This window comes from Mesobacillus maritimus (genome assembly GCF_044803185.1).
Lineage (GTDB): Bacteria > Bacillota > Bacilli > Bacillales > Cytobacillaceae > Mesobacillus_B > Mesobacillus_B maritimus_B.
Window position 1 is genome coordinate 3,747,849 of record NZ_CP085225.1, and the last position, 57,671, is coordinate 3,805,519.

Annotated in this window: 55 protein-coding genes, 1 pseudogene and 2 other annotated features (2 of these 58 cut by a window edge); of the genes and pseudogenes, 18 read left to right on the plus strand and 38 right to left on the minus strand. The window is 39.2% G+C overall.

Annotation, left to right across the window (positions count from 1 at the left end; translation table 11 throughout):
- From modA to yidC, 8 genes are all read left to right on the plus strand, one after another.
- Positions 1 to 254: the 3' end of a molybdate ABC transporter substrate-binding protein gene (modA, locus tag LG336_RS18130; protein WP_404328901.1), read on the plus strand. The gene continues 535 nt to the left of window position 1, outside the view; 254 of the gene's 789 nt are visible here — the last part of the coding sequence; the start codon falls outside the window, past its left edge; it ends in the stop codon at positions 252 to 254.
- Positions 254 to 907 (plus strand): molybdate ABC transporter permease subunit, encoded by a 654-nt coding sequence (gene modB, locus LG336_RS18135; RefSeq protein WP_404333211.1) that lies wholly within the window; start codon positions 254 to 256, stop codon positions 905 to 907. Before modA ends, modB begins: the two co-directional genes overlap by 1 nt.
- Positions 908 to 1,373: 466 nt before the next feature.
- Positions 1,374 to 1,826 (plus strand): hypothetical protein, encoded by a 453-nt coding sequence (locus LG336_RS18140; RefSeq protein ID WP_404328902.1) that lies wholly within the window; start codon positions 1,374 to 1,376, stop codon positions 1,824 to 1,826.
- Between the two features lie 389 nt (positions 1,827 to 2,215).
- Positions 2,216 to 4,474 (plus strand): formate C-acetyltransferase, encoded by a 2,259-nt coding sequence (pflB, locus tag LG336_RS18145; protein WP_404328903.1) that lies wholly within the window; start codon positions 2,216 to 2,218, stop codon positions 4,472 to 4,474.
- A 58-nt stretch (positions 4,475 to 4,532) separates the two neighbouring features.
- Positions 4,533 to 5,273 carry a pyruvate formate-lyase-activating protein gene (pflA, locus tag LG336_RS18150; RefSeq protein WP_404328904.1) on the plus strand — a complete coding sequence of 247 codons (741 nt, stop codon included), beginning with the start codon at positions 4,533 to 4,535 and terminating at the stop codon, positions 5,271 to 5,273.
- Between the two features lie 192 nt (positions 5,274 to 5,465).
- Positions 5,466 to 6,050 (plus strand): biotin transporter BioY, encoded by a 585-nt coding sequence (locus LG336_RS18155; RefSeq protein WP_404328905.1) that lies wholly within the window; start codon positions 5,466 to 5,468, stop codon positions 6,048 to 6,050.
- Positions 6,051 to 6,206: 156 nt separating this feature from the next.
- On the plus strand, positions 6,207 to 6,485 hold the full coding sequence (locus LG336_RS18160; RefSeq protein ID WP_404328906.1) for a hypothetical protein: 279 nt from the start codon (positions 6,207 to 6,209) through the stop codon (positions 6,483 to 6,485).
- A 25-nt stretch (positions 6,486 to 6,510) separates the two neighbouring features.
- Entirely contained in the window at positions 6,511 to 7,275 is a 765-nt protein-coding gene (yidC, locus tag LG336_RS18165) for a membrane protein insertase YidC (RefSeq protein ID WP_404328907.1), read from the plus strand.
- Positions 7,276 to 7,349: 74 nt separating this feature from the next.
- Here yidC and LG336_RS18170 read toward each other — a convergent pair whose 3' ends face one another.
- From LG336_RS18170 to LG336_RS18180, 3 genes are all read right to left on the minus strand, one after another.
- Positions 7,350 to 7,556 (minus strand): DUF6501 family protein, encoded by a 207-nt coding sequence (locus LG336_RS18170; RefSeq protein ID WP_404328908.1) that lies wholly within the window; start codon positions 7,554 to 7,556, stop codon positions 7,350 to 7,352.
- 73 nt (positions 7,557 to 7,629) lie between these two features.
- Positions 7,630 to 7,839: a hypothetical protein gene (locus tag LG336_RS18175; RefSeq protein WP_404328909.1), complete on the minus strand. Its 210-nt coding sequence runs from the start codon at positions 7,837 to 7,839 to the stop codon at positions 7,630 to 7,632.
- A 156-nt stretch (positions 7,840 to 7,995) separates the two neighbouring features.
- The gene (locus LG336_RS18180) at positions 7,996 to 8,265 is read right to left on the minus strand and encodes a hypothetical protein (RefSeq protein WP_404328910.1); all 270 of its coding nucleotides are present in this window, start codon (positions 8,263 to 8,265) and stop codon (positions 7,996 to 7,998) included.
- Positions 8,266 to 8,574: 309 nt separating this feature from the next.
- Between LG336_RS18180 and sda the strand changes: the two genes are divergently transcribed.
- The gene (gene sda, locus LG336_RS18185; RefSeq protein ID WP_404328911.1) at positions 8,575 to 8,709 is read left to right on the plus strand and encodes a sporulation histidine kinase inhibitor Sda; all 135 of its coding nucleotides are present in this window, start codon (positions 8,575 to 8,577) and stop codon (positions 8,707 to 8,709) included.
- Between the two features lie 120 nt (positions 8,710 to 8,829).
- Here sda and odhB read toward each other — a convergent pair whose 3' ends face one another.
- The 13 genes from odhB to LG336_RS18250 all read right to left on the minus strand — a co-directional run bounded on the left by odhB (position 8,830) and on the right by LG336_RS18250 (position 23,656).
- The gene (odhB, locus tag LG336_RS18190; RefSeq protein ID WP_404328912.1) at positions 8,830 to 10,119 is read right to left on the minus strand and encodes a 2-oxoglutarate dehydrogenase complex dihydrolipoyllysine-residue succinyltransferase; all 1,290 of its coding nucleotides are present in this window, start codon (positions 10,117 to 10,119) and stop codon (positions 8,830 to 8,832) included.
- Between the two features lie 15 nt (positions 10,120 to 10,134).
- Positions 10,135 to 12,954 (minus strand): 2-oxoglutarate dehydrogenase E1 component, encoded by a 2,820-nt coding sequence (gene sucA / locus LG336_RS18195; RefSeq protein WP_404328913.1) that lies wholly within the window; start codon positions 12,952 to 12,954, stop codon positions 10,135 to 10,137.
- Positions 12,955 to 13,363: 409 nt separating this feature from the next.
- Positions 13,364 to 13,600 (minus strand): hypothetical protein, encoded by a 237-nt coding sequence (locus tag LG336_RS18200; protein ID WP_404328914.1) that lies wholly within the window; start codon positions 13,598 to 13,600, stop codon positions 13,364 to 13,366.
- Positions 13,601 to 13,736: 136 nt separating this feature from the next.
- On the minus strand, positions 13,737 to 14,810 hold the full coding sequence (mnmH, locus tag LG336_RS18205; RefSeq protein ID WP_404328915.1) for a tRNA 2-selenouridine(34) synthase MnmH: 1,074 nt from the start codon (positions 14,808 to 14,810) through the stop codon (positions 13,737 to 13,739).
- Positions 14,811 to 14,919: 109 nt separating this feature from the next.
- Positions 14,920 to 15,483 carry a hypothetical protein gene (locus LG336_RS18210; protein WP_404328916.1) on the minus strand — a complete coding sequence of 188 codons (564 nt, stop codon included), beginning with the start codon at positions 15,481 to 15,483 and terminating at the stop codon, positions 14,920 to 14,922.
- A gap of 303 nt (positions 15,484 to 15,786) precedes the next feature.
- Positions 15,787 to 16,557: a tryptophan synthase subunit alpha gene (gene trpA, locus LG336_RS18215; protein ID WP_404333212.1), complete on the minus strand. Its 771-nt coding sequence runs from the start codon at positions 16,555 to 16,557 to the stop codon at positions 15,787 to 15,789.
- A complete protein-coding gene (gene trpB / locus LG336_RS18220; protein WP_404328917.1) occupies positions 16,544 to 17,761 on the minus strand; it encodes a tryptophan synthase subunit beta in 1,218 nt (405 codons plus the stop codon). The genes trpA and trpB overlap by 14 nt, the downstream gene beginning before the upstream one ends.
- Positions 17,751 to 18,377, minus strand: coding sequence for an N-(5'-phosphoribosyl)anthranilate isomerase (locus LG336_RS18225; protein WP_404328918.1), 627 nt, complete (start codon positions 18,375 to 18,377; stop codon positions 17,751 to 17,753). Before LG336_RS18225 ends, trpB begins: the two co-directional genes overlap by 11 nt.
- The gene (gene trpC / locus LG336_RS18230; protein WP_404328919.1) at positions 18,377 to 19,150 is read right to left on the minus strand and encodes an indole-3-glycerol phosphate synthase TrpC; all 774 of its coding nucleotides are present in this window, start codon (positions 19,148 to 19,150) and stop codon (positions 18,377 to 18,379) included. The genes LG336_RS18225 and trpC overlap by 1 nt, the downstream gene beginning before the upstream one ends.
- Positions 19,151 to 19,162: 12 nt before the next feature.
- Positions 19,163 to 20,188: an anthranilate phosphoribosyltransferase gene (trpD, locus tag LG336_RS18235; protein WP_404328920.1), complete on the minus strand. Its 1,026-nt coding sequence runs from the start codon at positions 20,186 to 20,188 to the stop codon at positions 19,163 to 19,165.
- On the minus strand, positions 20,172 to 20,774 hold the full coding sequence (locus LG336_RS18240) for an anthranilate synthase component II (RefSeq protein ID WP_404328921.1): 603 nt from the start codon (positions 20,772 to 20,774) through the stop codon (positions 20,172 to 20,174). The genes trpD and LG336_RS18240 overlap by 17 nt, the downstream gene beginning before the upstream one ends.
- Positions 20,758 to 22,161, minus strand: a complete 1,404-nt coding sequence (trpE, locus tag LG336_RS18245; protein WP_404328922.1) for an anthranilate synthase component I — start codon at positions 22,159 to 22,161, stop codon at positions 20,758 to 20,760. The genes LG336_RS18240 and trpE overlap by 17 nt, the downstream gene beginning before the upstream one ends.
- Before the next feature lie 61 nt (positions 22,162 to 22,222).
- Positions 22,223 to 22,480: a binding site (T-box leader), on the minus strand.
- Positions 22,481 to 22,735: 255 nt separating this feature from the next.
- Positions 22,736 to 22,980, minus strand: a binding site (T-box leader).
- Positions 22,981 to 23,059: 79 nt separating this feature from the next.
- On the minus strand, positions 23,060 to 23,656 hold the full coding sequence (locus tag LG336_RS18250; RefSeq protein ID WP_404328923.1) for an MOSC domain-containing protein: 597 nt from the start codon (positions 23,654 to 23,656) through the stop codon (positions 23,060 to 23,062).
- 177 nt (positions 23,657 to 23,833) lie between these two features.
- Here LG336_RS18250 and LG336_RS18255 point away from each other — a divergent pair, with 177 nt between their 5' ends.
- The gene (locus LG336_RS18255) at positions 23,834 to 25,093 is read left to right on the plus strand and encodes an MFS transporter (RefSeq protein ID WP_404328924.1); all 1,260 of its coding nucleotides are present in this window, start codon (positions 23,834 to 23,836) and stop codon (positions 25,091 to 25,093) included.
- Between the two features lie 81 nt (positions 25,094 to 25,174).
- On the opposite strand, the gene LG336_RS18260 is transcribed toward LG336_RS18255, so the two are convergent.
- Complete coding sequence (locus LG336_RS18260; RefSeq protein ID WP_404328925.1) at positions 25,175 to 25,939, minus strand: alpha/beta fold hydrolase; 765 nt, start codon at positions 25,937 to 25,939, stop codon at positions 25,175 to 25,177.
- A gap of 223 nt (positions 25,940 to 26,162) precedes the next feature.
- Here LG336_RS18260 and LG336_RS18265 point away from each other — a divergent pair, with 223 nt between their 5' ends.
- Positions 26,163 to 27,050, plus strand: coding sequence for a putative RNA methyltransferase (locus tag LG336_RS18265; protein ID WP_404333213.1), 888 nt, complete (start codon positions 26,163 to 26,165; stop codon positions 27,048 to 27,050).
- Between the two features lie 69 nt (positions 27,051 to 27,119).
- Here the strand turns inward: LG336_RS18265 and LG336_RS18270 are convergent, their stop codons facing one another.
- The 4 genes from LG336_RS18270 to LG336_RS18285 form a co-directional block, all read right to left on the minus strand.
- On the minus strand, positions 27,120 to 27,920 hold the full coding sequence (locus tag LG336_RS18270; protein ID WP_404328926.1) for a DUF2935 domain-containing protein: 801 nt from the start codon (positions 27,918 to 27,920) through the stop codon (positions 27,120 to 27,122).
- A 173-nt stretch (positions 27,921 to 28,093) separates the two neighbouring features.
- Entirely contained in the window at positions 28,094 to 29,971 is a 1,878-nt protein-coding gene (locus LG336_RS18275; protein ID WP_404328927.1) for a fructose-specific PTS transporter subunit EIIC, read from the minus strand.
- A gap of 12 nt (positions 29,972 to 29,983) precedes the next feature.
- Positions 29,984 to 30,898 carry a 1-phosphofructokinase gene (gene pfkB / locus LG336_RS18280; RefSeq protein WP_404328928.1) on the minus strand — a complete coding sequence of 305 codons (915 nt, stop codon included), beginning with the start codon at positions 30,896 to 30,898 and terminating at the stop codon, positions 29,984 to 29,986.
- Entirely contained in the window at positions 30,895 to 31,647 is a 753-nt protein-coding gene (locus LG336_RS18285) for a DeoR/GlpR family DNA-binding transcription regulator (RefSeq protein WP_404328929.1), read from the minus strand. The genes pfkB and LG336_RS18285 overlap by 4 nt, the downstream gene beginning before the upstream one ends.
- A gap of 221 nt (positions 31,648 to 31,868) precedes the next feature.
- On the opposite strand from LG336_RS18285, the gene LG336_RS18290 reads away from it, so the two are divergent.
- Positions 31,869 to 32,219, plus strand: a complete 351-nt coding sequence (locus LG336_RS18290) for a hypothetical protein (protein ID WP_404328930.1) — start codon at positions 31,869 to 31,871, stop codon at positions 32,217 to 32,219.
- A gap of 134 nt (positions 32,220 to 32,353) precedes the next feature.
- Here the strand turns inward: LG336_RS18290 and LG336_RS18295 are convergent, their stop codons facing one another.
- On the minus strand, positions 32,354 to 33,193 hold the full coding sequence (locus LG336_RS18295; protein ID WP_404328931.1) for an aldo/keto reductase: 840 nt from the start codon (positions 33,191 to 33,193) through the stop codon (positions 32,354 to 32,356).
- Positions 33,194 to 33,861: 668 nt separating this feature from the next.
- Entirely contained in the window at positions 33,862 to 35,379 is a 1,518-nt protein-coding gene (locus tag LG336_RS18300; RefSeq protein ID WP_404333214.1) for a catalase, read from the minus strand.
- Between the two features lie 322 nt (positions 35,380 to 35,701).
- On the opposite strand from LG336_RS18300, the gene LG336_RS18305 reads away from it, so the two are divergent.
- The gene (locus tag LG336_RS18305; RefSeq protein ID WP_404328932.1) at positions 35,702 to 36,808 is read left to right on the plus strand and encodes an aromatic acid exporter family protein; all 1,107 of its coding nucleotides are present in this window, start codon (positions 35,702 to 35,704) and stop codon (positions 36,806 to 36,808) included.
- An 85-nt stretch (positions 36,809 to 36,893) separates the two neighbouring features.
- Here the strand turns inward: LG336_RS18305 and helD are convergent, their stop codons facing one another.
- The gene (helD, locus tag LG336_RS18310; protein WP_404328933.1) at positions 36,894 to 39,185 is read right to left on the minus strand and encodes an RNA polymerase recycling motor HelD; all 2,292 of its coding nucleotides are present in this window, start codon (positions 39,183 to 39,185) and stop codon (positions 36,894 to 36,896) included.
- A 191-nt stretch (positions 39,186 to 39,376) separates the two neighbouring features.
- Here helD and LG336_RS18315 point away from each other — a divergent pair.
- From LG336_RS18315 to LG336_RS18325, 3 genes and pseudogenes are all read left to right on the plus strand, one after another.
- Positions 39,377 to 39,986: pseudogene (locus LG336_RS18315) on the plus strand (class I SAM-dependent methyltransferase).
- Positions 39,987 to 40,016: 30 nt separating this feature from the next.
- Positions 40,017 to 40,640: a polysaccharide deacetylase family protein gene (locus LG336_RS18320; RefSeq protein ID WP_404328934.1), complete on the plus strand. Its 624-nt coding sequence runs from the start codon at positions 40,017 to 40,019 to the stop codon at positions 40,638 to 40,640.
- Between the two features lie 70 nt (positions 40,641 to 40,710).
- Entirely contained in the window at positions 40,711 to 41,367 is a 657-nt protein-coding gene (locus tag LG336_RS18325; protein ID WP_404328935.1) for an SGNH/GDSL hydrolase family protein, read from the plus strand.
- Between the two features lie 58 nt (positions 41,368 to 41,425).
- On the opposite strand, the gene LG336_RS18330 is transcribed toward LG336_RS18325, so the two are convergent.
- From LG336_RS18330 to LG336_RS18355, 6 genes are all read right to left on the minus strand, one after another.
- Positions 41,426 to 41,635, minus strand: a complete 210-nt coding sequence (locus tag LG336_RS18330) for a hypothetical protein (RefSeq protein WP_404328936.1) — start codon at positions 41,633 to 41,635, stop codon at positions 41,426 to 41,428.
- A gap of 116 nt (positions 41,636 to 41,751) precedes the next feature.
- Complete coding sequence (gene map, locus LG336_RS18335; RefSeq protein ID WP_404328937.1) at positions 41,752 to 42,492, minus strand: type I methionyl aminopeptidase; 741 nt, start codon at positions 42,490 to 42,492, stop codon at positions 41,752 to 41,754.
- Positions 42,493 to 42,659: 167 nt separating this feature from the next.
- Complete coding sequence (locus tag LG336_RS18340; RefSeq protein WP_404333215.1) at positions 42,660 to 43,379, minus strand: YebC/PmpR family DNA-binding transcriptional regulator; 720 nt, start codon at positions 43,377 to 43,379, stop codon at positions 42,660 to 42,662.
- 214 nt (positions 43,380 to 43,593) lie between these two features.
- Positions 43,594 to 45,729 (minus strand): heavy metal translocating P-type ATPase, encoded by a 2,136-nt coding sequence (locus LG336_RS18345; RefSeq protein ID WP_404328938.1) that lies wholly within the window; start codon positions 45,727 to 45,729, stop codon positions 43,594 to 43,596.
- Positions 45,722 to 46,030, minus strand: a complete 309-nt coding sequence (locus LG336_RS18350; RefSeq protein ID WP_404333216.1) for an ArsR/SmtB family transcription factor — start codon at positions 46,028 to 46,030, stop codon at positions 45,722 to 45,724. The genes LG336_RS18345 and LG336_RS18350 overlap by 8 nt, the downstream gene beginning before the upstream one ends.
- Before the next feature lie 316 nt (positions 46,031 to 46,346).
- Positions 46,347 to 46,553 (minus strand): cold-shock protein, encoded by a 207-nt coding sequence (locus tag LG336_RS18355; RefSeq protein WP_404328939.1) that lies wholly within the window; start codon positions 46,551 to 46,553, stop codon positions 46,347 to 46,349.
- Between the two features lie 337 nt (positions 46,554 to 46,890).
- On the opposite strand from LG336_RS18355, the gene LG336_RS18360 reads away from it, so the two are divergent.
- A complete protein-coding gene (locus LG336_RS18360; RefSeq protein ID WP_404328940.1) occupies positions 46,891 to 47,520 on the plus strand; it encodes a LysE family transporter in 630 nt (209 codons plus the stop codon).
- A gap of 59 nt (positions 47,521 to 47,579) precedes the next feature.
- Here LG336_RS18360 and LG336_RS18365 read toward each other — a convergent pair whose 3' ends face one another.
- The 3 genes from LG336_RS18365 to LG336_RS18375 all read right to left on the minus strand — a co-directional run bounded on the left by LG336_RS18365 (position 47,580) and on the right by LG336_RS18375 (position 52,302).
- Positions 47,580 to 48,938, minus strand: a complete 1,359-nt coding sequence (locus tag LG336_RS18365; RefSeq protein WP_404328941.1) for an amino acid permease — start codon at positions 48,936 to 48,938, stop codon at positions 47,580 to 47,582.
- A gap of 383 nt (positions 48,939 to 49,321) precedes the next feature.
- Positions 49,322 to 49,891, minus strand: coding sequence for a DMSO/selenate family reductase complex B subunit (locus tag LG336_RS18370; RefSeq protein WP_404328942.1), 570 nt, complete (start codon positions 49,889 to 49,891; stop codon positions 49,322 to 49,324).
- A gap of 17 nt (positions 49,892 to 49,908) precedes the next feature.
- Positions 49,909 to 52,302: a DMSO/selenate family reductase complex A subunit gene (locus LG336_RS18375; protein WP_404328943.1), complete on the minus strand. Its 2,394-nt coding sequence runs from the start codon at positions 52,300 to 52,302 to the stop codon at positions 49,909 to 49,911.
- A 282-nt stretch (positions 52,303 to 52,584) separates the two neighbouring features.
- On the opposite strand from LG336_RS18375, the gene LG336_RS18380 reads away from it, so the two are divergent.
- Positions 52,585 to 52,881 carry a DUF6509 family protein gene (locus LG336_RS18380; RefSeq protein WP_404328944.1) on the plus strand — a complete coding sequence of 99 codons (297 nt, stop codon included), beginning with the start codon at positions 52,585 to 52,587 and terminating at the stop codon, positions 52,879 to 52,881.
- Between the two features lie 23 nt (positions 52,882 to 52,904).
- Here LG336_RS18380 and LG336_RS18385 read toward each other — a convergent pair whose 3' ends face one another.
- From LG336_RS18385 to glpK, 5 genes are all read right to left on the minus strand, one after another.
- Complete coding sequence (locus LG336_RS18385) at positions 52,905 to 53,300, minus strand: cytosolic protein (RefSeq protein WP_404328945.1); 396 nt, start codon at positions 53,298 to 53,300, stop codon at positions 52,905 to 52,907.
- Positions 53,301 to 53,443: 143 nt separating this feature from the next.
- Entirely contained in the window at positions 53,444 to 53,947 is a 504-nt protein-coding gene (locus LG336_RS18390; protein ID WP_404328946.1) for a metallophosphoesterase family protein, read from the minus strand.
- Between the two features lie 39 nt (positions 53,948 to 53,986).
- On the minus strand, positions 53,987 to 54,505 hold the full coding sequence (locus LG336_RS18395; RefSeq protein WP_404328947.1) for a hypothetical protein: 519 nt from the start codon (positions 54,503 to 54,505) through the stop codon (positions 53,987 to 53,989).
- Positions 54,506 to 54,769: 264 nt separating this feature from the next.
- On the minus strand, positions 54,770 to 56,425 hold the full coding sequence (locus LG336_RS18400) for a glycerol-3-phosphate dehydrogenase/oxidase (RefSeq protein WP_404333217.1): 1,656 nt from the start codon (positions 56,423 to 56,425) through the stop codon (positions 54,770 to 54,772).
- Between the two features lie 242 nt (positions 56,426 to 56,667).
- On the minus strand, positions 56,668 to 57,671 hold the 3' portion of the coding sequence (gene glpK, locus LG336_RS18405) for a glycerol kinase GlpK (RefSeq protein WP_404328948.1). The gene runs 487 nt beyond the window's last position; the window shows 1,004 of its 1,491 coding nt (coding positions 488-1,491); the start codon falls outside the window, past its right edge; it ends in the stop codon at positions 56,668 to 56,670.

Sequence of the window (57,671 nt, forward strand, 5' to 3'; positions counted from 1 at the left end):
AAGTTCTTTCTTATGTAGAGACAGGAAATGTCGATGCTGGCATTGTTTACCGTACAGATGCATTGCTCTCTGATAAAGTAACACTCATTAAAACCGCAGACCCGAGTCTCCATGACCCGATTATCTTCCCCGTTGGAATTGTAAAAGGTACTAGACACAAAGCAGAAGCAACCGACTTCTATGAATTCCTTCATTCAGAAAAAGCGACCAAAGTCTTTAATAAATATGGATTTCTAATGGTAGGTAATAAATGATGAATTCTGACTTCTGGTCTCCTATCCTTATATCATTGCAGACAGCTGCAGTAGCACTTTTCATTGTTGTGATATTAGGTATTTTAATCGCGAAATCGATGTCGAGGAGTAAATTTAAAGGCAAATTATTTCTCGAAACCATCCTTTTGCTGCCACTTGTACTCCCTCCTACCGTTGTAGGATTCTTATTAATTATCTTATTAGGGAGAAATAGTATCATCGGTTCAATTCTCGAAAGTTTTCTTGGACAACCGATTATGTTTACCTGGTCAGCCGCTGTAATTGCAGCTGCCGTCGTCGCCTTCCCGATGATGTATCAATCAGCGAAGACAGGTTTTCTTTCTGTGGACATACGTGCTGAAGAAGCCGCCCGTGTCGATGGGGCTAGTGAGTGGAAGGTCTTTCTATCCATCACCCTTCCTCTGTCTGCGAAGGCACTTGTGGCTGGAGTAATATTGAGTTTTGCAAGGGCACTTGGTGAATTTGGAGCTACTCTGATGTTCGCCGGCAACCTTCCTGGGAAAACTCAAACGATGCCAACCGCCATCTATGTTGCTTTTGAATCTGGGAACATGGAAGCAGCATGGCTCTGGGTCAGTGTTATTATGGTGATTTCTTTCCTCATGCTACTTTCAACAAGATTGCTTAATTAGCGGTCGAGAATTCTCGATACTAGCTTAATGAACCAGTTACTTAAGAACTTGATAATAGTTCCCTATTAAAAGACTAAATCTTATCTGATTTAGTCTATTAATTAGGCTCTTTTCTCAAACTTTGTTGCTCTTGGATACAAATTCGATTAGATTAAGCTTTGTTTCACTACAAAGTACCCTTTTAATAATGAGAAAAGAGCGCCCAAACTTCTTATCACGTACCAAATAGCTTATCTTGCGTTAAAATCGGCTTCAGGTAGTAAAAATCGGCTTTAAGATTTTTACAATTTTAACAACAATCTTTACGAAAACAGCCTTTAATTATTATTACACCCACCTCCTACATCGATTTTGCAGCGCAAATCTATTAACCCCATCAGCAACTTCACTTTTTTCAAATAGTAGACAAGTTTTCCATAGTAGTCAGCATATGATAGACCAAGGACAAGTTATAGGAGGTGAGCCAATGCGATTTTATGTAATAAAAAAACAAAACTTATTTTTAATCGTCATCTTGGCAATTGTGGTAGCTAGTGCTTCCCTATGGTTTTTGCGGACACCAGAAGCGGAAACCGTCGTTACCCCAGATACAGGAGAAAAGATGCGGGAAATACATCTTGTAACGGGTGAATTTAAAGCCGTTACCGAAGCAGGAAAAGAAATTGAATCCTATCGTTGGGATCCTGGGGTGATTTTTCTTGAAAAAGATGAAAAAGTAGCACTTAATATTTACGGAATTAATGGAATGGAGCATCCTTTTGAAATTGAGGGCACTGATATTAGGGGGACAGTGAAAAAAGGAGAAGAAACCATTGTCCCTGTTCAATTTAAAGAAGAAGGAGTCTATCGCCTAATTTGTACGATTCATCATGACAAAAATAGCAATGGACCAATGATTGCGTATATAGTGGTAGATTAGAGCCCTCAGTGCACTAAACAAAGCGTACTGTGACCGTTGAAGTCATACATTTGAGGACAGGAGAACTTCTCCTGTTTTTTTGTGTTTTAAATCACTTCAATTCACAAAAGGTTCATAACCACCTATGAATAGTGAAAACATTGTTTGATATACTGTAATCACAGAAGCAGGTTATTAAACCTACACCTTCTATATAACAGTATGAACACACGCAAAAACCATTATAGTACAGTTTTAATGAAATTATATTCAAAAATAATATAAATCCTTATTTTATAACGTTGTTCATAAATTCACAATTTCGTCACAGCATATCTGTCTCAGTCGTAGTATGATATAAGTGTAGCAACTGTTATATATAAAAAACGTTATCCCGAGGTGAAGTTAAAATGGTAAACACGATTGTAAAAGATGAAACTAAAAAGAATCAGTGGAACGGTTTTACTGGCGGAAAATGGCAAAAAGAGATCAATGTTCGCGATTTTATTCTAAAGAACTTTACACAATATAACGGTAATGATGAATTCCTTGCAGAAGCAACCCCTGCAACTAACGAGCTCTGGAAGCAAGTAATGGATTTAACGAAAAAGGAACGTGATAATGGTGGTGTCTATGACATGGATACCGAAATCGTCTCAACGATTACTTCTCACGGTCCAGGATACCTTGATCAAAACAAAGAAACGATTGTCGGGGTTCAAACCGATGAACCATTTAAGCGTTCTATGCAGCCTTTTGGTGGTATCAGAATGGCAAAAGCTGCTCTTGAGTCCTATGGCTATGATCTGAACAAAGAAGTTGAAAAGATTTTCACTGATTTCCGTAAAACACATAACCAAGGTGTCTTCGATGCTTATACAAAAGAGATGCTTTTAGCTCGTAAAGCCGGTATCATCACTGGTCTACCTGATGCCTATGGTCGTGGACGGATTATTGGTGACTACAGACGTGTAGCTCTATACGGCGTAGACTTCCTAATGGCTGAAAAGAAAAAAGCTCATGAATCAACTAGTTCTGTTATGACTGAAGACACCATCAGACTTCGTGAAGAAATCTCTGAACAATACCGTGCATTAAATGAATTAAAACAACTAGCCGGGAGCTATGGTTTTGACATTTCCAAACCAGCAACTAATGCAAAAGAAGCGTTCCAGTGGGTATATTTTGCTTACCTAGCTGCTATTAAGGAACAAAACGGTGCGGCAATGAGTCTTGGTCGCGTATCTACATTCTTAGACATTTATGTAGAGCGTGACATCGCTAACGGTACTTTAACAGAACAAGAAGCACAAGAGCTTGTTGACCATTTTGTTATGAAGCTTCGCCTTGTTAAATTTGCAAGAACACCTGATTACAATGAGCTATTCAGTGGTGATCCAACTTGGGTAACAGAATCCATTGGTGGTATGGCACAGGATGGACGTGCTCTTGTCACAAAGAACTCCTTCCGCTTCTTGCATACTCTTGATAATCTTGGGCCAGCTCCAGAGCCAAACCTTACTGTTTTATGGTCTACTCAGCTTCCTGAAAACTTCAAAAAGTATTGTGCAAAAATGTCAATTAAAACAAGCTCAATCCAGTATGAAAATGACGATATCATGCGTCCAGAGTATGGCGATGATTACGGAATTGCCTGCTGTGTATCCGCTATGGAAATCGGCAAGCAAATGCAATTTTTCGGGGCACGTGCAAACCTTGCAAAAGCCCTTCTCTATGCAATTAATGGTGGTGTGGATGAAAAGCTTAAAATTCAAGTTGGACCTAAATTCCAGCCAATTACATCAGATGTCCTTGATTACAAAGAGGTAATGGAAAGCTTTGATAATATGATGGAATGGCTTGCAGGTCTTTACATTAATACCTTAAACATCATTCATTATATGCACGATAAGTATAGCTATGAGCGTATTGAAATGGCACTTCATGATACAGAAATCCTTCGCACAATGGCAACTGGTATTGCTGGGTTAAGCGTAGTAGCTGATTCACTAAGTGCGATTAAACACGCAAAGGTAAAAGTCATCCGTGACGAAAACGGGCTTGCTGTCGACTTTGAAACAGAAGGCGATTTCCCTAAATACGGAAACAATGATGATCGCGTAGATAGTATTGCGGTTGAACTTGTACAAAACTTCATGAAGAAGCTTAAGAAACATCCAACTTACCGTGGATCTATGCATACAATGTCTATTCTTACTATTACATCAAACGTTGTTTACGGTAAGAAAACAGGTAATACTCCTGATGGTCGTCGTGCGGGTGAACCATTTGCACCAGGTGCGAACCCAATGCATGGTCGTGATACAAAAGGTACACTTGCTTCCCTTTCATCTGTAGCGAAGCTTCCTTATGAGTATGCATTGGATGGGATTTCTAATACCTTCTCAATCGTGCCTAAAGCACTTGGAAAAGAAGAAGAGGCCCAAACTAAAAACCTTGTAGCAATCCTTGACGGTTATGCCGCTAAAACAGGACATCACCTAAACGTAAACGTCTTTAACCGTGAAACACTTTTAGATGCTATGGAACATCCAGAAGAGTATCCACAGCTAACCATTCGTGTTTCCGGATATGCGGTTAACTTCATTAAACTAACTCGTGAACAACAGTTAGATGTAATTAATCGTACCTTCCATGAAACAATGTAAATGAATATGCGGAAGCGCCAAGGCGCTTCCGCATTTAAATCGAAAGGGGTTTTTCATCATGTTCGGAAACATTCATTCAATTGAAACATTGGGCACGGTAGACGGTCCAGGCATAAGGTATATCGTATTTACGCAGGGGTGCCTACTTCGCTGCCAATTTTGCCACAATGCAGATACCTGGGAAATTGGAACAGGTAAACAAATGTCTGTTTCTGAAATCATTGATGATTTAAAGACCTACCTTCCCTTTATTGAAGCATCTGGTGGCGGAATTACTGTAAGCGGAGGCGAGCCTCTTTTACAAATCCCGTTCTTAATTGAACTTTTTAAAGAATGTAAGAGATTAGGAATCCATACTACAATTGATTCTTCTGGAGGCTGTTATTCATCCAATGATCACTTCCAAAAACAGTTTGAGGAATTGTTGAAGTATACCGATTTAATTTTGCTCGACCTTAAGCATATCGACCGCGAAAAGCATAAAAAGTTAACAGGACTTACCAACGAGCATATTCTCACTTTCGCCCGTCATCTCTCCGATAAACAGGTGCCAGTGTGGGTTCGCCATGTCCTAGTTCCAGGTACGACTGATGCAACGGAAGATCTTGAAAAGCTTGGCAAGTTCATCGGTACTTTACAAAACGTTAAAAAAATTGAAGTGCTTCCCTACCATAAACTCGGTGTCTATAAATGGGAAGCACTTGGGCTGGAATATCCATTAAAAGATGTGGAACCGCCATCGGAGGAATCTGTGGAAAGAGCCTATCAGCTCCTGACAGCTGAAGTTCAATATATTTAGAAAAGTGCAAGAGCCCTAGTCAGCGGCGTATGTGAACAGCAGAATCACTTAAGTGTGACTCTGCTGTTTTTTTGCGTCATCTTCCTCTTAAAGTTTACAAAAGGTTGTTGACATATTTTTCAGAAAACATTACATTATATATGTTAACCATTATGAATTTAGGTTAACTTAAAAGAAGGAGGGTAATTTCAAATGACGAAGGAACGGATAAAATTGAGAATGATGATTATAACTGCACTATTTGCCGCCATAATTGGGATATTAGCGCAAATAACCATCCCACTACCTCTTGTACCGATAACGGGCCAAACGCTGGCAATCGGACTAGCAGCAACCATACTCGGTGCAAAATTTGGGACCATTTCAGTCATTCTTTACATATTAATCGGAGCAGCCGGGATACCCGTATTTGCAGAAATGTCTGCGGGCCTTTCCGTCATTGTCGGTCCTACTGGAGGCTTTTTAGTTGGTTTTATCCCAACTGCCTTCTTTATCGGGTGGATGCTCGAAAAAACAGCGTACTCATTTAAATACGCGATGATAGCGAACACAGTCGGCATGTTAATTACCTTATGTTTTGGGACAGCTTGGTTGAAAATTGCCGCAGAATTATCTTGGACAGCTGCGTTTATGGGCGGTTTCGCTCCATTCATTGTAGTCGGACTCATCAAAGCAGCCTTGGCATCATGGATTGGCATAACGGTCAGACATCGCCTTGAAAAGGCAAACCTCCTTTATACAGTTCAGCAACCAACTAATTTTCCTAAATCCGTGTGAACATACTTACCGTGGAATTTATTTTCCATGGTTTTTTTATATCCTTGAAACTTTCATTGTACTTGTTCGTATTATCAGGTATCCTAAAAAATAATAGCTTAAATCGTATATACTTCGTCCACGATTACTATAACCCAAATGCTGAGGTGACCCCATTTGTTCGAATTATACATACAAAGCTATGATTTTACTGCGCTCTATACCTTGTATATAGCCCTTTTCTTAACAGTAGCTTTACAGGTTCTTTGGTTGATTAATGTTGAGTCACCACTCCTTGAATCATCACTAAGAAAAGACATCTCTCTACTTTCTGAATCTGCTTCAGCTTATAAATATCAGGCAGAGTTATCCATAGATCTACATATACTCGTTCTAAGAAAAGTTAAAATGAAGATTGCTCCTGAAGAAGACATGTCCATTTTTCTCCCATTTTAAGAATAACATTATCAGGAGGAGAAAAATGAAAAAGACATTATTCATTATCATGGCAGCCATTCCACTTTTATTAACAGGATGCCAATCATCCATGGAAGAACCGTCGTTCTTTCAAAGTACGCTTGTTCAGCCGTTTGAACGACTCATCCATTTATTCGCTGAGTTAACTGGGGGCAGCTTTGGATTATCGATCATTATCCTCACCGTCCTGCTTAGATTGCTTTTAATGCCATCCATGTTAAAACAGCATAAAAATCAGCAATTGCTGAAAGAAAAGATGGATAGGTTCAAACCAGAACTTGAAGTGATTCAAGTGAAATTAAAAGAAACAAAAGATCCCGAGGAACAACGGACACTACAGCAGGAAATGATGGGGCTGTATCAAAAGCATGGTATTAATCCGCTGAATATGGGCTGTTTGCCATTGTTAATCCAAATGCCGATATTAATGGGCTTGTATTACGCGATTATCGGTTCTCAAGAAATCGCAACTCATTCCTTTCTTTGGTTTAATCTCGGTCATTCCGACATATGGATGACTATGATTGCGGGAATTGTTTATTTTCTGCAGTTTAAACTATCTCAGCCCAATATCCCTACAGAACAACAGAAGCAAATGAAATTCATCGGACTGCTTTCACCATTTATGATTGTGATGGTTTCATTAAATGCCCCATCGGCGCTTCCACTTTACTGGGCTGTAGGCGGAGTATTTTTGATTCTTCAAAACCTGCTTTCAAGAAAGTTGTATCAGCCAAAATCTGTTGAAGTGAACGCACAACCAGAATGATGCACAAAAAAATTAAAAGGGTTCCGAAACTTTCGGAACCCTTTTTGTTATGTGAGGATGCACTGGCATCCTCATTAATTTTCTTCAGTAAAATAATCTTTATAATAGCCTCCAATTTTCCCGGAGTTATCAATGATGAAATAAAATTCGTCTGTTTCATTTTTTACATCATATTCTTTCCCAGGAGTTAAAACCCGGTTTACAATATATTTTTTTGCATCTGTATGCACACATTTTATCCTTTTTACGGTTTGACGTTCTTGCCAATTTAAATGAATCATTTTTTAGCACTCCTTTATACTCGTTATCATATAGTATAAAGAAGTAGCCCATAAAAACGCAACATTAATTTCCTTAGCTGGCATATGCTTGAATAGAACGACTTATCTCACGAATACCAAGGATACCTTCATAATCAAAGGTATACATTTCACCTGTCATGATATTCTTTAGCGTTACATAACGAACATCACAAATATAATCCATTCTAATATAGCGTAAAAAGGAAAAGTGAGTACCTCGATATACCACTTCATAAATCCCAGTTTCGGTAAATAGGTTCATTTCAATCCCTCTTCCTCTAATTTTCCTTCGTGACTTGTATTGTTTATTTACCACAAATATTGCTTGGTTTAAACCTATACAAGCCTATTATTATATAAGCATGCAAGCTTATTCAAAAAAAAAACAAAAAAGAGCCTGGAACAGGAATGTCCAGACTCAAACAATAGGGCGATTTTTTTCTTTTATTATTTTCGATTTGATCGCTATATTGATAACAACTAAAATAGGAATGATAGCTGCCGCTGTAAAACCAAACGCAAAACTAGGAAGCTTTTCTTTTATTACACCTTCACTCACTTCTACCCCAAGAAAACTTATGGCCATGCCATTCGCATCAACTTGATCAATCGCAGTCCATAGTTCGATTCCTTTACTTAAAAACAGGAAGCCAAACAGGGATAATAAAGTAATTAGAAACCATTTCATTTAGACTCCCCCTATCAATCCTGTTTGCTTTTTACAATAGCCAACGTGTCTATTGTATATATATTATAGAGATTAATAGTCTCTAATTGTAAGAACATATGAAGTTGTAACAAAATGTTCATATCTTCCATGAACATTTTGTTAACATACAGCCATAATTTTCTAAAAAACATATTTCTTTTTTACAACTTCATTACTTTCAAGAAAATTTGTGAAAAGGGGTTTTCAAACACTCTGTAAACCCTTACAATTAACTAAAACTTAATAATAACTGAAAGTTCTAACCATTCTTTCTGAGGAGGACGTCAAATGAAAATTATGAGCAATGAACAATTGGTGGTCTCATATCGTGATGCATTGAAGTCAGAGCAGGATAAGGAATGGGCAAAAATCTTAAAAGACGAAATTTCTCGTCGCGGGTTAAAACCTAAAAAAACACGATAAATATTTTCCTAGAATCGCCGCATTTTGCGGCTTTTTTATTTTTTCCTTCATCTAATCTCGCGCAACAAAAAAAACCCAAAGCATCAGCGTTTTGATTGAGCTGGTGCTTTGAGTCCGTTATTAACTCCCAAACAATAAGGATTCTGGGTCTTCAATTAGTTCTTTCACTTTCTTCAAGAAGGTTACCGCTTCTTTCCCATCGACAATACGATGGTCATACGAAAGTGCAATATACATCATCGGGCGGTTTTCCATTCGCTCTTTATCAATCGCTACAGGACGGAGCTGGATAGTATGCATCCCGAGAATTCCGACCTGTGGCCCGTTCAAAATTGGCGTAGATAATAATGAGCCAAATACCCCACCATTTGTAATCGTGAATGTACCGCCTTGAAGATCACCTAGAGAGAGTTTGTTTGTCCTTGCCTTCTCAGCAAGTTCAACAAGGTTTCCTTCGATCTCAGAGAAATTCTTTCGATCTGCGTCACGGATAACTGGAACAACAAGCCCTTCATCTGTGGAAACAGCGACACCGATATCATAGTACTTCTTCATTAGAATCTCATTGCCTTGAATCTCTGCATTCAGATATGGAGTTTTCTTCAATGCAGCAACGACAGCCTTCGTGAAGAATGACATAAAGCCTAAGCGAACATCGTTTTCCTCATAAAAACGGTCTTTCCATCTCTTTCTAAGCTCCATTACCGCTGTCATATCAACCTCATTGAATGTTGTCAACATTGCAGCATTCTGCTGAACTTCTACTAGTCTGTTGGCAATGGTTTGCCGGCGACGCGACATCTTCACTCGTTCAACAGGCTTCCCATTTTCCTCTACAGACCCCTGAACAGCTGGTTTGCTCTGTGCCTCCGGCTTAGGTGCTTGTTTCTGTGTAGAAGTAGCCTGTTTAGTAATTTCAGGGTCATAATTGGTTACATCCTGTTTGCGAACTCGACCTAGTGGATCGACTGCAGGGATTTCACTTAAGTCAATGCCTTTTTCCCTTGCAAGCTTTCTAGCAGCAGGAGAGGCAATAACTCTTTCACTCTTCTTTGTTTGCAGACTCTCACCTTCTTGCTTTTCGCTTAAAGGGGCTTCGATTTTTAACTCGCTTTGTCCCTCAACTTCGCTCTCTAATACTTGGTGTTTTTCTCCTGCAGACGTCGCAGATGCCCCATCCTCACTCACGATGGCGATGGTTTCACCAACCTGAACTGTGTCGCCTTCTTCTGCTCTTAACTCTGTAAGAGTACCCTCATGCTCTGAGATAATCTCTACATTTACTTTATCTGTTTCAAGCTCGACCACGTATTCCCCTTTGCCCACATAATCGCCTGGCTTTTTTAACCATTGGGCGATTGTTCCTTCACTAATCGTTTCTGCTAATTCTGGAACTTTGATTTCTGCCAACTTAAGTCCTCTCCTTTACCTTCTGGTTAATGCTTCTCCAATTAAACGTGCTTGTTCAATTTTATGAATATCCGGTTCACCTTCAGCTGGACTTGAGCGTCTCCTGCGGCCGAGATAAGAGACCGTCAACTTCCCGTGAAGCGCTTCATTAATTCGCGGCTCTACAAACGTCCATGCCCCCATGTTTTTTGGTTCTTCTTGAATCCATACCACTTCCTTCAGATTAGGGAATTGGCTAAACTGCTGCTCAAGAGATTTAAATGGGAATGGATAGATTTCTTCTAATCTTAATATTTGGAGCCAGTCATGTTCCGTAGGATTCACTTTTTCAGCCAGATCAATGGCAATCTTTCCTGTACAAAGCACGACTCTCTCAATCTTATTAAAGTCAGCTCCTAAACCAGGTTGACTGATAACAGACTGGAATTCACCCTCACTGAACTCTGCTGGACTTGAAGCAACCATTGGATTTCTGAGTAGGCTTTTTGGCGTCATCAAAACAAGTGGACGAACAACCTCTTCCTCTAAAATGGCAGCCTGCCTCCGTAATATATGAAAATACTGTGCTGCTGAAGTTAGGTTTGCTACCGTCCAGTTGTTTTCAGCTGCTAGTGTCAAGAAACGTTCAAAACGACCACTTGAGTGTTCTGGTCCTTGCCCTTCATACCCATGTGGTAGGAGCATAACAAGCCCTGATTTTTGTCCCCATTTAGCCCTTCCAGCAGCAATAAACTGATCAAAAATAACTTGGGCGGCATTTGCAAAATCACCATATTGTGCTTCCCAGAGGACGAGCGTTTCTGGTGAAAAGACATTATAACCATATTCAAAACCTAGGACACCTGCTTCAGAGAGTGGACTATTGTGTACCGCAAAGGAAGCCTTTGCATTCGGTAAAGTGTGCAAAGGAGAAAAGTGTTTCCCAGTCTCCGGATCGTGCAACACAATGTTACGGTGAGCGAATGTTCCTCTCTCAGAATCTTGCCCTGAAAGACGGACAGGTGTACCATCTGCAATAATCGAAGCGAAGGCGATAGTTTCAGCAAGTGCCCAATCCACCTTGCCATCTCCATCAAAAGCCCCTTGCCTTCTTTTTAGTATACGTTCAAGTTTCCCAAAGACTTTAAAGCCTTCTGGCCAGTTTAACAAGTCTTCGTTGATTTGAGTAAGCTTATCATTCGAAACCGCTGTATGAATTCGTGGCAGGCCTTTTTCAACGATTTCAGGTACTTCAACCTCACTTAAATCATGCTCACTCTTTTTGGGTACTTTCTCATACGCAGTAGATAACTTATCTAAAACAGCTGCCTCCATAGCTGTTAGTTGCTCGTCCTCAATAGACCCCTCTTTTCTTAACTTCTCCGCATAAACGGACTTAGGTGTTGGGTGCTTTTGAATGAGTTTGTACATCATTGGGTTTGTTGTCATTGGCTCATCCATTTCGTTATGCCCGTAGCGTCTATAGCCGATCAAATCGATTAGGAAGTCTTTGCCAAACTTTGCCCGATAGTCGGTTGCTAACAAAGCAGCCATCACACAAGCTTCTGGATCATCTGCATTGACATGGAGAATTGGAATTTCAAACCCTTTTGCTAAATCACTAGCATACCTTGTTGAACGGGAATCGGTCGATTCAGTGGTAAACCCAATCGTATTATTTGCAATGATATGGACCGTACCACCTGTGTTATAACCTATTAACCGACTAAGGTTTAGGGTCTCAGCGACAATTCCCTGCCCTGGAAATGCAGCATCCCCATGAATAAGGATAGCCAGAGCCTTGGAAGCATTTTGCTTTGGATAGCCTGGTAACCCCCTATCTTCCTGAGCAGCTCTCGTAAATCCTTCTACAACAGCCCCTGCAAATTCAAGGTGACTAGGATTATTAGCTAACGTTAGGCGTACTTTTGCTGTGCTTTCTGTTTTAATTTGCCTATCCAAACCTAGATGATATTTTACATCACCAGTCCAACCAAAGTTAATCCCAATCGAGCCCTCCGAAGGAACAAGCTCCTTATTCGGGGCATGCTGGAATTCAGCGAAAATCATTTCGTATGGCTTTTCAAGAACGTGTGCTAAAACATTCAGACGACCTCGATGGGCCATCCCAATATTTACGGTTTCCACCCCGTCCCTGACAGCCTCTGAAATGACTTCATCAATTAACGGGACCATTGTGTCTAGCCCTTCAATGGAAAAGCGCTTTTGTCCAACAAAAGTTCGATGTAGAAACCTCTCAAACTCTTCAACTTCAGTTAAACGCTTTAATAAAGCGAGCTTTTTTTTATTTTTCAAGGATGGTAGTAATCGTCCATTTTCAATTCTTTGACGTAACCAATTTTTTTCCTCAACGTCATGTACTTGGTGATATTCAAACGCAATTGTACTAGTATAGACCTGTTTCAAATGGTCAATTGCTTCCGCACCATTCCGCACATTCGCGGGAGCATCAGGGCATATGAGGTGGGCTGGGATTTTTTCCAAATCACTTCTAGTAAGTCCCCACTGGCCTGGTTCGATACGTTCGTCTTTTCTTGGTATTTCCAAGGGAGATACATTAGCAGATAAGTGCCCGTACCCCCTAATATGTTCTGCCATTCGAATAGCAGCAATTATTTTTTCAGTATTGCTTTCTTGAAGATTTTCAATAACATTTTCTCTAGTTGTCGTACCTAGTTCAAGTGTAGGAATGTTTCCCTGATCAAAATATTCCCTTACTTCTGGATCAATGGAATTCGGATCCTCAAGGTATTTTTCATACAGTTCAACAATATACCCCAAATTCGGACCGTGAAAACCAGACAAGAACCCTTGACTGGTGTCAGGTTTACTCATAGAAAATTCCCCTACCATTTCGTATATAGTTGAGCGCGGCATCCAGATTGAATTCAAAAATATGAATAATGTTAAAATTCAGGGGATAACCGTTTTCATAGCTATTTTACCACTGCTTCCTCTTTAGCACAAAGGTTTTGAACACGGAAGTAGTGAAAACATTCAACAAAAAAATCCTTATTCCAAAAAAATTTCTAATAGTTTATTTTAGTGAGTTCTTCATAATTGACTTCTCACTGTTGTTAATAGCACCAAAGTACAAAAGCTCCAGCGCACGTTTAGCGTAGTACACTTATTCCTGGGCATGCAGCTGGATGTAAACAACGCATACAATTATCCAAAACCTCACATTTTTTTATCTTTTACTTTACACAAAAAAATCCCAGGCATCATGCCCAGGAAATTAAAATTAAAAGTTTATTAGATTTAAGTACAAATTTTTTGGAGTTGGGGACTCATTTCTTTTTTCTACCAAGGAAGCAACCAACACATCATTGTTCTCGTTTGGGGTCTCCATATGACCACAACTGATTGTCTTTTGGAATCTTGCACCTGCAACAAATACATCGATACCATCATCTGTTAAAAACCCCAGATTCTCTTCATGGACTGAAAAGCGATGATGACAGTTTTTGGATTCACGCATTGATTGTTCATTCCTCCTATATAGATATATGTTGTTTTTATTATATACGAAAAATTCGGAATATTTATGTGACAATTTCATGACTTTTTATTTGGTGTAGAGCGATTTTCGCCCTACACCTTCTTAGCGAATATGACTATTCTGTTCCTACCATCGATTTAGTTGGAAGAAGCTTTTCGAGATGCCTTTCAATTTCAACAGCAGCACTAGCGGAAGAATCCCCATTTATAGTAATAAATTCACCAATATAATCTTTAATTGTAAAATTATATCGAGGGTCATAATAATGATTCAGTAAAATTGAGATTACTTCACGATAGTTTTTATTTTGGGTGGCATCTTCAATGCATTGAACCAATTCAGGACTTTTTAGTCGCTTCTCAATTTTACTTACCTTCTCAATTACTTCATTCTGAAACCATTGCTCTTCTTTATAAGGTTCCACATACTCCCCATAAATTCTATCGACCCTGTTTTCTAATGAACATTGAACAAGAAAATGCGTTCCTGTCTTTTTTAAATTCATCATGAAATCTGGCTGGACTACGCGCCCAATACGCTTGCTTTCCGCTTCGACGATGAAATATTCTGAACCCTTTAGCTCAAGCAATCTCTTAAATAATAATGCATCAAAGGTCTTTTGGTTATGCCCATCTCCAATTCCAATTGTTCCAAATAAGGAGCCACGATGGTTAGCCATCATTTCCAAATCAACAACCGGGAAACCTTTATTTTGTAACATTTCAAGAATATCAGTCTTCCCAGTTCCTGTTAACCCATGCAATACGACCGCTTTTCCAGGAAGGAGCTCTGGTATTTTTTCCAATGTATATTCTCGATAAGCTCGGTACCCACCGGTAAGTCTAATTGAAGGAACACCGGAGAACTCTAAAAATGAGGCAACCGCTTTACTTCGCGAACCTCCACGCCAGCAGTGTATGACGGGTTTTACTCCCGTAGCCTCTAAGTTTTTTATCTCATGAAGCAAAGAAGGTAGCTTAGGAGAAACAATTTCCATTGCCCGCCATTTAGCCGCTTGATCTCCAGCTTGTTTATATAAGATGCCAATCTCTTGGCGTTCTTCATTAGTAAATAAAGGGATATTTACGGAACCAGGAATAGCTGCCTCTTCATGTTCAATTGGGGACCGAACATCCACAGGCACATATTTATCGGATCTTACAAGTTCATCAACAGTAATGTCTAACATACACTAAATCAATCCTCCAAGGGAGTTCAAATGATTCTCGCTAAAACTCCACTATTTTACACCTTCTTCACGAGGATTGCAAGTACAGCCCAGAACCAAAGAGTACTACTTAAAGTCGGACACCAGTAAGTTGATTTAAAGTACGATAGAACCTCTTCCACTCTTTTGGAAAGAAATCAAGCCCCTCGGTTCTATACACCGCTCCTTTTGTTTCTAAAACAATCGACCAACTTATCCCATCCACAATGATGCCATCTGATTGATAATCTTTTTCCCAATCCCATATATGCAATGAATAAAGAGCATTTTTAAAATCACATACACTTCCAGGCTTAAAATGCGGCAAGATAGTAGCATTCGTTTGACGATCATAATACCATTCTAGGAAAATAAAGGTGTTTTTTTTAAAATCAACACTAATTTTCACTTCAGGTCCAGGGTAGCCAGATTGTCTAAACGTTAACTTAACTAGGTCTCTTTCTGGACGGAGCGAAACAAGATCACCATTTATCATAAACCACTCTCTTTTAAGCCCAATAATGGATTTGAGATGCGAGACGTTAAAGAAAGTTTCCCCTTCCGAAGTTAGTTTCGTTATTTCCTCCCAAATAGATGGAATTGTCGCTGGTCCTTTTTTTTCAAGTATAATAATGATTGCTTCATATACATTCATCGGTTCACATTCCCTTTACACCTATATAAACCTACCAATTTAAATACATTTAGTGATTTGCAAACATAAAAGCTGTAATTTATGATTAGTATAATGAACTAAACTTGTAAAAACTGTAACAAAGTGCACGTTTTACAAAAAAACTCAGCACTAAATTTCGACAGCAATCTTTATGAAACTCCCTTTCCTAGGGTTTCTTGTATCTCCTTGTCTGTTTTTGCGCTTTCCCAAGAAATAATTCCCGTTATTTGTTTTAGAAAATCAAAAAAACAGCCGAGGTTTTCCCCTCAACTGTTTTCATTGTCATCCAGCTTTAGCTGCTAGAATTAAGTTTTTTATTTCTTCTAGGTTTCCTTCATAAAATAGCTCGACTATTCTACTTCCTACAATTACCCCATCACAATATTGATTCATTTCTCGAACATGCTCCGGAGTTGAAATCCCAAAACCTGCTAAAACCGGCAGTTTGCTTGCATTTTTCACTTTAGAAAGAAAATTCCCTAACTCCGAGTGGAACCCTGAGCGCGCACCGGTTATTCCTGCTACCGTCACAGCGTACACATAGCCATTTCCTTTTTCTGTTATCTTTCGGATGCGCTCCTCCGGACTTGTTACTGTAACCAGCCTAATTAATTCCAACCCAACTGCTTCGAGATGAGGCACGAATAATTCTTCCTCCTCGATTGGAAGGTCTGGGATGATGCATCCATCAATACCGGCTAATGCCGCCTTTTCAGCAAATCTTTCAATCCCGAATGCGATAACTGGATTGGTATAGGTCATTACGATGAGTGGTATATTCACTTCCTGCTTAAAAGACTGTATGGTTTCCAGCACCCCTGTTAAGGTGACTCCCGCTTCTAACGCTCTTATCCCTGCCTTTTGAATGGTTGGACCGTCGGCTACTGGATCAGAAAATGGGATTCCAATCTCCACTGCATCCACACCATTTTCTTGTAAAAACAGTATTTTTTCTCTGAGTGTTTCAAGTCCCCCATCCCCTGCCATGATATAAGGGACGAAAGCCTTTTGATTCATATCATGAAAGACCTCTTGTATTCTAGTCATGTAAATCTCCTCCCAAGCGCTCTCTAATTGTTTGAACATCTTTGTCCCCACGACCTGATAGGCAGATAACAATCCCCTCATCCTTGCTCATTGTAGCTGCTAATTTAACTGCATAAGCAACCGCATGTGCACTTTCGAGAGCTGGTATGATACCTTCAAGTCTAGATAATAGGGTGACACCTTCCAATGCTTCATCATCGGTAATAGATTCATATTTTACTCGTTTTATATCATGCAAATAGCTATGCTCTGGCCCAATTCCAGGATAATCGAGTCCAGCTGATATCGAATGGGCTTCTTGAATCTGACCATCCTCATCCTGAAGCAAATACATCATTGCCCCATGTAAAATCCCTGGCTTTCCTTTTGTAAGTGAAGCAGCATGACGGTCTGTGTCAACCCCCAGTCCAGCTGCTTCAACCCCATACATTTTAACCGTTTCATCATTTACAAAAGGATGAAACATCCCCATTGCGTTGCTTCCTCCACCAATACAGGCAACCAAAGCTTCCGGCGGTTTTCCTTCTTTTTCCAAATACTGCACTTTCGTCTCCTTCCCTATCACACTCTGGAAGTCTCGCACCATCTTTGGAAAAGGATGTGGACCCATAACAGAGCCTAAAATATAATGGGTATCGTTGACATGTGCTACCCAATAACGAAGCGCTTCGTTCACGGCATCTTTTAATGTCCCGCTGCCATGGCTGACACTAACTACCTTTGCCCCGAGAAGCTCCATTCTAAAAACATTAAGCTGCTGCCTTCTTATATCCTCTTCTCCCATAAAAATGACGCAATCAAGATTTAATAAGGCACATACTGTTGCCGTAGCAACACCATGCTGCCCTGCACCTGTTTCAGCAACAATTTTTCTTTTGCCCATTCTTTGTGCAAGCAGTGCCTGACCGATGGTGTTATTGATTTTATGTGCACCGGTATGGTTCAAATCTTCTCGTTTCAAGTAGATTTTTGCTCCTCCCGCATGGGCAGTCAGGTTTTCAGCATAATAGAGCGGGGTTTCCCTTCCAACATACTCTTTTAGCAACTCATTCAATTGTAAATGAAATTCAGGGTCAGCCTGTGCACGGTCATATTCCTTCTCTAATTCAATAACAGATTGCATCAACGTCTCAGGTACATAACGACCACCATATTGACCAAAATGTCCTCTTGCATCTGGTAGTGAATAAATCGGTGTTTCAGTTTTCATCTTCTTCATCCTCTCTTATCCCTTTTGCTTCATTTATAAATATGCTAATTTTAATAGGATCCTTTTCTCCATCCGTTTCAACGCCACTGCTGACATCCACCATATAAGGTTTCACTGTTTGTATCGCTTGTTGTACATTTTCAGCATTCAAGCCCCCTGCAAGAAGAATTTTATTAGATGCTTTCAGTTTTGATGCAAGTGACCAGTTAAAACTTGTTCCGTTCCCGCCTTTATATAAACTAGGTGGACTATCTAGTAAGATATAGTCAGCCTCTATTTCTCCTACCTTATCGATATCACTTTCACTTTTAACACTTACAGATTTAATCAATATATTGTCTTGCCCTTTATAAGGGCTAACCTGCTCCTCCCCATGAAGCTGAATATGTGTCAAGCCCACTGCTTCTGCTATTTCAACTATTTTCTCTGGTGTTTCATTAACAAAGACACCCACTTTCCAAGTCTCCTGCGGAAGCTCCTTAATGATACCCTTGGCTTGTTCCGGTGAAATTTCCCTTTTACTTGGTGCAAATACAAATCCTAATGCATCCGCTCCTGCATTGACGGCATGGTGAGCCACTTCAACAGATTTAATTCCACAAATTTTTACTTTCATCAATCAATCACCATTTCCAACGGAACCTTAAACTCCTTAAAAGCCTGTTGCAGATTTGTAGTTGCCATAAACGTTTCACCCACTAAGATACCATTGGCCCCGGCCTTTGCTGCTCGTTTCACATCGTCTTGCGTCTTCATCCCACTTTCACTAATGAGGAACGCCCCAGACTGTCTCACAAGCGGTCCAAGCTTTTCAGTTGTTTCCAAACTTACGTGGAACGATTTGAGATCACGATTATTGATTCCGATTAATTCTGCTTTAATAGCCAGTGCTTTTTCAAGCTCTCCTTCATCATGAATTTCTACGAGCACCTCAAGTCCAATTTCATTTGCATATTGATATAATTCCTGTAATTCCATATTGCTTAGAACTGAAGCAATCAAAAGAATCAAATCAGCACCTGCTGCCTTCGCATGACTAATTTGTTTTTTCTCTACGATAAAGTCCTTGCATAGAATCGGCAAACTGACAGCTTCGCGTACTCTTGTAAGGTCAGCCAAGCTACCTTGAAAGTGGCGGTCACATAGCACAGAAATCGCCGATGCCCCGTACTCAGCATAAAAGTCAGCTTGCTTAGCTGGGTCTAAATTTGCATTGATTATCCCCTTTGACGGCGAGGCCCGTTTGAATTCAGAAATAACCGCCATTTTTTCTGCATTTCTTAATCCCTCAATAAATGAACGCTCTTTTTTAAATGTCCGAGTGACCTCCAATGGCAAGTCGGTTAGCTGTTGTATATCCTCTCGTTTCTGAGCTACAATCTTATCCAAGATGGTTTCCACTTATATCACCGCTTTCCTATACTGGGAGCTTTTTTCAACCAGATAATTTAGTTTTTCTAAGGCAGCACCAGAATCAATGCTCTCAATTGCTCGGAAGATACCTTGTTGAACCGTTTCTGCCCGACCAGCGGTAAAAATACCAATTCCTGCATTCAATAACACGGTATCACGGCAAGCGCCTTTTTCCCCTTTTAAAACATTTAATAAAATCGTTGCGTTTTCCTTCGCGTTTCCCCCTACAATATGGGTATTATCATAAACCGAAAGACCTACATGTTCGGGGTGGAGCGTTTCTTTTGTACGAACCCCTTCATTTAAAATGACCAACTGATTATCACCAGCTAGTGAGGCTTCATCCATTGAACCAGCACCATTTAATACGACAGCCCGTTTTCTTCCTAATGTGTTTAGTACATCGGCAAATACATCAAGCATATCTCCGCGATTTATTCCAAGCAGTTGATAATCCAGATCCATTGGATTTGTTAACGGGCCGATATAATTGAAAACAGTTGGTATTTTCAAGTCTTTTCTGACCTTCATGATTGCTTTAATTTTTGGGTGTACATATGGAGCGAACAAAAAGGCAATTCCATTTTCCTCGAGAATATCTTCTGTTAACTGCGTTGGTAGGTCTAAGGAAACACCCAATTCCTCCAAGACATCCGCACTTCCCGTCTTACTTGAAATACTCCGATTTCCATGTTTGGCTACAGTAATTCCAGCTCCAGCCATGACGAAAGCGGATGTTGTACTGATATTAAAACTTTTCGAACCATCTCCACCTGTTCCACAGTTATCAATCATATTTGGAATTTTTCTGGAGAAGGGCCGGGAATTGTTTCGCATCGCTTGCACAATTCCCGCAATTTCCTCGACTGTCTCGCCCTTTGTTTTTAAACCAATCATGAAGGCAGCAATTTCACTATCAGAAATTTCTTCATTAAAAATTTTCCCAACTGCAGTTTCGGTTTCCTGCTGCGTTAAAGCTTCATTCGCCGCTAATTTTTCAAGATAAAGTTTCATAAATCCCCTTCTCCTTTCTTGCTTCCAAAATAAAATTTTCTAATAGTTGTTTTCCTTCTTTCGTTCCAATTGATTCTGGATGAAACTGAAGTCCGTATAATGGATAATCTTTATGTTTGATAGCCATAATTTCATTGTCATCTTTAGATGTTGCCAGTATCTCTAATTCACTTGGGACAGAATATTTTTCGATAACAAGTGAATGATACCTCATTACCGACAGAGTTCTAGGTAATGCATTAAATAGCGTTGCTCCATTATGCGAAATTTCCGACACCTTTCCATGCATAATTTCCCTAGCATTTATGATGTTTCCATTAAAGGCATACCCAATCGCCTGATGACCGAGGCAAATTCCAAGGATTGGAATAGTAGGTGCAAAGGTTTGGATCAACTTGACGCAAATCCCAGCGTCCTCGGGCCTACCCGGTCCTGGTGAGATAATAATCGCCTCTGGGCCCATTTTTTCAATCTCTCTTATTGTCACTCGGTCATTTCTGACTACCTTTGGCACTTCGCCAAGTTCTCCTAAGTATTGGTAAAGGTTATAGGTGAAAGAGTCGTAATTATCAATTAATAGAATCATTGGCAGCCTCCCTTAATGCCCTAAGCTTATGAGATGTTTCCTCAAACTCCTTTGTTGGGTCCGAGTCATAAACAATGCCAGCACCCGCTTGAATATAGGCTTTACTATCCTTAATCACCATCGTGCGTATCGCTAAGGCAAAATCCATATTCCCACAAGCCGAATAGTAACCAATCGCCCCTGAGTACACGCCTCTTTTTACGTTTTCAAGCTCATTAATAATTTGCATGGCACGAATTTTGGGAGCTCCCGAAACTGTACCCGCTGGCAAACAGGACGCCAAGCCTTCAAGTGCGTTGTACCCCTCTTCTAGTTCTCCACTAACCTCAGAGACAATGTGCATCACATGTTGGTAGCGTTCCACATTCATAAATTTATCAAGTTTAATTGTCCCAATTTTACAAATCTTGCCGAGGTCGTTTCGCCCCAGATCCACTAGCATTCGGTGTTCAGCTAACTCCTTTTCGTCCCTTAGTAATTCTAGCTCTAATTGCGTATCCTCCGACTCGCTTCTCCCTCGCGGTCTTGTTCCAGCAATCGGATTGGTCATAATTTCAGTGCCTCTTGCTTTTACTAGACTTTCTGGTGATGCCCCGGCAATCGAATAGTCGCCATAATCCAAATAATACATATAGGGAGATGGATTGTTGACTCTTAATTTTCGATAAAACGTGAAAGGATTCCCCTGAATATTAGCTTCTAGTCGCCTTGATAGTACCACCTGAAAGATATCACCGGCCTCAATATATTGCTTTGCCTTTAATACCATCTGTTCGAATTCCTGTTTTGAGAGGTTGGATTTGAATTCAGACAACTCAAAAGTATAATCTGGGCGATGTTCCATTTCCTTTCTTAATTCCATTTTTCGTTTTTCGAGCCTTCTTTTCAATTCATCATCATTCATTCCGGACATTGGGATTCCAACAATAAATACCCTTTCTTTCAAATGATCATATACAATTACCTCATTAAATATCAGGAGGTGCGCCTCTGGCATTTGTAAAGGGTCCTCATTTTCCGGTCCAATTTCCTCATAATCCCGAATGATATCATAGCCAATATAGCCTACCGCTCCGCCGATAAATGGGATTCCAGGAATGGCTTCCATCTGCGGTAGGTAATCTTTTACGACATCGATTATCCTTTCTGACTTTACTGTTTTTTCTCCTGTTGGGTCTTTAACCGTTACACTTCCTCGGAATCCTTTTATCTCATAAACTGGATCTGCTCCAATAAAAGAAAAACGCCCTGTTTTCTCATGTTTTAGTGAGCTCTCAAGTAAAAATTTCTTTTTCCCAGAAATCTTTTGATAAATGGCAATAGGCGTTAGCGTATCCCCTTCAATTTCTTCAATTATTGTATGAGCCACCTGTTTATTCAAAACCATATAAAGACAACCCCTTTCTCAATGAAAATAAAAAAGTCCCCTATACGCACGTAAAGTGCATATAGAGGACGATTACGTTTGACCGCGGTGCCACCTCAATTGAAACCCCTATGGGTTTCCTCTTTTCGGATACAAAATGCTTTTACTAAATTGCATTTATACCCTATCCGTTTAACGGTGGAATTCCGTGCTTCCCTACTACTATGTTCAGGAAGCCTCTTGCAAGCCCATTCCAATAGCCTGTTCGTACCGGTTCACAGCTCCTCCGGCTCTCTGTAACGAAAATGGCCAATGTACTCCTCTTGCGCAACGATTTCATTATTTTTTTGTATGCTCTTTTCTCAAACTTTGTTGCTCTTGATAAAAAAGGTAGGGTTTAACAGTGTTTCAATACAAATTTAGCATTTTAATTATGAGAAAAGAGCGTGCAAACTATCTAAAACGTACGAAATAGCTTATCTTGCGTTAAAATCGGCTTTAGGTAGTAAAAATCGGCTTTAAGATTTTTACAATTTTAACAACAATCTTTACGAAAACAGCATTTTTGTAATAAAAAACGGGTCTCTCTCCTATCAATAAGGACGAGAAACCCGTGGTGCCACCTTGTTTAGCCGAAAAACGGCTCGCTTAACGGTATCAAAGCGTCTGCTTGAATACCTGCCTCTTGTAACGATGAGGCTTTTTCGCCAGAGCCTACTGCCTACAGGGTTCGGTCTGGAGCTCAGAAGGCCATTCACTGTAACTTCCATACTGGTTTGCACCGACCACCAGTTCTCTGAAATGTCTGTTATAGTTACTCTTCTTCTTCAACGCTAACTACTGTATTGTTGTTATTAATAATAAAAAAAATTTACCATAAAGTCAATAGCATTTTTCATCTTTTTAGAATTTACTGATTTCACACTGTAGCAAGAAGTCTCTTGAATCGCTCTTTCCATTCTGTTGATAATGCCTCTAATCGGAGCATTCCTTCTATTTCTACTTTATTTCCATTTTCGTGAAATAATAGCTGATTTCCTCTTAGAACGGAGTACCTATCTTGTACACGATCCAGCAACTTGATTTCAGCCTCAGAAGTGATTCTTCCTGCTTCCAGCACTCTAAAAAAGTACCCTGTATAGCCTGTTTCGACAATCCTATTTAATAAGCGATCAATCCGATTATGCTTAGAAATGGTCGAACACGGAACTCTTCCCTGTGTGACTTCAATTATAGCTTCGTCGAGTTTAAACACGTCTCCGATAAAAACATTCTTTTCCTTCATCCCTGTTGTTGTTATATTTTCACCAAAACCAGGGAATTCTAACCTTTGCTTGAATTCTTTTTCCCAAAGAGAATAATGTTCAAAAGGATAAAGACATACTGCTCGATCTGGACCCCCATGAAATTTTGTGTTTGCAACACCATCATGGTTAAAACCAGCTTTTGATAAGAACGCTTCCGCTACCTTTAATTTCCCGATAGCAGATAATTCATGTTGACCTTTCCAAACCATTTTTCTTGGCATTCCAACGTTTAACTGAATCGTTTTAAATTCGATCGGACTCCCCCCTTACTCTTGTATTATTTTAAGATGAAATTTGCACATTTCAAAGCTTTTTCCATAAAAAAGAAGCTTATATTTAATCTTTTTGTTAAAGATATAAACAATCACAAAAAAGGCGGGTAAGCGATGAATTACGTGGAAAAATTGTTCTCAAGTACAGAAGGAAAGGGCTCTGAGAAGAAAAAGTCAGGCATCAGTAAACAGAGATGGGCCATTTTATCTATTTCTTCGATTCCTTTAGTGATGACTTTAGGAAACTCAATGTTGATTCCTGTCCTTCCTGTTTTAGAGACAGAAATGAGCATTTCCTCTTTTCAGTCAAGCTTGGTCATTACAGTTTACTCCATTGTCGCCATTTTTCTTATCCCAATTGCGGGTTACCTTTCAGACCGCCTTGGTAGAAAGAAGGTAATCATTCCTAGTTTAGTGTTGACAGGTATCGGTGGGTTCATCGCTGGTTGGGCTTCATGGCAAATGGATAATGGTTATTGGTTGCTTTTAGCTGGACGAGCGCTGCAAGGAGCAGGAGCTGCTGGCGCCTTTCCAATTGTCCTCCCCCTCGTTGGAGACATGTTTAAAAACGAAGATGACGTAAGTAGCGCCTTAGGGATGATTGAAACATCAAATACGCTAGGCAAGGTTTTAAGCCCAATATTGGGCTCTTTTTTAGCAGGTATCATTTGGTTTTTACCATTTCTCTCGATACCTATCTTATCTCTGATTTCCATTTTATTAATGATCTTCCTGGTCAAGAGTCCAAAGAAACCTGAAGCCATTCCTTTTCGTGACTTTGTCAGTAAGGTGAAGGAAATATTTGCAAAAAATGGTCGTTGGCTATATGCCATTTTTTTCATTGGAATTATTGTTATGTTCGTTTTATTTGGGGTTTTGTTTTATCTATCGGAAATACTTGAATCCCAATACGATATTAAAAATTTGAAAAAAGGTTTATTTCTTTCATTACCACTCGGGGCCCTATGCTTGGCATCTTATATTACCGGGAAAGTAATTAAAGAAAACCAGGTCTTTATGAAGTGGGTTGCATTTGGTGGGCTTGCTTTACTTGGTTCAGCCATTGCTGTCCTCGGATTATCAAAAGACCTATGGTATCTTATCACCATTTTCTTAATCGGCGCTATCGGGATTGGAGCCTCATTACCTCCACTTGATACGCTTATCACATCAAATATTGATAAAAAACAACGTGGTACCATCACATCCATATATAGTTCAATGCGGTTTATTGGTGTTGCGGCAGGACCTCCCGTAATTGCCATTATGATGAAAAACTCTGAAAAAATTGTGTTCTATATGTTAACTGGATTAAGCTTCGCTGCCGCTTTAGTTATTTTAATGGCGATTAAGCCAACGAAAAAGGGTGCTTAAGTACAAAATTTCAGTTGCGAAGTATCTTCCCCTCCATTAAGAAAAAGTCCCACTCTTTATCATTGGAGTGGGACTTTCAATTCAGTTAACAAGCTCATTAACAATCCTTGCAACAGCTTTGTTAAATTCGTTTGATTTCTTTGTGATTAGTTGATGGGCAACTTTTTTTATGATAATGGTTTTTACTTTTGGAACATATTTTTTATATAAGCGTATATGCTTATTTGTAAAATCACGCGCCCCATAAAATAGATAGAGTGGCACCTTTAGTTCAGGAAGTCGATCCAAACACGAAAATCTCAATGAATCATGATAGCAATGGAACCAGGTTGTTCGGTTGGTTTTTATCATATGGTGGTAGATCATATCTCTGATTTCTTTGTCCGATGTATGGGCAGTAGAAATTCCTTTTGCCAATAAATGCGGATGTTCTTTTACCATATACATTCCAACAATATGCTCATATTTTAAAATATAAGAATATACCTCAGGAAATCCACCGCATAAAACAACAGCTAAAGTTCTATCCGGGTATGTTAACGCGAATTCTTGGACGATATTGCCTCCTGATGAATAGCCACAAAGGACCACCTTCTGAATCTTAAGATGATCTAGAAGAGCATGAACCTCCTTGACATAATCAGTTACAGAAAAAACAGTCTTATCTGTTTCGGAGTCTCCATGTCCACCCAGGTCTGGTAGGATTAGATGGAATTTCTCCCCCAACGGCTGTTGGTAATGAAACACTTTTCTCCCCATTGCAGGCGGGTGAATCATCATGATTGGTGTCCCCGCCCCATACTCATCATAATAAATCTTCCCATATTCTAACTGGCAAAAAGGCATATTCGGCACTCCTTTTGAAAAATTTCCAATACATAGGTATACAGAATTATCATGCCACATTGGTTTTATTCCATTCTAAAAAACCGGAATGTGGTAGAGCAATACGAATACATGGAGCCAAAAAGAGTTTATAATGATAATATCGCTTCCTATGATTGGTATTTAGGAAGTCTAGTTATTCTTTCACCATTAATTAATAAGTGAGGTACCTTCATTGTCTAAGATGACCCAAAGAAAACTGAGCGCGATGTATGTTCGTGAATTTGAATCTATTTTTAAATGTCCGATTTGCCATTCTTCCATGCAGGTGATGGAGTTTGAAAGTTTGACGTGCACAAACCGTCATTCATATGATTTTACAAAACAAGGATATCTTAATTTACTTACGCACCCTATAAAGACCAAGTATGGAAAAGAGCTTTTTGAAGCGAGGAGAAAATTGATTGCGGATGGTGGTTTTTTTGAACCCTTATGTGAAGCAATGGCCGATATCATTAAAGAGTACCAAGGAACAAACCAAGAAACACTATCCGTCCTTGATACAGGATGTGGGGAAGGATCACATTTAGCGGCAATCTGTGATATCATTCGGTCCCAAAATAAAACAGCAGTTACAGGAGTAGGAGTTGACCTTGCAAAGGAAGGCGTTTTGGTTGCTGCCAAAAATTATATAAACAATATCTGGTGTGTAGCGGACCTTGCAAATACACCTTTTAGGAATCAGCAATTTGATGTTATTCTCAATATCCTATCTCCTTCCAATTATTCTGAATTTAATCGGTTATTGAAAGATGATGGGTTCGTTGTTAAAGTCGTGCCGCAAAGTGGATATCTAATAGAATTAAGAGAAGCCTTCTTTGGCGATTCTGATAAACAGTCGTACTCCAATGTTGATACAGTAGACCATTTTAACAAGCACTTTACGGTCGTCAATCAATCTAGAATTCAGTATACAATGAACCTTCAACATCCATTCATAGATGCTTTGGTGCAGATGACGCCTTTAACATGGGACATTGCCGAAGAAAAGGTAAAAGAATTTTTGGAAAAGGATTCAGTAGAGATTACGGTTGATTTAGATATTTTAATTGGGAGAAAACCTACCATATAAGATGGTTGTCTATTTTTGGGAAAAGCTTGTACATAAAGGTTGTGAGCTTGGGAATTTCCCAAGCTTTTTTTAGTTTGTTTCGATACGAGGTTTTCCTGGATCACAATTAGGTCCCTGGCTTCCTGTTGATTCTGCTACCTTTGTGAGATAGTAACATTCTTCTCGATACATATGGTCAGCCATTAATGGTGCAATAGCGCTTAGGACCTTGTCGCTCAACTCCATCTCTTCCAGTTCCTCAAGAAATCCCATAAACAGCTGCATCTCAAGTGAAACCTCACTATTCATTCTCTCTAAAGCGGGAAAAGAAGAAAGATTGGTTCGTAAATACCCTGCCATTTCAACAGCCTTTAAATAAAAGTCTTCAAAATGCTTTGTATACATATCACTTTTTTCTTTTAATTGTTTCTCTGCCCGGTCGAGATTGTCTGAGATTGCCCCTGCATGGCCCGCCGCATCTAACAACCAAACAAGATGATGGTGCAGTTCATGAAAAATTGGTGGAGTTTGTGACTTCTTCAAATATTCCAATACCTGAATATATTCTTCAACTTCATTTACCATATGGTTAATAAAACTAGGAGTAAATTGGATTGTTATTTTTCCAAGTAACATTTTTTCAATAAGCTCTAATTTAAAGGCTCGAATCTTCTTAGCTTCCTCATCTGCCTTTTTACTCAACTGCACTAGGTCGGTCGCTTCTACACTCTGAAGTAGCCGGTCAAACGTGTAGATGAAATACGTAGCAGTGTCGATTTCTTTCTTTTCACTTGGAGCAAGCGCATCACGGATGAATCGGCCATGATCACCTAAAACCTGGAGCCAGAAACGGTGTTCAAATTTAGCGGCACTTTGAAAATCCTTTGACATATTCACGTCTCCTCCTTTTATCCTCATAAAAGAATATGGATTGCAACTTGAATTATGTCTGTCCCTAGATAGAAACCAAGTGGATAAAACTGGATAATCCACACACTCCGGTTACGCAAATAAAAATGGGTTCCAATTTGATATTGGAACCCACTAGTTTAGAAAATACTATATTATTTTGATACTGGTTTCTTTAAAACACCAAGCATAATCGCTGTTACAATCGCTCCTGCCACGATTGCGACCAGATACATTAACCAATTCCCTTCGACTAATGGTACAACAAACAGCCCACCATGTGGTGCTCTTAAACTGATATCAAACATCATTGTTAATCCTCCAGCTACAGCCGCACCAGCCGCAGCGGATGGGATAACACGAAGTGGGTCGGCTGCTGCATACGGTATTGCCCCTTCAGTAATAAAGGATAAGCCCATAATATAGTTTGCTTTCCCAGCATCTAGTTCTTGTTTGTTAAACTTATTTTTAAAGATTGTGGTTGCAATAGCAATTCCAAGTGGCGGAACCATCCCGCCTGCCATAATCGCTGCCATTGGTTCATATACACCATTTGCTAATAATCCAGTTCCAAATACATACGCAGCTTTATTCACAGGACCACCCATGTCAACTGCCATCATTAACCCTAATACCGCTCCAAGTAAAACTGCGTTTCCTGTCCCTAGGCCTGATAGCCAATTTGATATCCCTTCATTTAAAGCACCCACAGGCTCATTCACTAAGAAAATCATTATGAATCCAGTTAAGGCAATCCCGAGGAGTGGGTAAAGAAGGATTGTCTTAATCCCTTCTAAAGATGCCGGTAGGACAGATAATACCTTTTTCAACCCGATAACAAGATAACCAGCCAGGAAACCAGCTACTAGACCGCCCAAGAAACCAGCTCCGCCCGTTGCTGCGAGTAAACCGCCGACCATACCAGGAGCAAATCCAGGTCTATCTGCAATGCTCATTGCAATAAACCCTGCAAGAACCGGTACAAGTAAACCAAATGCTCCTGCGCCACCACCGATATCCATCAACGCCTTTGCAATTGGATGGTAAGTTGGATCATTTGGGTCTGCAGCATTATAACCAAATAAGAAAGACATCGCGATTAAAATTCCACCGCCAACTACAAACGGAAGCATGTTGGAAACACCATTCATTAAGTGTTTATAAATAGTTGAACCTACAGATTTCTTTTCTTCCTTCTTATCAGATTCAACTGAGCCGGAAGAATCCGCTTTATAGATTGGCGCATCTTGTTTTAGTGCACGTTCAATCAATTCCTGAGGCTTTCGAATCCCATTGGCAACCGCTGTTTCAATAACATGTTTTCCAGCGAACCGAGCCATTTCTACTTTTGTATCAGCGGCAACGATGACGCCGACTGCATTCTTAATGTCCTCTTCCGTCAACACATTCTTCGCTCCACTGGAACCTCTAGTTTCGACCTTGATATCGACTCCAAGTTCCGCAGCCTTCGCTTTCAAGGCATCTGCCGCCATATACGTATGGGCAATCCCAGTGGGACAAGCTGTAACCGCGATTACATAGTTTTTACTTTCAGAAACATCTGTTTCTTCCTCGTCTTCTTCATCATAACTATTAATAATCTCAATCACTTCATTTTCCGATGACGCAGCCATTAATTTTCCACGGACTTCTTCTTTCATCAACATCCCTGATAAACGGGACAATGCTTCTAGATGCGTATTATTGGCTCCCTCGGGTGCTGCAATCATAAAGAATAAATGAGCTGGCTGACCGTCAAGTGACTGGTAGTCCACTCCCTCTTCTGATTTACCGAAGACAATTGCTGGTTCCTTAACGGATTTTGTTTTAGCATGCGGAATCGCAATACCATCGCCAACCCCTGTTGTACTTTGTTCTTCTCTTTTTAAAATTGCAGCCTTAAAATCTTCACGGCTATCAATTTTTTTTGACTCTGCTAATACATCCACTAGGTTATCAATGGCTTCTTCTTTGTTTTTCCCGTTCATTGAAAGAAGAATGGTATCTTTTGTTAATAATTGCGTAATTCTCATCTTCTTTTCCTCCTATACACTCTCACTAAGTTGAACTTGTGGCAATAATTCATCAATCTTTTCCGGTGTGCTGAGACCAATTGAAAAGGCTGTTGCGCTACCAGAAGCAACACTGTAACGAAACGCTTCCTTAAAATCTCCATTTTTCATCCCTTTTGCTAAAAATGCAGCGACCATTGAATCTCCAGCACCAACAGAACTTTTTAACTCCCCTTTTGGAACGGTAGCCGTTAAAGCTACCTCATCATTAATAAAGACTGCACCTTTGTCTGCAAGTGAAACAATGACATTTTTCGCTCCGAGTTCTACAAGCCTCTTCCCATAATGCATAGCTTCTTCACATGATGTAATTTCTTTACCAAAAAATTGTCCAAGTTCATGGTGATTAGGCTTTATTAAGAAAGGCTGGAACGGAAGAACCTTTTGCAAAATACTACCCTCCGCATCAACAACAAAAGCTGCTCCAGTTTCATGACAAACCTGTACCAACTCTTCATAAATAGTACTAGGTAATTTTGAAGGAATGCTCCCTGCCAATACCAGAATATCTTCTTTCGTTAATTGTCTGATTTGATTCTTTAATTGTTGTAGATTATCTTCTGTTATCGTAGGACCTTGTCCATTAATCTCCGTCTCTTCGGAGGACTTAAGTTTTATATTGATTCTTGTGTCTTCCTCTACCTCAATAAAAGACGTTTCAATCCCTTCCTTTTTCAAATATTCCTTTACATAAGTTCCTGTAAAACCTCCAAGGAATCCTGTCGCAACACTTTTAACCCCCATTGAACTGAGCAATCGAGAAACATTAATACCCTTGCCACCTGGAAATTTCGCTTCTGACTTTGTCCTGTTTAGTTTACCAAGGACAACATTATCAACATTGACCATATAATCAACTGATGGGTTAAGCGTAAGTGTATAAATCATGCTGTCACAACCTTTATGCTAGTTTTACTTTCATATTTTTCTAATATTTCCTCATCTATATCATCTGTAATAATTGTCGACTCATGTATATTTGCAATTTTCGCGAAGGAAACTTCTGAAAACTTCGAAGCATCAGCTACAACAAAAGATTCTCTCGCCATTCTCATTGCCTTATGTTTTACTAGTGCTTCCTCTTGATCCGGTGTCGTATAGCCAAATTCGGGATGGATTCCATTTACACCCAAGAAGCATTTATCAAAATGATATTGTTCTAAGCTTTCTAGCGCTCCTCTACCAATTAGCGCTTTTGTTTTTAGTTTCGCAAAGCCGCCAATTATATAAGTAGGAATCCCCTTCTCCAACAATGAATTCACATGCATGAATCCATTCGTAACAACAACGATATCTTTAATCGGTAAAAAAGGGATCATTTCAAAAGTGGTTGACCCTGCATCAAGATAGATTGAGTCACCCCCTTCTATGAAACTTGAGGCAAATTTGGCAATTCGCTGTTTTTCTTGGAGGTTTTTGCTTGATTTTTCTATCATACTCGGCTCCTGCAGCTTCCCTTGCAGTTTTGCCGCACCTCCATGAACGCGTTTCAAGTATTTTCCCTGTTCGAGCTGTGTCAAATCGCGGCGGATTGTTGATTCTGAAGTCCCTGTAAGTTCAACTAATTCCTGTATTTTCACAACGGATTTCTCCTTCACCCTTTGAAGAATTAACCGTTGGCGTTCAGGTGTTAACATGAACAACACCCCTTCTTGCTTTTATAGGTCTATTATATTGTAACCGGATTCACATTTCAATCATTATACTTCAAAAACTTTCAATTTCAATCAAGATTTAATCATTTCATGACTATTTTTGGTGTTTTGTTATTAAAATCGGAGCTGCATCTTTTGATTTAACGTATATTAGACAATTCAAAAACAAATAGTATGAATAAGTTAAAAAATGGAGGAACAATATGGGGTTTGCGATATTCTTTTTGCTTACTTGGCTGATTTGTGCAGTTTTTATTGTTATCAAAAAACAACTTTCTATTATCGAAAACACAGCTGTCTTTCTAGTCATTTTAATCCTGAATATTAATTTCGCTTGGATAGTAATCGAGGAATTCAAATTTATTACTATCACTCAATCCGGAATCGATTACATCCCTTTTCTTTTAAATAGAAGCATTCTAATGCCCTTGATTTTATTAGTTTACTTAAATCTACTATTACGAATTGATAAAACGTCTTACAAAACAATATATCTTACGGTCGCTTCAGTAACGCTTATGTTAGGGTTAAGCTTTCACCGTACTCTTCCATGAACACAGACTGCAAACACAGACTGCGTTAACATTGATTTAATCTGTGTTCCAACCAACCGTATCAAATGTCAACACTATACTTTATCACCTAAATAAAAAACTCTACCCCATCAAAAATGAGGTAGAGTTCTTTCTTACGCTTTATTAAATTCATCTGGATCAGCAAACATACGTTGATTTTGATTCAACGCATTGATTTTATCCATGTCCTCTGTAGGGAGTTCGAAATCAAAAACGTCCGCATTTTCAGCTATACGATGAGGTTTTGTTGACTTTGGAATGGTTACAACTCCAGTTTGTAAGTCCCAGCGAATAATGACTTGAGCGGTTGATTTATTGTATTTGTTAGCAATTTCAACGAGAGTTGGGTCGTCTAAAAGTCCTCCCTGCATTAATGGGGACCATGCCTCAAGCTGAATTTCATTCTTTTTACAAAACTCATGAAGTTCACTTTGATTAAATCGTGGATGGTATTCTACTTGATTTACCATTGGTTTAATCTCGCAATTCGCTAAAACTTCTTCAAGATGGTGAATCTTAAAGTTACTAACGCCAATTGCACGAACACGCCCATCTTTATAAAGCTTCTCAAGCGCTTTCCACGTTTCCACATATTTTCCCAGAGCAGGTACTGGCCAGTGAATGAGATAAAGATCTAAATAGTCTAATCCTAATTTTTCCATACTTTCATCAAAAGCTGCCAACGTCGATTCGTAACCTTGATTGGAATTCCATAACTTCGTTGTAATGAATAGCTCTTCGCGTGGAATGTTAGATTCAGTGATGGCTTTGCCCACGCCAACCTCATTTCCGTAAATAGCTGCCGTATCGATGCTTCGGTAACCAGCTTCCAGTGCAGCTTTTACAGATGCAACAACTTCCTCACCATCTTCAACTTTGAAAACTCCTAGTCCAAGCCACGGCATTTTGACTCCATTATGTAAGGTGGTTGTACTTTGTAAATTCTTCAGCATCTTTACCTCTCCTCTATCAACAGTAGTATAATGAGTACAAAAAAAGTATAAAACTTCTTTCATTTAATCACAACTGATTGAGTTTTCCTTATATAATTATTTTTATAAGGCTCTTTTCTCAAACTTTGTTGCTCTCGGATACAAATTCGGTTAGATTAAGATTTGTTTCACTACAAAGTACCCTTTTAATAATGAGAAAAGAGCGCGCAAACTTCTTATCACGTACCAAATAGCTTATCTTGCGTTAAAATCGGCTTTAGGTAGTAAAAATCGGCTTAAAGATTTTTACAATTTTAACAACAATCTTTACGAAAACAGCCTTTTATAAAGATAAAAAAGCAGTTGGAGTGGTACTTAAGAAATACAGGGTTGCATTAGGTTACTCACTGGTGGAGTTTGCTAATCTCTGTGAAAATTGGAAACAAAAGAATTAGTCTCGTTTGAACAAGGCTTAATTGACCCACCAATAGATACCCTCATAATTCTTACCAAACAACTTAATATATCATTTATTGAATTCACAAAAGAAGTCGATGCTCTTTAAACAGAAATACGGAAATAAAAAGATACAAAAACGAACAACCTGATTCTAGATATTAAAAAACCGCACCTGGTTGCGCGGTTTTTTTATTTCAAATTCTTACAACAGCAATATCTTGTAAAAAAAATTACTCTTGCCCACTAGCCGCTTCGACTTCACTCATTGAAACTCCGAGTGCTCTCGCAACACCTTCACCATATGCAGTGGCGGCTTTATTGCAGTTATTGATGTGTCTTAACTGTACTTCTTTCGTAGTTCCCTGCATATTGCGGGCCGTATTTTCGAATAGTCTTTGTTGCTCTTCTGCAGTCATTAAGTTAAATAGTTTTCCAGGTTGAGTGTAATAATCGTCATCATCCTCACGGAAATTCCATTCATAAACATCTCCATCGCCTTTTAGCGCTGGCTCTTTGAATTGAGGTTGTTCTTGCCATTCACCATAACTGTTTGGCTCGTAGGCTTTAGCTCTCCCCATATTCCCATCAACTCTCATTGCACCATCTCGATGATATGGGTGGAAATGTTTCACACCTCTTGGATAGTTAACAGGAATCTGCCAATGGTTAACACCTAAACGATAACGCTGCGTATCTCCATAAGAGAACAAACGACCTTGAAGCATTTTATCTGGTGACAACCCGATACCAGGAACAAGATTAGTAGGCGCAAACGCTGCTTGTTCCACATCAGTGAAGTAGTTTTCGGGATTGTGATTTAATTCAAATTCCCCAACTTCAATTAAAGGGAACTCACTCTTTAACCAAACCTTTGTTAAATCAAATGGATTGTATGGCATCTTCCTTGCTTGTTCTTCCGTCATTACTTGGATATACATTTTCCACTTCGGAAACTTCCCCTCTTCAATTGATTCAAATAAATCACGTTGATGACTTTCTCGATCTTTCCCTACCACTGTTTCCGCTTCCTGGTCGGTTAAGTTTTCAATTCCTTGCTGAGTGACAAAATGGAATTTCACCCAAGTCCGTTCATTTTTTTGATTGATCATGCTGTATGTATGACTCCCGAAGCCGTGCATATGGCGATAGCTCTTAGGTATGCCACGATCACTCATTGTAATTGTGACTTGATGAAGAGCCTCAGGTAATGAAGTCCAGAAATCCCAGTTGTTTTGCGGGCTACGCATATTTGTCCGAGGATCACGTTTTACTGCATGATTTAAGTCTGGAAATTGCTTAGGGTCTCTGAAGAAAAATACAGGGGTGTTGTTTCCAACAAGATCCCAGTTTCCTTCCTCTGTGTAGAATTTCATCGCAAACCCACGAATATCACGTTCGGCATCTGCCGCCCCACGTTCACCTGCCACAGTGGAAAAACGAACAAACATTTCTGTTTCTTTGCCAACTGCAGAGAAAATCGCTGCTTTTGTGTATTTAGTTATATCATTGGTTACCTTAAATGTTCCGAAAGCTCCCGAGCCTTTTGCATGCATTCTCCGCTCTGGAATAACTTCACGATCGAAATGGGCCATCTTTTCAAGGAACCATACATCCTGCATGACAACCGGCCCTCTTGGTCCTGCAGTCATTGTATTTTGATTATCGGCTACAGGTGCACCAAACGCTGTCGTTAGCCTCTTATCCTGTTGTTCAGTGGTTTTTTGGTCTAGATTCTTTTTCTCGTCCATCATATACCTCCTGAAATTTACTTACTACTGCTACTATCATATCATAATCATTTTAATTTATAGCTTTTAAAAGTCAGGAAAAAGACCCACTTCACAAAATGTTCAATATTAATATTTACACTGTATTTAAAGGGTTGTCGACCTATTTCCGTTAAACGATGGCATATTAAATTGAGTTCTCCTTTCTCAATTAATTAATTTTAATTGAGAATCAACGAGTCAATAAGCCGTACAACTCTTCTATTTTTCACAATATTTTCAGTCTTTCAGGGGAATATTTAGGCTATACTAGTAGCAACTAACAATGGAAAAGGGTTCTTTTATGAAGATTCCAAAGAAATACAGATTTTTCGGTGGTAGGATTGTAAAAACAGGGATTGCCGTCTTTTTTACATCACTGATCTGTCACTTGCTAAATTGGCCGGCAATGTTTGCAGTCATTACAGCCATCGTGACAATTGAACCAACAGCCGCTGACTCTATTAAGAAAGCCTTCGTACGCTTTCCGGCTTCTGCAATTGGAGCAGGGTTTTCTGTACTAGCAACTTTTGTATTTGGAGACAGTCCCATTTCCTATACATTCGTTGCGCTAGCGACAATCATTGCCTGTAATAAACTAAAGTTACATGATGGTATTTTGGTTGCAACTTTAACGGGGATTGCAATGATTTCAACCGTTCATGATGATTACTTGTCCTCCTTTTTTATTAGACTTGGGACAACCAGTACAGGCTTAATTGTTTCTTCTTTAGTCAATCTCTTCGTTATGCCTCCAAAATACTCAGAAACAATTACCCGAGCTATTCATACTCTTTTCATGAAAGCCGGAGATATTTTGAGTATAATTGGCAATGAATTATGTGATATTCAAGCTAGTGAAAAAGAAATACGGAAAACATTCTATAATTTAGTAAAAGAAATTGAGAATACAGAAAGGCTTTGTTCCTACCAAAAAGATGAATGGAGATTTCATAGAGTAAAAAGAGAGGATGTTAACAACTTCCATTATGAATATAAGAAATTAAGTATCTTACGTCAGATTACCTATCATATTGGAAACTTGATTTATCTTCCGACTAACCATTTTACACTAGGACAAACTAAAAACACGTTGATTTTGGAGACCATCCACTCCCTTAGAGCGATTTATTACAATGCCAATTTCACCATTCGAAAGGAACATCAATCCTTAATAAAAGAAATTACCGAATGGTTTGCAGACCAAAAGTCTTTTATTGAAGCTAACAGGATAAACCAAGAGCAGTCCCATCATTTTTCACCAGAGATGGTTATATTATATGAATTGCTTTCTATTCACGAATTAACAGAGGAACTAAGCCAAATACATAATCTTCAAGAACAAAGAGAAAAACGAGGAGCTCGACTACGCGTCTCAGCAAGAATGCGTTCTAATAATAAACAAGCATAGTTTCTTCTATACTAATATCTACAAGTTGGTCCATTGTAGGAAAACAAAAATAAAACCAGTTTTAGGCTGGTTTTATTTTTTATGGTTATACATCGCCCGGTACGCAGGCCCACTTTTGGGAATCCACTTCATTCATTAGCACATCTTCTTTTTCTCGTGCAAACAAATACAACTGATGCATTGGCCTAGTCATTGCCACATAAAGGAGTTTGATATCAATTTCTTCTAAACGATAGGTTTCAATCAAAGACACAATTAGAACAGCATCAAACTCGAGACCCTTCGATAGATAGGACGGAACAATGACGAGATGTCCTTTTTTTATCGCTTCATTTTCTTTTAGCAATTGGATTGGTCTTTCTATCTTTTTATGTAAAAGCTTATAAAGGGCTTTTGATTCCTTCTCTGTCTTACCTATTAATGCAATCGACTCGTACCCGTCATGTTCAATCATTTTTAGAGTTATTTGTATTCTTTGCTGCAACTCTTTCTCGTTTTCATAGAGGTAAAGCAAAGGTTTATTCCCTTGTCTCACGACTGGTTCAACCTTTGGCAGGTCTTCATTCATTAAGCCTAAAACATCATTTGCTACATCCATGATATCAATGGTTGTCCGATAGCTTTTCTGCAAGGTCATAAAATTTGCCCGCGGAAAAATGACATTTTTTAATGTCTCCCAGCTTCTCAACCCACGATAGGAATGAATTCCCTGTGCTAAATCTCCAACAATCGTAAACATATCTGTGTCTAATCCTTCTTTTAACGCATATAGTTGAAAATTGCTATAATCCTGGGCCTCATCGATGACAATGTTTTTGGCCTTTGAGTCCTTATCGATACCAAAGATTCTGTGCTGCAAATAAAATAACCCTGCAAGATCCTCAATTTCAACGTGATTCTGCTGTAAAAGTTTTTGATTATAAGTTAAAAAGAATTCGGCTTGCTCGGTATTTAATAATTCTTTGGCATAAATTTTAAATTTTTCTTCATTAATAAACAATTTTTGATAATAATCGAGAAGAGTTTCTTTTGGCAATTTTTTCATATATCTTTTCACAGCAGTTTTCGATTCGCTTTGAATGGTATTTAGCCGCTCTTCTTTTGTATCCAACACATACACAACTCGTTCTTTTCTTTTCTGTTCATCTTTTATATTGTAAAGTGCTTGATCAAGCGCAGCCTCAAACCTTTTTTCAAGTGAATCGACAATTTGTTTTTTCTTCCGCTTTAAATCCGTTTTTATAATTTCTTTTATTTTGTCTAAACGTTTATAGAAAGGGAGATATTGATAATCCTTTAAAAATAGTTTACGAAGTTTTTTCCCACTTGTAAGCCTGTATTTTTCAAGCACAAAGTCTTCGGTTGGTGAAAGTTCATCCCGGATATCTTTTAAATAACGGTCAAGAAGTTTTTTATATTTTAAAGACCCTTTAAAACGCGATAGCCACTTCACCATTTTTTCATTTTCTAACTCTTGATTTAGGATATGAATAAGCTTCTGTTCCGGTTTGACTACTTTTAGTTTTTTGCCAACACATTGTTTCATATAGTCTATGTAGGTTGCCTGTTTAATTCTATTTACGCCTAATTCGGGTAATACATCGGCAATATATCCGATAAACATATTGTTTGGGGCAATAATTAACAACTGCTCAGGTTTAAATCTTGCTGCATGGTGGTAGATAAAATAGGATAAACGATGTAAGGCAATGGTTGTCTTCCCACTTCCCGCAGCTCCTTGAACGATAATTGGACGATGTAAATCAGCACGAATCACGTTATTTTGTTCTGCTTGAATAGTTGAAACAATTTCAGTTAACCGGGTATCTGCTTTTCCAGATAAAGACTCTTGGAGCAGTTCATCGGTTGTGGTTAAATCGACGTCCTGATAATCAATTAGTTTGCCTTCTTCAATTTTGTATTGTCTCTTTAAAGAAAGATAGCCTTCAACAATTCCTTCATTTGACTCATATTCTACCCTACCGAGTCGACCATCATAGTAAACATTTGCTACTGGCGAACGCCAGTCGACGATGATTGGTTCTTGCGTGTCACGTTCATAGAGTGAGGTTTTCCCAATATAAAAAATTTCTTCTGACTTCTGTCCTTCACTTTTAAAATTAATTCTCGCAAAATATGGTTTATTTTTTAGCTTCTTCAATGCCTCTAGTTCAGATGATGCCATTTCAAGAAACTTGCTGTTTGTCAGGATATTGATATAACTTAAACTACTATCAAGGTGGTCAAGGTCAACCATGGCTTGCTTCATATTCTCTTGGAATTCACCCTGGTTTTGTTCCGCTGCCATAATCACCATTTCCATATATCCCTTTGTGTAAGCTAAGCGGTTTTCTTCATATTCAAATTCTTTAGACATGCATATCTCCCTTCTATTTTAAAATATATATGCGAAATAGATTATGAGGATAAAAATGAGGGTTATAGTGGTTCAGGAGGTCTTTATTTAATATAGCATAGCAACCATGACAGCGGCAATTTCCCTACTTTTTCAAACTGAAACTGATTTTTGATATGATAGAAGCTAGAAGAGCCAGAAAGGAACTTATGATGATTGAATATACAGGAGAACGAATCATTCCAGAGGTAATGCAACCTACGAACGGGATGTTGTTAGAGCATATTGCCCGCTATCACTTTGCCATTCCTTATGCAAAAGGGCATGTACTTGACTTTGCATGTGGGAGCGGGTTTGGAAGTAACATCATTGCAAAGGCTCAAAAAAAGAAATCGATGAAGTTGTTGCCATTGATATTGACCCAGAGGTCATTACTTATGCTCGAGGCACTTATTATCATCCACTGATTTCCTTTCAACAAGGTGATGTTGTGGATCCAGATCTCCCCGATAAATACGAACCATTCGATTTAATTATAAGCTTTGAAACAATTGAACATGTGCAAGACGAAGCGCAATACATGAGCAATATATACGAAATGTTGAAGCCAGGAGGAAAACTTGTCATTTCCACTCCCTTTGGCCAAGGAAGAGGAAAACCCACCAGTGAGCCATTCCATGTTCACCAACTAACAAAAGAGAATTCCACGGACTTTTTGAGCGATATAAAGAAAAGGAATTTCACTTCCAAAAAGGTGTCCTGGTAGAGCCTGGCAGAGTAAATATACATTACCCGTTTGGAATTGCCGTTTGTACGAAATAAATAACAATCACCCAGCAGGTAGCAAATAAATTGAGCCAAGCAACTATCATTACCGAGATTAATACGAATCATAAAGCGATTGCATTCACCTTTGATGACGGCCCAAATCCACTTTTCACTCCTCAGGTTCTAGAAATATTCCAAGAGGTTTTTGGAAGGGCCACCTTTTTTATGATTGGCAAGCATATGTTGAACCATCCCGAAATTGTCTTACAAGTAACTGAGCAGATGCATGAAATCGGGAACCATACATATTCACACCCGAGGTTAACTGAGCTAAGTTCAACAGAGAGCGCAGAGGAAATCATTCGAACAGATAAAATCATCATGGAACTAACAGGAACGGAACCAAAAACCTTTCGTCCCCCTTTTATTGATTATAATGATGAAACCGTTTCACTATTGAAAAAGCTAGATTACCATATGATTAGTGCTGTTAACTTTGAAGCAACAGATTGGGAAATGCCAGATGTAGCACATATTGTGTCAAAGACAAGAGATCAGGTCAGGAATGGTAGTATTCTTTTGTTTCATGATGGCTTCGGGGATTGCTCACAAACAATTGAAGCTGTTCGTTTGCTAGCCACTGAACTTACATCACAAGGATATCGACTTGTCACTGTTAGTGAATTATTAAGTTTAAAGAATCAGTAATGTTAAAAAGGGGGTTGCATCCCTTAAAATAGAAAGTAAATTATGACCAAAACCGGAAGGAAGAGCTAGCATGAAACTAGAACAAGGACAAAAATTATTATTTATTGGAGATTCAATTACGGACGCAGAACGTAATAAAGAAGTGAGAGAAGGAGGCAACGGGGCTCTTGGAAAAGGCTATGTAGCTTTTGTTGATGCTCTTCTACAGTCCGTTTATCCTGAACTAGGAATTCGAACTGTCAATAAAGGAATAAACGGGAACACCGTTCGCAACTTAGAAGATAGATGGCAAGAAGACGTGATAGATCAAAATCCAGATTGGCTAGCAGTGATGATTGGAATCAATGATGTTTGGCGACAATATGACGCCCCTATAATAAAAGAATACCATGTGTACATAGAAGAATATGAAAAAACATTAAGAAAACTAATTAAGGAAACTAGACCACAGGTTAAAGGACTAATCTTGATGGCCCCTTTCTACCTTGAAAGCAATGAGCAGGATGCAATGCGGAGAACAATGGACCAATATGGAGCAGTTGTTAAAAAAATTGCTAATGAGACAGATTGCCTATTCGTTGACACTCAAGCTGCTCTTAACAAAATTTTACATACATTGTATCCTGCAGCATTGGCTTGGGACCGCGTTCATCCGAATGCTACAGGACATATGGTAATGGCAAAGGCTTTTCTACAAGGAATAGATTTTGATTGGGACAAACAATAAGAGACTACCACTTGGACTACCAAACTAGCACTCGCCAAGTAATTTTATTGAAAAAAGGTTAGTCTATTTCACAATTAAAGGTGTCTACCTTCAAACCTGATTTTACAATAGTTGGCAGACCACCGTTGTCATAACAATTGTCAGTCAAATCTCTAACTTCAACGTAACTAAAATAAATCTGAGATATTCCTACAATGCCTACAACAACAATTAATGAAGATAAAAAGATACATAGGCTTTTCCTTTGTGTCTGTTTTATATGTTTCATATGTAAAACCTCCATGCAACGTAGTTAATTTTTCACCTTACCTAAAAAGAAAAATGACGTGTGCCCTACTCACACGTCATTTCTTTTTTACGTTCTTTGGACCTAAAATCTACGATTTATTCAGTAATAATCATTGGGCCTTCTTTTGTCACGATAATCGTATGCTCGTATTGGGCAACGAAACTATTCTCTGTAACGTAGGTCCAACCATCATCAAGCTGGTAAACTTCCTCTTCACGAGTAGAGATAAACGGTTCGAAGGCGATTACCATTCCTTCCGTTAGCAACTCATTATCCCAAGGCTCAAAATAATTATAAATATGGTCAGGCTTCTCATGGATAGTACGGCCAATCCCATGTCCAGTTAGATTTAAGATAACAGTTAAACCGTTGTTCTTCGCTGTTTGCATTACCACTTTTCCAATCCCATTCTTCTTCGAGCCTGGCTTTATTTTCTTCAAACCTGCTTCAAATGCTTCTTTCGCCACCGCACAAATTTTGTTTTTGATTTCATCGCCCTCACCAACAACAAAGGAGATACCTGTATCGGCAAAATAACCATTCTTAGACCCTGATACATCGATATTAACAAGATCTCCATCTTTAATAACACGTTCACCTGGAATGCCGTGTGCGACTTCCTCGTTTACACTAATACATGTATATCCCGGAAAATCATATTCTCCTTTTGGAGCAGAAACAGCCCCAGCCTTTTTAAAAAGCTCTCCAGCAAGTTCATCAAGTTCTTTTGTGGTAATTCCCGGTTTCGTCCTTTGAACCAATTCATCGCGGATACTTCCACAAATTTTCCCAATTTCTTTTAGTGCTCTTATATCTTCTTCTGTTTTTACAATCATGATTTAAACCACCTATACTTTTAGACTTTAGAATTAAAAACATACATGTAATTGATTGTACATTTACTTTTGGAAAAAATCCAAGCCTGGACTTTCTTTATGTACTCGTTTTGTAACTGAATGACAAAAGGGCAAATCTAAGCGAAAACCAAGATTTGCCCCAAGTTTTATTCACCTAAATCTACGTTATGATACACTTGTCGAACATCTTCTAAATCTTCTAAGGCATCAATCATTTTTTCAAATTGAGCTTGAGAATCTTCCGGTAGTTCTACTTCATTTTGTGCAAGCATTGTTAGTTCCGCAACTGTAAATTCGGTCACACCAACATTTTTAAATGCCTCTTGCACTGTATGGAATTGATCTGGCTCAGCATAAACAATCACCGCATTCTCTTCCTCAAGAATGTCTCTTACTTCCACGTCTGCTTCCATTAAAAATTCTAGTACTTCATCAGCTGATTTCCCTTCAATACCAAAAACAGCTGTTGCATCAAACATATAAGAAACCGAGCCGCTCACACCCATGTTCCCACCATTTTTACCAAACGCTGCCCGTACCTCAGATGCAGTACGGTTTACATTATTCGTTAATGCATCGACAATCACCATGGAGCCATTTGGCCCAAAGCCTTCATAACGCAGTTCATCATAAGTTTCATCCCCGCCGCCTTTGGCCTTTTCAATAGCACGGTCAATGATTGTTTTAGGCACATTATAAGTTTTTGCACGCTCAAGAACGACCTTTAAAGCTTGATTTGCTTCTGGATCTGGTTCCCCTTGTTTTGCTGCTACATAGATTTCACGCCCGAACTTTGCATAAATACGACTTGTATTTGCATCTTTTGACGCTTTTTTTTCTTTGATATTATTCCATTTACGGCCCATCATTAACACTCGCTTTCAACATTAAATCTATAGAATAAAATAGTAATATGTAGATGCAACTTCTTCAACTTTTTCTTTCAAAAAAAACATGGATAGAGAGAGTAAATTAAATAAATTGCACACAGTCAATAATCATTATACCTCAATCATTAAAAATTTTACATACTAGAAGGTAAACACACGAATAGGGACCACTTTATGGCCCCTATAAGTTCTAACCTTTTACCCTCAGTAACCGTAGTCCATTTAATGTTACAAGGAGAGTAGCTCCCATATCAGCAAATATAGCAATCCACAATGTGAGCCAGCCTGGAATCACTAATAGTAGCGCCAAAATCTTTACTGCTAATGAAAACGTTATGTTTTGTTTTATTATGGTTAATGCTTTTCTACTTAATTTAATTGTGAAAGGAAGTTTCTTTAGGTCATCCCCCATTAAGGCAATATCAGCTGTTTCTAATGCAGTATCAGTCCCTGCTCCCCCCATCGCTATTCCAACAGTTGAAGCAGCGAGAGCCGGAGCGTCATTTACGCCGTCCCCTACCATTGCAACATGCTTGTAAGTTTTTCTCAACTGTTTAATGGTATCCAACTTATCCTTTGGAAGGAGCTCAGCCTGGTAATCACTTACCTGAACCTGTTCACTGATTGCTTTTGCTGTCCCTTTATTATCCCCCGTCAACATCATTGTTTTTTCTATTCCCATTTGATGAAGTTTTGAAATAACCTCTCTGCTGCTATCTCTAACCTCGTCCGCAACTGCAATTAGAGCAATTACCTTTTCATTTGTACCCATTAGCATAACGGTTTTTCCTTGTGATTGAAGATTTTTAATCTGTTTCTCCACATCATTGGGGATTCCCTTCTCTACAAGGTCGTACAACATCCTTGGATTCCCTAGATAATAGGTTACTCCACTATATGTCCCCTGAATCCCTTTACCAGAAGTAGCCGTAAAATCTTCAATCTCAATATCTTTAAACGGAACCTTTTCTTGTTCTGCCTTTTGAATGATTGCTGCTGCTAATGGATGTTGAGAACGATGCTCTAACGCAGCTATGATTGCTAGAAGGTCCTTCTCCTTCCCTTTTTGAAGCATTATAAAATCAGTCACATTCGGAACGCCTTTTGTTAAGGTTCCGGTTTTATCAAAGGCGATAGCCTTTAGCGCTCCAGCTTGCTCTAGATAAATACCACCTTTAATCAGAACACCATTCCGTGCTGCATTTCCTATCGCGGTCACAATGGAAACGGGTGTCGAGACCACTAGTGCACAAGGACATCCAACTACCAGAACAGCTAGGCCCTGATATACCCATGTGTTCCAATCAGCTCCAAAGAACACTGGAGGGACCACTGCCACTAGCCCTGCAATCATAATAATAACTGGCGTATAATATTTAGCAAATCGATCGACAAATGCCTGCGATGGCGCTCTTTCTGCTTGAGCCTCTTCCACAAGATGGATAATTTTTGAGATTGTCGTATCATTTACTCTCTTTGTTACTTCAACCTCTAGTAGGCCATCGGTATTTAATGTTCCCGCAAATACCTCATCTGCCACCTTTTTTTCAACTGGGACTGATTCACCGGTAATAGCAGCCTGATTCACCGATGAATATCCCTTTTTCACAACACCATCCATCGCAATTTTTTGCCCTGGCTTCACAATCATTGTATCCCCGACCTCAATATCATCGACGTCAATTGACATCTCTAGTCCATTTCGAATGACAGTTGCTTCATTAGGAGCAATGTCCATGAGGGAGCGGATAGATGCCCTGGCTTTATCCATTGAATATCGTTCTAACACTTCACTAATCGCAAATAGAATCACAACGACAGCGCCTTCACTCCACTCACCAATAATGGCAGCGCCAATGATCGCAATGGTCATTAACGTTCTCATATCAAATTCAAGTCGGAGCAGGTTTTTAAATCCAGTAATAAATAATGAATAACCTCCTATGACAATTGCCACTAGATAAGAGCCAATGGTAACCAGGCTTTCTTCGCCGAAACGGAATTGAGCAATATATCCGAAAATGACTAGGACAAGTGAAACGAGCACAAATGCATTCTCTTTCCAAAAATTTTGTTTTTTGTGTTCTGCCTGTTTTTCGTTTTCTGGAAAAACTTTTAGCTTTTCGAAAGCACCTGCTTTCTCAACCGCCTCGATGGTCGCATTGCCATACACGGTTATTTTTTCTGCACCGAAATTAACCTTTGCATAAGAAACACCATCCAGGTGTTTCACGTTCTTTTCGAACTTAGCAGCACAGCTTGCTCAGGACAAGCCTTGGACACGATAAACCTGTTTTTCAGCTAGATGTTCTTTAGCTTCAGTCATGGGTGCTCAACTCCTTCTGATGCTCAAAAGCCATAACGACTAATTGTTTTACGTGGGAATCATCAAGCGAGTAATAAACCAACTTACCTTCTTTACGGTATTTTGCTAAGCCCAGTTTCTTTAACAATCGCAAATGATGCGAGGTAGTTGCAGTGGTTGCTTCCACAATTTGTGCAACATCACAGACACAAAGCTCTTCTTCTACCGACAGAGCATAGGCTATTTTTATTCTTGTCTCATCAGATAACGCTTTAAAAATTTTGGCAACTTCATTTGTGTGTACTTCGCTTAGTTTTGTCATGACATTGTTCACTTTATCCTCATCAATACAGGTCACTTGACAAACATCCAATTCTTCCAACCGTTTCCCCCCGTCCGTTTCTAATATTCAAACGTATATTTGATTATAGTATATTCAAACAATCATTTGAGTGTCAATATAAATACATTATTCTGTTCAACTCATCCTCTACAACAAGCTACCAATATAAAAGCCAATAAAAAACGAGACTAAATGAATGAGAGCACTCCTGCTCTGACCCATTTAGTCTCGTTTATTTAGAATGCGCAAAAAAACAGTTAGCATCCTTTTGCTAACTGTTTTTTCATATTTTATCTCAGCCCGTTACATTAAAACTATGGTTATTCACGACTTCCAACTCTTTAGTCGTTTGTTCCATTGCACTTTTGCAAATTGGGCATGCTGGAACTGAACTGCTTTTAAAATTATCCCGAACCCAACAATTACACTGGTCTGAAGTACAAACCCAAATCTTCGTTTCCGCAGTGACAATCTCTTCAGGAGGTTTTCTTCCAAATGCCATTTCCCTCACGCTCCATTTCCAATTTTAATCCAAAGCATGAATAAAAAAACATTTATAATAAAAAGCTTAATAACGCTAACTTTTTATAATAAATGAATTCCTCTTCTTTTTCAACTCTTCTCCCATCATATCACAATTAGATTTATTTTACAAAATAACTGCCTTTTAACTTTTTTTCCAACAGGTCAACCCTCTAATAATATGCTCATAAATCCTAAAAATACTCCTTCTTTTTTTTCAATCCTTTGCTAACTTCTTTTTTTTAGTTGTACTTGTCCCTTAAACGGAATACACATAGTACGAGCATTCAATATTGGTTGGTAATGGGGGTATTTGTGTGAGTGTGTTTCTTAGCTATATTTTTCTAGGTTTATCCCTAGCTGCACCAATCGGCCCAGTAAATGCAGCGCAAATGGATAAGGGCATTAAAAGTGGGTTTTTTCAATCTTGGCTTTTAGGTTTAGGAGCATTAAGCGCGGATATCGTTTATATGCTAGCTGTTTACATGGGAGTCGTGAGGTTTCTCGAGACACCATTTATGCAAACCTTCCTTTGGTTTTTTGGTTTTTTTGTCCTCATGTATACTGGGATAGAAACAATTATTGGTGCTGGGAAAATTGTGATGAGGAAAGAGAAGCAATCAGAATCTGGCCTAAAATCCTTTTTATCCGGATTCTTCATGTCGATCTCGAACCCGCTCACAATTCTATTTTGGTTGGGGATATATGGTTCAGTTCTTGCTCGAACAGCCACCTCGTATGGTACAACTGAATTGGTCTTTTATAGCTTTGCCATTATATTAGGTTTAGTTATCTGGGATATTACGATGGCGTTTATATCGAGTAGCTTTAAAAAGTTGCTAACTACCCGTCTTCTTACTGTAATCTCCTACTTATCAGGGTTCTCACTTATTGGTTTTGCCATATATTTTGGAATCCAAGCTGTAAAAGTTCTTATTCAGTCTTAAAGATGAATATGGACAAGAAAAAACCGCTAAGTTTAGTTTTAGCGGTTTTTGGTATGCAACTACTGAAATCTTGGGCGTGGAACCTTGGTGCTCTTCTTCTTCTTTTTCTTTCCACCTATTGCGTTGCGAAGCATGAGGATAATTCCAATTATTGCGAGAAAAAGAATAGAAATGAAAAAGCCGGGACGAGCCATATGATCAAATAAGGTTCCACTTACGGCAATTACGATTAAGGCAATTGCTCCGAACCTTTTCACTTGCTCAAACTTCGTCAACTTAATGATATGCTTATAGGAAAACATGAGAAATAACCAATTATAGATGAGCATTAACCCAGCTGCTGTAGTTAAGTATTCATAAATGCGGTCTGGCATCGCAAAAGAGAGAATTATCGATGATATTAAACCAAGGACCGTTAGCCCTAAAGCAAAATGAGGAACCTTTAATTTTCCTGCCTTTGATAGCACCTTAGGAGCATCCCCATCCTTAGATAAAGTAACGATCATGCTTGTAACAGCAAATAAGGATGCACACATCGTTGAGAAACCTGCAATAATCATTGCCCCATTAAATAGATGGGGTACTAGCGGAAGGTTATAATGATCCAATGTGGTAACAAAAGGACTTTCTTTTGTCGTGAAATCTTTATAAGGTACTAATAGAACAGCAAGTCCGATGGCTAAAAGATAGATAGTCGTAAGCAATAAGAGCATTATTTTCCCTGCTTTAGGAGCGTCTTCTTTGTTCTTCAGCCTTGGAGCCATAATACCCATAATTTCTATGCCACCAAAGGCGTAAAACGCATAAATCAATGCTGTCCATAACCCCATAAATCGACCCGCAAAAAAATGATCCATTGTGTTCGTGACATTAACGTCATGACCAAGTCCCTTGAATACACCAAAGACTGCAAGTGTAGCGAGAACTAAAAACATAAAGATTGCTGCAACTTTTACAATCGCAAATATATTTTCCATTTTTTCAAAGCCTTTTGTTCCTGTTAGGACTACGCCGAGTCCGAGCACAGCAAAACCAGCCGCGAAGATCCACAGTGGGATATCCGGGAACCAAAAAGTCGAAAACAATGATAATGCTGTTAATTGACTTCCCATAATTAATAGTTCAGAACCCCAATAAACCCAACCGCTTGAAAAACCTGCCCACTTGCCATATGCCTTTTTCGCATAAGAACGAAAGGAACCCTTCTGAGGATCTTTGGCTGCCATTTTTGCTAGCGCATCAAAAACGAGATAAGTACCAAGTGCAGCCAGAGCAAACACTATTAATGCTGATGGACCTGTTTTTGTTATTGCAAGGGCAGAACCAAGAAAAAAACCTGTCCCGATAATACAACCAATCCCAATCATCGAAAGCTGCCACCAAGCCAACTTCGCTTCCTTCGAGGACTTACCGCTCATTTACTATCCCTCCCGTATTCATCTTGTCTATTGTTTGAATTGGAAGGATTATTTATGTAGTCTGTTTTCAAAAGGCTGTTTTCGCATACTTTGTTGTTCCTTAATTTAGTAATAGGTGAGAATTAGTTCGTTCCATTGCGCTCCAGACACTTGCTTTCCGCGGGGAGGAAGCTGAGCCTCCTCGGCTTCGCCTGTGGGGTCTCAGCATTTCCTCTACATCCCGCAGGAGTCAAGTGTCTTCCGCTCCATTCCACTATAAATTATAAAAATTTATTTAAAAGCAACTATGTTTGAGAAAAGAGTTCTTAGCAAAAGAAAAAGAGCGTGTTTTAATTACACACTCTTCCTTCTATAAGATATTGATATGAACTAATTAACTCAATTTAAAGAGCATGGCGATGAGGGGTAATGACTAGGTTCGGTTTTGTATCAGGATTCGGCATTCCCTTGATTTGGTTCACTTTTCCGTACTTCTTTTGCAATTCTTCCATTGGACCGAATTCAATTGCTCTCTGTGGACAAGTAGTCACACATACGGGCTCCTCCCCTTTTTCTCTAAGGGTTAGACAGCTATCACATTTTGACATTTTTAAGATCTCATTATCAAATTGTGGAGCACCATATGGACATGCTCGGACACAAAACCTACTCCCAATGCATTTCTCTTGTTCAACAATAACGATCCCGTCTTCTTCGCGTTTTATAATTGCTTTTGTTGGACAGCTTGGTAAACACGCTGGCGAGGTGCAATGGTTACAGGCGATGGAAAAGTAGTATGCTGTTACATTCGGCACAATCCCTTCTCCTTGCTGAACGTAACCACCTTCCTCATACTCATATACACGACGGAAGTTCATGCCAATATCTAAGTCATTTTTATCCTTACAGGAAACGTCACAGGCTTTACAACCAACACAATGTTCCTGGTTAATATAGAATCCAAGTTGGACCATTCTTATACTCCTCCCTTCTATGCCTTTTTCACCTGTACAAGATTCGTCAACTGTGGATTTGCCTTTGCAAGCGGGGTCGGTTGCTGTTTGGTTAAAACATTGATTGATCCCCTTTGGTCAATTCCTTTATCGTCAGGGGTAAACCATGCCCCTTGCGGAATTCCTACAACCCCTTCGATAATTCTTGGTGTAATTTTAACATCGATTACAATTTCGCCTCTGTCGTTAAAGACACTCACTCTGTCCCCATTTTTTATCCCTCTTTTTTCCGCGTCTTTAGGATTTATCCACATTTCCTGTTTAGCCGCTTCTTCAAGCCATGGATTGTTATCATGCGTAGAATGACATCTTCGTTTATAGTGCCAGCTTATTAATTGTAATGGGTATTTTTCAATTAAAGGATCTTCTGGTCCTTCCCAAGCAGGGATATACTTAGCAATAGCAGGGATTTCCTCATGCTTATTCATATCGTATAAAGCCTTGGAAAAAAGCTCAATTTTTCCCGAAGGTGTGTCAAAAGGAACTTTCCCATCAATTTGATCTTTAAATGCAATCAGTGGATCCTCAAACGTAAAGTGGTGAATACCGTCCTCCATGAATTTTTCAAAGGTTGGGAAGGATAGGTCTAGTTCTTCTCTGGTCTGCTCAATGCTTACCTTTACCCAATCTAGCATCGATTTTCCTTCAGTAAATTCTTCTTTCAACCCCAAATGATCAGCGATATCCGCGAAAACATCATATTCATTCCGAGCCTCGTATAACGGGTCAATCACCTTGCCACCAGCTACGACATAATCCCCATAACACCAAGGGGTTCCTATGTCCCATCTCTCAAAAAATGAAGTTCCTGGCAAAAGAATATCTGCATATTTAGCACTTGGTGTCATGAAAAGATCACTAACGACAATAAACTCTACCTTGCTCTCATCCTCTAAAAGTGCAGTTGTTTTATTAATATCTGAGTGTTGGTTAACAAGCATATTTCCAGCAATATTAAAAATAAGCTTAATATTTGTGTTTAATTTATCGACCCCTTGTAGTCCATCTTCCTCAGTTAATTCTTTTCCACGCTCAACGGCATCTGTCCAGAGGAAACAAGGAATCGACGCTTTTACTGGATTCTCAAAACTGATAGGGTAGGAAATACCAGATCTTGACCAATACCCTGTCCCAGCTGCCCAGCCCCCTAGTTTTCCAACATTACCTGTAATACTAGCGAGCTGCGCTCCCCCACGAATAACCTGCTCACCGTAAGCATGGCGTTGTGGTCCCCACCCCTGAATTAATGCTGCAGGTTTTGTTGTTGCATAAGCACGTGCAATCTCGATAATCTTTGATGCAGGCACACCACAAATTTTTTCTGCCCATTGAGGTGTTTTCTCCACCCCATCTTTTTCACCGGTAAGGTAGCTCACCAGTGACTCCTCACCAGGGATTCCTTCGGGCATTTGACTATGATCGAATCCTTGGCAGTGCTGCTTTACAAACTCTTTATCAAACAAGTTCTCCTTTACGATGACATAAGACATTGCGTCCATCATTGCCGAATCCGTTGTCGGTAAAATTGGAATCCACTCATCTGCAAAGCCAATAGACGTATCTGTATAACGAGGGTCAATGACCACCACTTTTGCCCCTCTATTTTTGGCTTCACGTAGGTAATGCATAAAAGGAGTGGAGTTAATCATTTCAGCTGGATTCTGCCCCCAGAGTATAATGTACTTTGTATGGAGCAGCGTATCAAAACTGCTTCCTGAGTTATTCGTCCCATAGGTGTATGGAGTAGCAACGTTTGCAGCCCCGGAGCTATAATCATTGCGGTAATTTAGATAACCACCAGTCATAGCTAGTAGTTTCCTTGCCATATTTCGGCCACTAAATAAACCCCATGATTGACCAGAAGCGTAGTTAACATAACGTGATTCCGGGCCATGTTCGTCGCCAATCCTTTTCATTTCCTTGGCAATCGTTTCTACCGCCTCTTCCCAACTAATCCGTTCAAATTTTCCTTCGCCACGTTTCCCTACCCGTTTCATTGGATACTTTAAACGGTCCGGGTGGTACAACAATTTTTTGTACCCTCGTCCTCTAATGCACGCTCTCATCTGCGGAGTAAGGATATCATCTTCATTATTGGTGTCGGTACTGACTCTTACAACCGCACCGTCTCTCACATGGGCTTTTATGACACATCGGCCTCCACAGTTATTAATGCTGCAGGTCGAAACGATGGTTTCAGGACCTTCTTCCTTGGTGCTAGCTGTTAGGTCAAGCTCCTTTTTCTCTAAAAATCTTTTTGCTCCAACGCCACCAAGAACGGCTGGAACACCGATTGCTCCTGACCATTTTAAAAAGGTTCGCCTTTCAATTTTTTTATTAAGTATGCTTTTATTGGTCTTTTCGTTTGTCACTATGTTGCCCCCCTTTTCTTGGACCCTTAACAACAAGTTCAACTTGTTTATTGTGAAATATTTCACATAAACAAATAAGATACCTCTCTAGGAATAATCTAACAATCTTATTTTAGCTTTTGAGGGAAAGCTCTTATAGATTCAGCTGGCAACTTTCACATTAAGTTCATAAAAAAATGAATTCTTTGTGTTCATACTTTCTAAACCTAAATTTCAATTAGTTGATTGTTTCTCGGTTTTTCGATATATAATAAGAGGAGAAAAATTAAAGGATGATGTTATATGGAAATTACTGGACATACCGTTGAGTTGTTAGAAGACCCGTTTGGGGTGTTAAATGGGGATCGCTATGAGTTCTTCTTGCAAATCGCTGTTGATGAAGAAGATGAATTATATACTGAAAATGGATTATTATTAAAAGTCATCTTTTCAATCGTAAATGAAGAGCCCAAAATTCTTCAATACTATTTTATTGAACGCTCCACAGAAAACATCCTCGATTTTGCCCTCGAAGAGGATGAAGAAGCGCTTGTTAAAGACTATTGCAAAGAGAATCTTTCAGTGGAAGAAGAGGTATAAAAAAAGAGCAGATTGCTCTTTTTTTATACCTCTATTGCTTTTCCCTCTTCAACAATATGATAAAGGAGATGGGCTAAATGATGAATCGGTCCGTACTCTTCTTCTTCCTCGCTCACTTCTTCATTGTACTCTAAATCATTTAAATACAATGCAACAAATTCATAAAAAGCATGGAGCTCAAATCCGTAACATGCAATAGGCTCTTCATTATCTTCCTCATATTGAAGGATAAGATAACTTGCTTTATCATCCTTATCTACTGCATCAAAAAATACAAAAAATCCTATATTCGTATCAAGATCAAATAAATGTCTTGTTCCACCGGCAGTGACCTGGCTATAATCTTCCTCAGATAATTTTTGCACAGTCATTTTTCCTACTTGATCCTCTGCATGAAAATCAACCGTAAAGGACTTCACTTCATCACTCCATTCCCTAATGTATTGACGATTCTATTTTGTTCAATTCCGGAGTGACTTAGTCCTTTTCTTTTTGGCAATGTAAAACGAGGCCGTTAGTTTCACTCCATCAAAAAGTAAAGCAAAAGCACACTTTACCAGCGTTAAAGTGTGCTTTTCTCATCATAGAAAATATGTTCAAATTTAGGTTCAGAACTTAGTGTGATCATCCCGTAGGAGTATTGTTTTTGACGACGTTTATCTGTAGCAGAGCCAGGGTTAAACAGGACAAGGTCATCTTCTAGTTTCAATAAAGGGATATGGGAATGTCCAAAAATAATACAGTCTACTTCCCCTTCCAAAAACGCTGCTTTTGCCCTTTTTTCGGTTGTCTTTCCGATTCCGTGTCCATGAACAACTCCGAACCTAAAGTCCTCTACCTCGACAATCTCTCTAGCATTCAACCTTTTCCCTAACTCAGGACTATCAACATTTCCTGTTACTCCCACTACTTTGCCAAACTGACATAATTCATTATAGACCTCAACCGTCTGCCAATCGCCTGCATGAATAATTAAATCGGCTGACTGTAGGTCCCGTACTAACCTTGACGGAAATCCCTTTGCTTTCTTCGGAATATGTGTATCGGATACAACGACAATTTTCATGATGATAACCTATCCTTTGAATTTCACCTTAAATTTAATTTAGCTTTCGCTTTTATATGTGGTTATATTATAGTAATCCTTCGTATTACCATACCCATTAAACTCAATATCTAAATCATGGAAGTAACGATGAAGCTTTAATAGGGGATCTTTATCTTTCTTTCCTGAGATTACGGTTTTAGCATAAGAAGAGATCCTATCTAGGTCCTGTTGTAACGCTTGATTTTCTGTCTGAATCGTATCCATTACATTAAGAATTTCAGTCGAAATGTCTTTTTGCTCGTTCCATTTCACAGAATCAATTCCACCCCAACCAAGTGTATCATTATATTTGTCATGGAACTCTTTAATGAACAAACCCACATTTTTATACTTACTAGTTTCTGCCTCTTCAGTGAATTCTGCTACCGTTTCACTCGCAACTACTTTTTCACTTTCACCTTTTGCTACGGTTTCCGGCTCTTTTTTACCAGTCTCAGTCACGGTATAGCCATAATAACCACCGACAAGAACAACAATTAATCCTAGCGCAACTAACCACGTCGACCATGATTTCATATATAACAGCCCTTTCCTTAATTATTATTCTCTGTCCCTGTTAAAGGGCGTTACAATGCCTTCTCTCCTTGCTCGATTTGGGGCATCATACTATTTTGACAAACACTTGGAAAATTCCTTTTAAATAAAGGAATTGATTTTTAAAATATAAATATAGATAGGATAAAATAAAAAGAACGCCTGGAAGTCTATCTTTCCAAACGTCTTTGCTCTATTGGATTCTCTAGAATACGGTTATAAAACTACCATTGAAATATCTGAAAATCAGTCTGCTGTCTTCGTTGCCCTTACAATAGCAGTTTCTAGTTCCTTAGTATAGTTTTCTTGTTGATGTTCGGTCCACGAAAGTCGCATAGCCATGTAGGAAATGACATTCTCCTTTGTGGATAACACTACATTCAAGTCAAATAACAAAGCTCCTGTACGACGGAAAAAGAAATCGAGGGGCGTATAAGCCATCTCTGCCTCGATACTATAAATTAATTGACCATATAGCAAAAGTGGTAACTGATACTCTTCAGCTTCTGTTCTATTTTGCTTAACCAAATTAAAAATATTATGAGCATTCGCACCATACATTAATATTAGTTTTTTTGCCTCGGGCTCACTCAAGCCGGCGGATATTCCTTCGATACTATTCCTTTCAATGTACGCGGAAAATTCCCTACTCCCTCCTACATCCCCACCTGCAATTGGAAGATTCCTAGTTTGACAGGATTTAAAGATGCGTTCTTCCTCTTCCCGTATAAGGCTTGCCACCAAATCAACAACTGTTTCAGCCATTTTACGATAACCCGTAAGCTTTCCCCCGGCAATGGTAATCAATCCACTATCCGACTCCCAGATTTCATCCTTTCTTGAAATCTCCGACGGGCCCTTCCCATCCTCATGAATAAGGGGGCGGATTCCCGCCCAACTTGACTCCACATCCTCTACCGTTACATTTGCTTCAGGAAATATATACCGAATAGCCTCAATAAGATAATTTCGATCAGCCTCTGTTATTTCTGGATTGACCAAGTCGCCTTGATAAAAAGTATCCGTCGTCCCGACATACGCCTTTCCATTTCGAGGTATCGCAAACACCATTCTTCCATCAGCGGTATCAAAATAAATGGCTTGATTTAGTGGAAAACGAGATTGGTCAATAACCAGATGAACCCCTTTTGATAAAATCAATGATTTTCCTTGCTTTGAGGCATCCATTTCCCTAACTTCATCCACCCATGGCCCCGTTGCATTCACTACTTTTTTAGCTTTAATGCAATACGTTTCACCTGTTACGAGGTCGGAAATTTCTGCACCAGCAATTTTCCGATTTTTATAAATGAGGGTGGTAACCTTCGAATAGTTCATTGCGACCGCGCCTTTTTCAACTGCTGTCTTTAAAACTTCGATTGTCAGTCTGGCGTCATCGGTCCGGTATTCTACATAATACCCTCCACCCTTTAACCCGTCTTTTTTTAACAAGGACTCTTTCGCAAGTGTTTCTTGCACATTTAACATCTTCCGGCGTTCCTCATGTTTAACCCCAGCTAAAAAATCATAAACACGTAAACCAATTGAGGTGGTCACCTTCCCGAATGTTCCTCCCTTGTACAGGGGTAACAGCATCCATTCTGGGGTTGTGACATGGGGGCCATTCTCATAAACAATTTCTCGTTCCTTGCCCACTTCTTTGACAACAGCGATATCAAATTGTTTCAAGTAACGTAAGCCACCGTGAACAAGCTTAGTTGAACGACTCGAAGTACCTGCAGCAAAGTCCTGCATTTCAACTAAGGCTGTCTTCAACCCTCGTGAAGCAGCATCGAGAGCAATACCCGCGCCTGTGATTCCTCCGCCAATAATCAATAAATCAAACTCCTGAGTAGACATTTGCTCAGTAATTTCAGTACGCCTGAGATTTGAAAACATGATGGATTCCCCACTTTTTATGGAATAAATCTCCCTTTATTTAAAGGCTCTTTTCTCAAACTTTGTTGCTCTTGGATACAAAATAGGTTGGATTATGCTTTTTTTTCATTTTTATTATGGGAAAAAAGAGCATGCAAACTTTCTATAACGTACGAAAAAGCTTATCTTGCGTTAAAATCGGCTTAGGTAGTAAAAATCGGCTTTAAGATTTTTACAATTTTAACAACAATCTTTACGAAAACAGCCTATTTAAAAGCCATGGCAGCATTTACTGCTTTTTTCCAACCAGTGTAGAGGTGGGTCCTTTGCTCTTCCGTCATTTCTGGTTCAAAACGTGTTTCTATTGCCCATTGTTTTCCGATTTCCTCGGGGCTTTCCCAGTAGCCGACAGCTAGCCCAGCAAGAAAAGCAGCACCGAGAGCGGTTGTTTCATTAATGGTCGGGCGCTCAACTGGTACATTAAGTAGGCTACTTTGAAATTTCATTAGAAAATCATTTTTAACAGCCCCACCATCCACTCGCAACGTTCTTAGTTGGATGCTAGAGTCTGCCTCCATCGCCGCAAGAACATCCTTCGTTTGATAAGCTAACGCCTCCAAGGTCGCCCGAACAAAATGTTCTTTTGACGTCCCCCTTGTTAACCCGAAGACTGCCCCATGGACATCGCTATCCCAATAAGGGGTTCCAAGGCCCACAAAAGCAGGAACGACATAAACCCCGTTCGTGGATTCTACTCTCTCTGCATATTTTTCACTATCTGAAGCAGTTTTGAGAATTCTTAACCCATCCCGCAACCATTGTACCGCAGAGCCAGCAACAAAAATGCTCCCTTCTAGAGCATATTCCACTTTTCCATTTAACCCCCAAGCTATTGTTGTCAATAAACCGTGTTTAGATTGGACAGCCTTCGTCCCTGTATTCATTAACATAAAGCAACCAGTGCCATACGTATTCTTCGCCATTCCTTCCTCAAAACAAGCCTGCCCAAACAGTGCTGCCTGCTGGTCTCCCGCTACCCCCGCGATTGGCACTTCCTGCCCAAAAAATTGTTCAGGAATGGTTTTTCCATATATCTCTGAAGATGGTCGCACCTCTGGTAGTATAGTCTTTGGTATATCTAGAATTGCTAATAACTCATCGTCCCACTCTAAATCGTGAATATTGTACATTAAGGTTCTCGAAGCATTGGAGTAATCTGTGACATGCACGTTTCCTCCAGTAAGCTTCCAGATTAACCAGGTATCAATCG

Bases quoted from the DNA above. Each gene is read 5' to 3' on its own strand.
- LG336_RS18225 (WP_404328918.1), bottom strand. From the start codon at position 18,377: ATGAAAGTAAAAATTTGTGGAATTAAATCTGTTGAAGTGGCTCACCAT.
- sucA (WP_404328913.1), bottom strand. From the start codon at position 12,954: ATGAGTAAACCTGACACCAGTCAAGGGTTCTTGTCTGGTTTTCACGGT.
- map (WP_404328937.1), bottom strand. From the start codon at position 42,492: ATGATTGTAAAAACAGAAGAAGATATAAGAGCACTAAAAGAAATTGGG.
- LG336_RS18330 (WP_404328936.1), bottom strand. From the start codon at position 41,635: ATGAAACATATAAAACAGACACAAAGGAAAAGCCTATGTATCTTTTTA.
- yidC (WP_404328907.1), top strand. From the start codon at position 6,511: ATGAAAAAGACATTATTCATTATCATGGCAGCCATTCCACTTTTATTA.
- LG336_RS18350 (WP_404333216.1), bottom strand. From the start codon at position 46,030: ATGACAAAACTAAGCGAAGTACACACAAATGAAGTTGCCAAAATTTTT.
- LG336_RS18200 (WP_404328914.1), bottom strand. From the start codon at position 13,600: ATGCGTGAATCCAAAAACTGTCATCATCGCTTTTCAGTCCATGAAGAG.
- modB (WP_404333211.1), top strand. From the start codon at position 254: ATGAATTCTGACTTCTGGTCTCCTATCCTTATATCATTGCAGACAGCT.
- LG336_RS18155 (WP_404328905.1), top strand. From the start codon at position 5,466: ATGACGAAGGAACGGATAAAATTGAGAATGATGATTATAACTGCACTA.
- LG336_RS18270 (WP_404328926.1), bottom strand. From the start codon at position 27,920: ATGTCAAAGGATTTTCAAAGTGCCGCTAAATTTGAACACCGTTTCTGG.
- LG336_RS18365 (WP_404328941.1), bottom strand. From the start codon at position 48,938: ATGAGCGGTAAGTCCTCGAAGGAAGCGAAGTTGGCTTGGTGGCAGCTT.
- mnmH (WP_404328915.1), bottom strand. From the start codon at position 14,810: ATGTTAGACATTACTGTTGATGAACTTGTAAGATCCGATAAATATGTG.
- LG336_RS18290 (WP_404328930.1), top strand. From the start codon at position 31,869: ATGGGGTTTGCGATATTCTTTTTGCTTACTTGGCTGATTTGTGCAGTT.
- pfkB (WP_404328928.1), bottom strand. From the start codon at position 30,898: ATGATTTATACACTTACGCTTAACCCATCAGTTGATTATATGGTCAAT.
- LG336_RS18260 (WP_404328925.1), bottom strand. From the start codon at position 25,939: ATGCCTTTTTGCCAGTTAGAATATGGGAAGATTTATTATGATGAGTAT.
- LG336_RS18295 (WP_404328931.1), bottom strand. From the start codon at position 33,193: ATGCTGAAGAATTTACAAAGTACAACCACCTTACATAATGGAGTCAAA.
- trpB (WP_404328917.1), bottom strand. From the start codon at position 17,761: ATGAAAACTGAAACACCGATTTATTCACTACCAGATGCAAGAGGACAT.
- LG336_RS18210 (WP_404328916.1), bottom strand. From the start codon at position 15,483: ATGAATGTATATGAAGCAATCATTATTATACTTGAAAAAAAAGGACCA.
- LG336_RS18300 (WP_404333214.1), bottom strand. From the start codon at position 35,379: ATGGACGAGAAAAAGAATCTAGACCAAAAAACCACTGAACAACAGGAT.
- LG336_RS18275 (WP_404328927.1), bottom strand. From the start codon at position 29,971: ATGAGAATTACGCAATTATTAACAAAAGATACCATTCTTCTTTCAATG.
- LG336_RS18305 (WP_404328932.1), top strand. From the start codon at position 35,702: ATGAAGATTCCAAAGAAATACAGATTTTTCGGTGGTAGGATTGTAAAA.
- pflA (WP_404328904.1), top strand. From the start codon at position 4,533: ATGTTCGGAAACATTCATTCAATTGAAACATTGGGCACGGTAGACGGT.
- sda (WP_404328911.1), top strand. From the start codon at position 8,575: ATGAAAATTATGAGCAATGAACAATTGGTGGTCTCATATCGTGATGCA.
- LG336_RS18170 (WP_404328908.1), bottom strand. From the start codon at position 7,556: ATGATTCATTTAAATTGGCAAGAACGTCAAACCGTAAAAAGGATAAAA.
- LG336_RS18265 (WP_404333213.1), top strand. From the start codon at position 26,163: ATGACCCAAAGAAAACTGAGCGCGATGTATGTTCGTGAATTTGAATCT.
- LG336_RS18325 (WP_404328935.1), top strand. From the start codon at position 40,711: ATGAAACTAGAACAAGGACAAAAATTATTATTTATTGGAGATTCAATT.
- helD (WP_404328933.1), bottom strand. From the start codon at position 39,185: ATGTCTAAAGAATTTGAATATGAAGAAAACCGCTTAGCTTACACAAAG.
- LG336_RS18340 (WP_404333215.1), bottom strand. From the start codon at position 43,379: ATGGGCCGTAAATGGAATAATATCAAAGAAAAAAAAGCGTCAAAAGAT.
- LG336_RS18140 (WP_404328902.1), top strand. From the start codon at position 1,374: ATGCGATTTTATGTAATAAAAAAACAAAACTTATTTTTAATCGTCATC.
- LG336_RS18390 (WP_404328946.1), bottom strand. From the start codon at position 53,947: ATGAAAATTGTCGTTGTATCCGATACACATATTCCGAAGAAAGCAAAG.
- LG336_RS18180 (WP_404328910.1), bottom strand. From the start codon at position 8,265: ATGAAATGGTTTCTAATTACTTTATTATCCCTGTTTGGCTTCCTGTTT.
- LG336_RS18175 (WP_404328909.1), bottom strand. From the start codon at position 7,839: ATGAACCTATTTACCGAAACTGGGATTTATGAAGTGGTATATCGAGGT.
- LG336_RS18285 (WP_404328929.1), bottom strand. From the start codon at position 31,647: ATGTTAACACCTGAACGCCAACGGTTAATTCTTCAAAGGGTGAAGGAG.
- pflB (WP_404328903.1), top strand. From the start codon at position 2,216: ATGGTAAACACGATTGTAAAAGATGAAACTAAAAAGAATCAGTGGAAC.
- trpD (WP_404328920.1), bottom strand. From the start codon at position 20,188: ATGAAACTTTATCTTGAAAAATTAGCGGCGAATGAAGCTTTAACGCAG.
- trpE (WP_404328922.1), bottom strand. From the start codon at position 22,161: ATGGTTTTGAATAAACAGGTGGCTCATACAATAATTGAAGAAATTGAA.
- LG336_RS18380 (WP_404328944.1), top strand. From the start codon at position 52,585: ATGGAAATTACTGGACATACCGTTGAGTTGTTAGAAGACCCGTTTGGG.
- LG336_RS18250 (WP_404328923.1), bottom strand. From the start codon at position 23,656: ATGGTTTGGAAAGGTCAACATGAATTATCTGCTATCGGGAAATTAAAG.
- LG336_RS18255 (WP_404328924.1), top strand. From the start codon at position 23,834: ATGAATTACGTGGAAAAATTGTTCTCAAGTACAGAAGGAAAGGGCTCT.
- LG336_RS18395 (WP_404328947.1), bottom strand. From the start codon at position 54,505: ATGAAATCATGGTCGACGTGGTTAGTTGCGCTAGGATTAATTGTTGTT.
- LG336_RS18355 (WP_404328939.1), bottom strand. From the start codon at position 46,553: ATGGCATTTGGAAGAAAACCTCCTGAAGAGATTGTCACTGCGGAAACG.
- LG336_RS18240 (WP_404328921.1), bottom strand. From the start codon at position 20,774: ATGATTCTATTAATTGATAATTACGACTCTTTCACCTATAACCTTTAC.
- LG336_RS18370 (WP_404328942.1), bottom strand. From the start codon at position 49,891: ATGGTCCAACTTGGATTCTATATTAACCAGGAACATTGTGTTGGTTGT.